This window comes from Vibrio sp. ED002 (genome assembly GCF_023277445.1).
Classification (GTDB): domain Bacteria; phylum Pseudomonadota; class Gammaproteobacteria; order Enterobacterales; family Vibrionaceae; genus Vibrio; species Vibrio jasicida.
The window spans coordinates 749,119-806,789 of sequence record NZ_CP080239.1 but is presented as its reverse complement, the minus strand read 5'-3'; the positions used below and the strand labels follow the sequence as shown (position 1 = coordinate 806,789).

General features: G+C 43.3%; 45 protein-coding genes and 1 tRNA gene (2 of these 46 only partly in view). 38 read left to right on the top strand and 8 right to left on the bottom strand.

Features of this window, described 5'->3' with window-relative positions:
* Nucleotides 1-1,968 carry the 5' portion of a serine/threonine-protein kinase gene (locus ITG12_RS20400; RefSeq protein ID WP_038878456.1) on the bottom strand. It extends 177 nt beyond the left edge of the window, so only the first 1,968 of its 2,145 coding nucleotides appear in the window; the start codon lies at nt 1,966-1,968; its stop codon lies off the left edge, out of view.
* Between the two features lie 319 nt (nt 1,969-2,287).
* Between ITG12_RS20400 and tagH the strand changes: the two genes are divergently transcribed.
* From tagH to ITG12_RS20270, 26 genes are all read left to right on the top strand, one after another.
* Nucleotides 2,288-3,463, top strand: coding sequence for a type VI secretion system-associated FHA domain protein TagH (tagH, locus tag ITG12_RS20395; protein WP_038878454.1), 1,176 nt, complete (start codon nt 2,288-2,290; stop codon nt 3,461-3,463).
* A 9-nt stretch (nt 3,464-3,472) separates the two neighbouring features.
* Nucleotides 3,473-3,928: a type VI secretion system lipoprotein TssJ gene (gene tssJ / locus ITG12_RS20390; RefSeq protein WP_038867710.1), complete on the top strand. Its 456-nt coding sequence runs from the start codon at nt 3,473-3,475 to the stop codon at nt 3,926-3,928.
* Nucleotides 3,929-3,944: 16 nt separating this feature from the next.
* Nucleotides 3,945-5,270: a type VI secretion system baseplate subunit TssK gene (gene tssK, locus ITG12_RS20385; RefSeq protein WP_081634958.1), complete on the top strand. Its 1,326-nt coding sequence runs from the start codon at nt 3,945-3,947 to the stop codon at nt 5,268-5,270.
* 14 nt (nt 5,271-5,284) lie between these two features.
* Complete coding sequence (gene tssL, locus ITG12_RS20380; protein ID WP_038867707.1) at nt 5,285-6,574, top strand: type VI secretion system protein TssL, long form; 1,290 nt, start codon at nt 5,285-5,287, stop codon at nt 6,572-6,574.
* Between the two features lie 14 nt (nt 6,575-6,588).
* Nucleotides 6,589-10,107, top strand: a complete 3,519-nt coding sequence (tssM, locus tag ITG12_RS20375) for a type VI secretion system membrane subunit TssM (protein ID WP_038878448.1) — start codon at nt 6,589-6,591, stop codon at nt 10,105-10,107.
* Nucleotides 10,089-10,784: a type VI secretion system-associated protein TagF gene (gene tagF, locus ITG12_RS20370; RefSeq protein ID WP_038867703.1), complete on the top strand. Its 696-nt coding sequence runs from the start codon at nt 10,089-10,091 to the stop codon at nt 10,782-10,784. Before tssM ends, tagF begins: the two co-directional genes overlap by 19 nt.
* An 8-nt stretch (nt 10,785-10,792) precedes the next feature.
* Complete coding sequence (locus ITG12_RS20365; protein ID WP_038878445.1) at nt 10,793-11,587, top strand: protein phosphatase 2C domain-containing protein; 795 nt, start codon at nt 10,793-10,795, stop codon at nt 11,585-11,587.
* Nucleotides 11,580-12,692 (top strand): type VI secretion system protein TssA, encoded by a 1,113-nt coding sequence (tssA, locus tag ITG12_RS20360; protein ID WP_038867699.1) that lies wholly within the window; start codon nt 11,580-11,582, stop codon nt 12,690-12,692. The genes ITG12_RS20365 and tssA overlap by 8 nt, the downstream gene beginning before the upstream one ends.
* A 15-nt stretch (nt 12,693-12,707) precedes the next feature.
* Nucleotides 12,708-13,238 (top strand): type VI secretion system contractile sheath small subunit, encoded by a 531-nt coding sequence (tssB, locus tag ITG12_RS20355; protein ID WP_038878444.1) that lies wholly within the window; start codon nt 12,708-12,710, stop codon nt 13,236-13,238.
* On the top strand, nt 13,238-14,731 hold the full coding sequence (gene tssC / locus ITG12_RS20350) for a type VI secretion system contractile sheath large subunit (protein WP_038867695.1): 1,494 nt from the start codon (nt 13,238-13,240) through the stop codon (nt 14,729-14,731). The genes tssB and tssC (ITG12_RS20350) overlap by 1 nt, the downstream gene beginning before the upstream one ends.
* Before the next feature lie 54 nt (nt 14,732-14,785).
* Nucleotides 14,786-16,297: a type VI secretion system contractile sheath large subunit gene (gene tssC / locus ITG12_RS20345; RefSeq protein WP_038878441.1), complete on the top strand. Its 1,512-nt coding sequence runs from the start codon at nt 14,786-14,788 to the stop codon at nt 16,295-16,297.
* Between the two features lie 9 nt (nt 16,298-16,306).
* Complete coding sequence (locus ITG12_RS20340) at nt 16,307-17,104, top strand: type VI secretion system accessory protein TagJ (protein ID WP_038878436.1); 798 nt, start codon at nt 16,307-16,309, stop codon at nt 17,102-17,104.
* 8 nt (nt 17,105-17,112) lie between these two features.
* A complete protein-coding gene (gene tssE / locus ITG12_RS20335; protein WP_038867691.1) occupies nt 17,113-17,577 on the top strand; it encodes a type VI secretion system baseplate subunit TssE in 465 nt (154 codons plus the stop codon).
* On the top strand, nt 17,574-19,397 hold the full coding sequence (gene tssF, locus ITG12_RS20330) for a type VI secretion system baseplate subunit TssF (RefSeq protein WP_248874912.1): 1,824 nt from the start codon (nt 17,574-17,576) through the stop codon (nt 19,395-19,397). The genes tssE and tssF overlap by 4 nt, the downstream gene beginning before the upstream one ends.
* Nucleotides 19,394-20,359, top strand: coding sequence for a type VI secretion system baseplate subunit TssG (gene tssG / locus ITG12_RS20325; protein ID WP_038878430.1), 966 nt, complete (start codon nt 19,394-19,396; stop codon nt 20,357-20,359). The genes tssF and tssG overlap by 4 nt, the downstream gene beginning before the upstream one ends.
* A gap of 10 nt (nt 20,360-20,369) precedes the next feature.
* Nucleotides 20,370-22,946 (top strand): type VI secretion system ATPase TssH, encoded by a 2,577-nt coding sequence (gene tssH, locus ITG12_RS20320; RefSeq protein ID WP_038867687.1) that lies wholly within the window; start codon nt 20,370-20,372, stop codon nt 22,944-22,946.
* A 208-nt stretch (nt 22,947-23,154) separates the two neighbouring features.
* Nucleotides 23,155-23,634, top strand: a complete 480-nt coding sequence (locus ITG12_RS20315; protein ID WP_038867685.1) for a type VI secretion system tube protein Hcp — start codon at nt 23,155-23,157, stop codon at nt 23,632-23,634.
* A 45-nt stretch (nt 23,635-23,679) separates the two neighbouring features.
* Complete coding sequence (gene tssI / locus ITG12_RS20310) at nt 23,680-25,515, top strand: type VI secretion system tip protein TssI/VgrG (protein WP_038878428.1); 1,836 nt, start codon at nt 23,680-23,682, stop codon at nt 25,513-25,515.
* An 11-nt stretch (nt 25,516-25,526) separates the two neighbouring features.
* Complete coding sequence (locus ITG12_RS20305) at nt 25,527-25,817, top strand: PAAR domain-containing protein (protein WP_038867681.1); 291 nt, start codon at nt 25,527-25,529, stop codon at nt 25,815-25,817.
* The gene (locus ITG12_RS20300; protein ID WP_038878425.1) at nt 25,818-26,663 is read left to right on the top strand and encodes a hypothetical protein; all 846 of its coding nucleotides are present in this window, start codon (nt 25,818-25,820) and stop codon (nt 26,661-26,663) included.
* A gap of 9 nt (nt 26,664-26,672) precedes the next feature.
* A complete protein-coding gene (locus tag ITG12_RS20295) occupies nt 26,673-30,962 on the top strand; it encodes a polymorphic toxin type 15 domain-containing protein (protein WP_050568841.1) in 4,290 nt (1,429 codons plus the stop codon).
* Nucleotide 30,963: 1 nt separating this feature from the next.
* On the top strand, nt 30,964-31,635 hold the full coding sequence (locus ITG12_RS20290; protein ID WP_038878423.1) for a GAD-like domain-containing protein: 672 nt from the start codon (nt 30,964-30,966) through the stop codon (nt 31,633-31,635).
* Nucleotides 31,636-31,722: 87 nt separating this feature from the next.
* Entirely contained in the window at nt 31,723-32,097 is a 375-nt protein-coding gene (locus ITG12_RS20285) for a hypothetical protein (protein ID WP_038878421.1), read from the top strand.
* Nucleotides 32,098-32,179: 82 nt separating this feature from the next.
* Nucleotides 32,180-32,428: a hypothetical protein gene (locus ITG12_RS20280; protein ID WP_038878419.1), complete on the top strand. Its 249-nt coding sequence runs from the start codon at nt 32,180-32,182 to the stop codon at nt 32,426-32,428.
* 137 nt (nt 32,429-32,565) lie between these two features.
* The gene (locus tag ITG12_RS20275; RefSeq protein ID WP_038878417.1) at nt 32,566-33,702 is read left to right on the top strand and encodes an exonuclease SbcCD subunit D; all 1,137 of its coding nucleotides are present in this window, start codon (nt 32,566-32,568) and stop codon (nt 33,700-33,702) included.
* Between the two features lie 12 nt (nt 33,703-33,714).
* Nucleotides 33,715-36,771 carry an SMC family ATPase gene (locus tag ITG12_RS20270; protein WP_038878415.1) on the top strand — a complete coding sequence of 1,019 codons (3,057 nt, stop codon included), beginning with the start codon at nt 33,715-33,717 and terminating at the stop codon, nt 36,769-36,771.
* A gap of 265 nt (nt 36,772-37,036) precedes the next feature.
* On the opposite strand, the gene ITG12_RS20265 is transcribed toward ITG12_RS20270, so the two are convergent.
* Together ITG12_RS20265 and ITG12_RS20260 are read right to left on the bottom strand one after the other, a co-directional pair.
* Nucleotides 37,037-38,050: an IS110 family transposase gene (locus ITG12_RS20265; RefSeq protein ID WP_105068206.1), complete on the bottom strand. Its 1,014-nt coding sequence runs from the start codon at nt 38,048-38,050 to the stop codon at nt 37,037-37,039.
* Between the two features lie 126 nt (nt 38,051-38,176).
* The gene (locus ITG12_RS20260; protein WP_038882362.1) at nt 38,177-38,557 is read right to left on the bottom strand and encodes a cystatin domain-containing protein; all 381 of its coding nucleotides are present in this window, start codon (nt 38,555-38,557) and stop codon (nt 38,177-38,179) included.
* Nucleotides 38,558-38,930: 373 nt separating this feature from the next.
* On the opposite strand from ITG12_RS20260, the gene ITG12_RS20255 reads away from it, so the two are divergent.
* The 7 genes from ITG12_RS20255 (at nt 38,931) to ITG12_RS20225 (ending at nt 44,151) form a co-directional block, all read left to right on the top strand.
* Complete coding sequence (locus ITG12_RS20255) at nt 38,931-40,616, top strand: immunoglobulin-like domain-containing protein (RefSeq protein WP_248874910.1); 1,686 nt, start codon at nt 38,931-38,933, stop codon at nt 40,614-40,616.
* A 357-nt stretch (nt 40,617-40,973) separates the two neighbouring features.
* Nucleotides 40,974-41,516, top strand: a complete 543-nt coding sequence (locus tag ITG12_RS20250; protein WP_248874908.1) for a (d)CMP kinase — start codon at nt 40,974-40,976, stop codon at nt 41,514-41,516.
* Between the two features lie 117 nt (nt 41,517-41,633).
* Nucleotides 41,634-41,879 (top strand): hypothetical protein, encoded by a 246-nt coding sequence (locus ITG12_RS20245; RefSeq protein WP_248874906.1) that lies wholly within the window; start codon nt 41,634-41,636, stop codon nt 41,877-41,879.
* A 70-nt stretch (nt 41,880-41,949) separates the two neighbouring features.
* Complete coding sequence (locus tag ITG12_RS20240; RefSeq protein ID WP_248874904.1) at nt 41,950-42,603, top strand: amino-acid racemase; 654 nt, start codon at nt 41,950-41,952, stop codon at nt 42,601-42,603.
* On the top strand, nt 42,590-43,018 hold the full coding sequence (locus ITG12_RS20235; RefSeq protein WP_248874902.1) for a hypothetical protein: 429 nt from the start codon (nt 42,590-42,592) through the stop codon (nt 43,016-43,018). The genes ITG12_RS20240 and ITG12_RS20235 overlap by 14 nt, the downstream gene beginning before the upstream one ends.
* A gap of 27 nt (nt 43,019-43,045) precedes the next feature.
* Nucleotides 43,046-43,573, top strand: a complete 528-nt coding sequence (locus ITG12_RS20230; RefSeq protein ID WP_248874901.1) for a histidine phosphatase family protein — start codon at nt 43,046-43,048, stop codon at nt 43,571-43,573.
* Between the two features lie 56 nt (nt 43,574-43,629).
* Nucleotides 43,630-44,151, top strand: a complete 522-nt coding sequence (locus ITG12_RS20225; protein WP_042606071.1) for a lipocalin family protein — start codon at nt 43,630-43,632, stop codon at nt 44,149-44,151.
* A 65-nt stretch (nt 44,152-44,216) separates the two neighbouring features.
* Here ITG12_RS20225 and ITG12_RS20220 read toward each other — a convergent pair whose 3' ends face one another.
* From ITG12_RS20220 to ITG12_RS20200, 5 genes are all read right to left on the bottom strand, one after another.
* Entirely contained in the window at nt 44,217-45,212 is a 996-nt protein-coding gene (locus tag ITG12_RS20220) for a succinylglutamate desuccinylase/aspartoacylase family protein (protein ID WP_248874899.1), read from the bottom strand.
* A 145-nt stretch (nt 45,213-45,357) separates the two neighbouring features.
* Nucleotides 45,358-46,890, bottom strand: coding sequence for a putative basic amino acid antiporter YfcC (gene yfcC, locus ITG12_RS20215; protein ID WP_248874897.1), 1,533 nt, complete (start codon nt 46,888-46,890; stop codon nt 45,358-45,360).
* Between the two features lie 218 nt (nt 46,891-47,108).
* Nucleotides 47,109-47,435: a cytochrome c gene (locus ITG12_RS20210; RefSeq protein WP_248874895.1), complete on the bottom strand. Its 327-nt coding sequence runs from the start codon at nt 47,433-47,435 to the stop codon at nt 47,109-47,111.
* A gap of 78 nt (nt 47,436-47,513) precedes the next feature.
* Nucleotides 47,514-48,518, bottom strand: coding sequence for a low-specificity L-threonine aldolase (ltaE, locus tag ITG12_RS20205; RefSeq protein WP_009696116.1), 1,005 nt, complete (start codon nt 48,516-48,518; stop codon nt 47,514-47,516).
* Between the two features lie 24 nt (nt 48,519-48,542).
* On the bottom strand, nt 48,543-49,058 hold the full coding sequence (locus ITG12_RS20200; RefSeq protein ID WP_038882353.1) for an NUDIX hydrolase: 516 nt from the start codon (nt 49,056-49,058) through the stop codon (nt 48,543-48,545).
* 271 nt (nt 49,059-49,329) lie between these two features.
* On the opposite strand from ITG12_RS20200, the gene ITG12_RS20195 reads away from it, so the two are divergent.
* The 5 genes from ITG12_RS20195 to ITG12_RS20175 form a co-directional block, all read left to right on the top strand.
* Nucleotides 49,330-50,991, top strand: a complete 1,662-nt coding sequence (locus ITG12_RS20195; RefSeq protein ID WP_248874893.1) for an ATPase RavA domain-containing protein — start codon at nt 49,330-49,332, stop codon at nt 50,989-50,991.
* A gap of 9 nt (nt 50,992-51,000) precedes the next feature.
* The gene (viaA, locus tag ITG12_RS20190; RefSeq protein ID WP_248874891.1) at nt 51,001-52,455 is read left to right on the top strand and encodes an ATPase RavA stimulator ViaA; all 1,455 of its coding nucleotides are present in this window, start codon (nt 51,001-51,003) and stop codon (nt 52,453-52,455) included.
* Nucleotides 52,456-52,699: 244 nt separating this feature from the next.
* Nucleotides 52,700-52,773: transfer RNA gene (locus ITG12_RS20185), tRNA-Cys, on the top strand.
* A gap of 653 nt (nt 52,774-53,426) precedes the next feature.
* A complete protein-coding gene (locus tag ITG12_RS20180) occupies nt 53,427-56,714 on the top strand; it encodes a glycoside hydrolase family 3 protein (RefSeq protein WP_248875068.1) in 3,288 nt (1,095 codons plus the stop codon).
* Between the two features lie 166 nt (nt 56,715-56,880).
* On the top strand, nt 56,881-57,671 hold the 5' portion of the coding sequence (locus ITG12_RS20175) for a LysR family transcriptional regulator (RefSeq protein WP_042601506.1). 112 nt of this gene lie beyond the right edge of the window; only the first 791 of its 903 coding nucleotides appear in the window; the start codon lies at nt 56,881-56,883; its stop codon lies off the right edge, out of view.

The window sequence follows — 57,671 nt, the reverse complement described above, 5'->3', positions numbered from 1 at the left end:
AGAAAATAGGTCAATATCTTTAACCAATTTGTCGAGATTGACGGTTGTTCTCGCTTGCTTCAAACGGTAGTAGAGCCCTTCAAATTCTTCTTGATAGAGTAAGCGAGCAGCATCGGCCGGGAATGGCAATGGATTTTGACTGTCTTTTGCTGTCTCAAAGAGTTTCATTTCTAAAACTGCATCTTTCATCGCATTACTGATTGCGATGTTTTGTCGGTGCTCATCAGAATCGGCAAAAAAGGTATTTCCAACTTTGATTAAAGTAACAAGTGCGGCTGCATCTCTTAGCTGTAACGCTTCATTTAAGTGCTGGCCAAAGACCTCGCTTGCAAGTGAACTTGGTACAAACGGGTACTCTTGATGAATTTGATGTAATTCTTGTTTGAGGTCATAAATTGACTTGGAGCCTTCAATTTGGGTGTAGCTTGATTTCTCTAACTGGCTGTTAATTTGCCTCGCGATAGAAAGTAACGTTGAATGCTTACTCGATTGAATATCCAGTGCAAGCACTTCAATTTTATGGGAGTCAGGATAGTAGACTTTAGCTTGTTGAAGAATTTCCTCAATCTGGTCGTAATTGGGATAAGTACTAACATCAGAGTTAAGTACATCATCAATCTTTGATTCGTAAGCACCAAGTAGGTAGGGCTTATACAGCCTTAAAAAGCCCGCTTTGATCACCGGATGCAGATCATGTTGTGAATCGATAAGAGATTTCGTGTTTTCTGGCGCGGTATCGAGTAGTGCTTGTGCTGAACTAATATGCTTTGTTTGCTGGTTTAATGCAGCCTCAAGTTGAGTGAGCTGGTCTTGTTGATCTTGATATACCAACCCTAAAAGCGTTGCGACGACAAGCGATGCTGCGACACTTGTATAAACTGGCCATCTCGTTTTGTTTATGTGCTGTTTAAGGAGTTCTGCACTAAGGTCCGCTGGTGCGAGTCCTTTATTTAGCACTTTCGAGAATAAAGACCATTTCGTGAATGGGAAATGAGCGGGCTTAGTGACGCGAACATTTTTCTTTAGTGCTTCGTCAACCGGTGTGCGTGCGTAAGGGTGTTTACAACTCAATAATTCATAGGTAATGCAACAAAGAGCAAAAATATCATCTCTAAACTGAGGATCGTTTCCTGAGAGAATATCAAGTGAAGCGTAGTTTGGCGTAAACCCCAGAGTATCACTTTCTTGGGTTTTACGTTTAGCGGCATATTGGTCGTGCTTTAACTGTTGAGTTTTGGATACACCAAAGTCTAGAAGTTTAACTTTTCCTTCTGAGGTAAGAATGATGTTCGCAGGCTTAAGATCGGCATGAACCACGCCTAGAGAGTGGGCATACGCGAGAGCATCCAGAGTCTCATTTAAAATAGACAGCGCGGCCTTAAATTTAAGACCATCAGGGCGAGAGCGCTGAATCAGAGTTTCTAAAGTTTCACCATCCACATACTCCATGACGAGAAAATACACGTCGCCATCAACGCCAAAGTCGTAAACACGAATTATGTTAGGATGGCTGAGTTTTTGAGTTTGCTGTGCTTCTCGAATCAACATTCGTGCGGTTTCAGGTTGGGAAGAGAACTCCTCCTGAAGAATTTTTAATGCGACGTAAGGTTTATCAGTCCCTGATGACTCAAGGATTTTATCTTTTGCCAAGTAAACATCGCACAACCCGCCGTGCCCAATAAGCGATTCAATTTCATAGCGACTCTTGATGGTTTCACCAACTAAAGACTGCGATGTTGAAGGTTCTCTTTGATTGCATGAAGTATTGTCTATTTTATTATCTAGAGAATAAGTGTTTTGATTTTGAGACATTTTTGTATTTGTCTCATTATTTAATTGGGCGGAGCCTTCATAATTTGAGTCAACAATCTTATCAACTGTATTTTCTCTTTTTTGAGTCTTTACAATTTTTGTTTTATCACCGCTCGTATCTTTATTTATAGAATTGTTTTTACTTTGGTCTTCCATCACAGAGGCTCCGTATAAATGATGGTGAAAATATATAGTCTAATAACTCATGAAAAATGATGACTTTTTGATTTCTCGGTCAAGCTAACATCGGTTTTTTGACGCGTGTAAATTGAAGTGTCAAAAATTTGAACCTCGTTGTATATTTTGTTCTGAGTAAAAATACCTGATTGCTTTGCTAGAAAATTAATTCATTATTCCGTTCTTGAAATATAAATATTATTTTATGGGTCGATAATAACTTAATTGTTAATAAATAAACGATCTAAACATAAAGAATGAAACACAAATATTAAGCAGTCCCTTTGGCGAGGTTTACATGACGTTGGTTTTAACCATAACGAGTTTTCATAAGTTCACTCCTGAGATAGAAGGCGAGTTCATCTTTGACGCAAGCGGCGAACACGAAAAAATTTCCTTTGGCCGCTCTGAACAATGTGACTGGACACTTCCCGATCCAGAAAGAGTCATTTCAGGTAAGCATGGTGAAATTATCAAGTTTGGTGACAAGTATTTGATCAAAGACTTATCGACCAACGGTACATTCGTGAACAACTCAGTCAGTCCAATCGGACAGGGCAATGAAATCGCTCTAGCTCATGATGATGTGGTGACCCTCGGCGATTATCAAATTCAGGTTAGCGTTCAGGAGAAGTGTTTAGAACAGGTGCCAGTTCAAAGTGTTGAATCAAATGAATCCTTTAACGAAGGCGCTAGCAGTAATTTCAATCATAGTGACTTTGGCATAAGCGCTTCTGAACTCTTAGAGGACAGTGTTTCCAATGAGTATCAGTTAGATATTGGCTTAATGGATGACTTTATTGAGCCCTCGATTCCTCCTCAGCAAGAACAAGATATATCACGTCTCGTCACAGAAGAACCGAACAAAACTCCCCAAAAACTGAGTGCCAGTAATGAGGCTGACGCGTTCATTCGCGGATTGGGTATTAGTCCGAATATGGTACCTGACGAGCAGAGAGAGATGTGGTTTCAGCAGCTAGGAGAGTCTTTTTCTTTAATGCTTACAGGATTAATGGAGACTTTACACAATCGAGCTGAATTCAAACAGACTAATCGCTTAAATCATACCGCATTTAGAAAATCTGAGAATAATCCACTCAAATTCTCGGCCAATTTAGAAGACGCTATGCATAATCTTTATAACCGGAAAACAGCGAGTTTTATGCCGCCTGATTCGGCAATAAAAGAGGCATTTAAGGATATTGAAAACCATGAACAAGCATTAATGCAAGGTGTGAATGGTACGGTAATAAGTGTTATGTCATTAGTTGATCCATCTTTAATATATTCTGAGTCACTTTCTAGTGATAGTTTGTTTAATAAAGTGATTCCGACAAGAAAGTATTATAAAAGTTGGAAAAGGTTCGAGGTCATTTATAACCAACTAACCAACGACGTTGTTAATAAAGAGAACCTTTTTTATTTAGATGACTTTGCCAAGCATTATGAAAACGCTCTAAGACGTGATAGTTAAGGTCTAATTATGAAATTAGTTAAAAGAATAGTATTACTGATATTAACAGTGACTCTCATTGGGTGTTCAGCGGCAAACTTAGTGGTTGACCCTTATGCGGATTTAGAAATAACGGCGAGCCATAATATCAATCCAGATTCTAATGGGAGGCCGTCACCAGTTGTTATATATATTTTCGAACTTACATCACCAACGGTATTTGAAAGTCAGGACTTTTTCTCAATATACGAAAGCTATGACAAAGTTCTGGGCCCCGATTTAGTCAACAAATTTGAGATATCCCTAACGCCAGGTCAAAAGGAGGTTTACCAAGCCAGTATGTCTCCCCAGACAGAGTATCTCGGCTTAGTGGCTGCGTTTCGAGACATCGAAAACTCGAATTGGAGGCAAGTGATCGAAGTTGAAAAGACAGGTTACAACACCTATCAAATCCACTTAGAAGACCTGTCTTTGTTCGTGAAATAATCTTGGTGACTATTCAATGACACACTTTTCCCATACCGCTTGGTGTGAGGGGATGTTTTTGCGTCCTCAACATTTCCAGCAAAGTGAACGAGCAACTGCTCACGAATACAAAGGGCTAGTTCACTTACAGCACGCATACAATTGGGGCGTATCATCGAGCCTAATCAATTCTACCGCTTTAAAAGAAGGGGTTATTGAGATAGAAAAGATCGATGCGATCCTGCCAGACATGACTCTCGTTCAATGGAAAAAAGGTGATGCGAGCATAACGCCGTTATTCGTAAAAAAAGGCACCCATCAAACGTTGGTCAAAATCGTTGTTCCGGCGTTTAGCTTAAAACAACGATTGGTCTCTGATAAAAGTGAGGAATTGGTTTCACGTTATCTTCTAAAAGATTTGGATGTTGTCGATGTTTTAACTGGGGAAGATGAAGAGTGCATTCAAGTAACCGCGATTAATCTAGAGCTAGCAGCAAGTAATGAGCAGCAGTCTGGCTTTATTGAATTGCCGATTTTCAAAATCAAAGAAGTATCCGATGAAGGGGCAGTCATTCTTGATGAAGAATACATCCCACCACACATAAATATTCTGAATAGTGCTGTTATAACCACATGTTTACGTAACGTACTTGCAATGACAAAGATCCGTGCAGACGTTGTGTCTCAGCGTTTGGTTCAGGGTAAGGCGGCTTCCGCTTCTGCGGTCGATTTTATTATGCTGCAGATGTTGAACCGCTATGAAGTGACTTTACGTCACTTTTCCGAACTAGAACAGGTACACCCTTTAGATTTAGTAGCACTACTGCATGGTTATATCGGTGAGTTATCGACGTTTTCGAGTAAGAACAAACGTGTTCCGGAACTAAGAAAATACGATCACTTCGATCTTTCCAGTGTGTTTCATGAGATTAATCAGATACTCAGCCAGTACTTAAGTGTCGTTTTAGACCAAACGGCGAATAAGTTACCACTTGAAATACGTCAATATGGCATCCAAGTGACACCTCTGCCAGATAAACGCTTACTGGAGTCTTGCCAGTTTGTACTCGCGGTTAAGGCTGATACAACCACCGATGAAATACGACGCTTAGTGCCTGCTCAGCTTAAGTTAGGGCCTGCAGAGCAAATACGCGATCTCATTAACAATCAAATCAACGGTATCAGTGTTGCGCCTTTGAGTGTTGTTCCAAGACAAATACCTTATCAAACGGGCTATGTGTACTTCGAGGTTGTGAAAAAGGGACCGTTCTGGATGAGGCTGCGAGAAAGTGGCGGCATCGCGCTACAACTTTCTGGTCACTTCCCGAATGCTGACATTGAACTTTGGAGCATTAGCCAATAACAGGCTTCGTCATTATGGAACAAACGATAATCAAACCCACACCGGGTGGGCGACCAAATTTAAAACAACCAGACGTAAAGCCAGTAGATAGCACGGTTGTGATCTCTAAAAGCCCTGAGATCGTTAATAACGACTCAGTCGTTGCTTTTGGACTCAACCCAATTTTGGCTGAAGCCAACGGTATCTTATCAATGGTAGGGCAAATTCGATCAACGGCCTCACATTCGGATGTGTTGTTTCTCAAGGAAACACTCGCACAGAAACTGAGAGACTACGAAAACCGACTGCGCCAACATAACGTTGAATTAGAAACCATTGATACAGCACGGTACTGTTTATGTTGCTCAATTGATGAGGCGGTATTGAATACCCATTGGGGAAGCCAATCTACATGGAGTCATGATTCTTTATTGAGTTCATTTTATTCGAGCAGTCAGGGTGGAGAAGCCTTTTTCAAACATCTTGATAATGCACTGTCTCAGCCAGAGTCGCAGCTCGATTTGTTAGAGTTGATGTATGTTTGCTTGTCGCTTGGTTTTGTCGGGCAATACCGTTTAGAGAAAAATGGCTTAGAAAATCATCGACGTCTTAGAAAGCAAATCATGAGCATTCTTAAGTCCTATGGGCGTGGTACTGCAAAAGAAATGAGTGCCAATATTGATAAGCGCACGCTTACAGGTTCCCAAATGTCAGAACGAGCACCATTGTGGGTTGTATGCTCGGTTACCTCGGCAATTTTGGTGTGCGTTTTTATGTACCTTAGCTATGACTTGAATAGTGCTTCCAATCGAACGTTTTCGAATTTGGTTAATTTGATCCAGCCGGATAGGCAAGTCTCGTCAGCGGAGCTTGAGTCGAAGGTTCAACCTGTGGCGGATCGTATCTCTATGTATCTTGCGACGGAAATGAATAAAGGATTGGTTACGGTAGAAGCGTTACCCGACCGCGTAAGAATATCGTTGAAAGCGCAAGACTTATTTGAGTCAGGAAGTGCAGATGTTGTTGCTTACATACAACCCGTTGTTTCCAAAATAGCACGTACTCTTGAAGCGACAGAAGGCAAAATTCTTGTTACCGGCCATACGGATGATAACCCTATCTTCACCAGTAAATATCCTTCTAATTGGCATCTATCTTTGGCAAGAGCCACTGCCATGTCAGACCAGTTGATTGCAAATAGTGGGCTGGAAGGAAGAGTGCTACCTGAAGGGTTAGGTGATGCGAGACCTTTGGTGGAAAACACCAGTTCTGACAATAGAGCGTTGAACCGTCGTATCGAAATTGACTTGATTGTCGCAAACTAGGAAAAGTGAGAGATATGAGTATCCGAGAAGTAGGCAGAGTCTTCACTCAGCGCTGGTTTATCGGCCTTATTGGCGTTGCGGCGTGTTCCATTTTTATTTGGGCGGTCGGTCCTTTAATTATTGTCGCTGGCTATGAGCCACTAAAGACAGATTTCCAACGCTTAGTCACAATTCTTATCTTGGTGTTTGTTTGGGGAGTATTCAACCTGACCAAGCAGCATAAACAGAAAGTGAAAGAGGATGAAAGTATCCAGACTTTGCTTGAACTTGATAGTCAATCAGACAAAGAAGCTGCCACCGAAGTTGATTTAATGCGTGATCGTATAGAGCAAGCGATCAAGATTGTCACTAAAACCCATAAAGGTAAACGTAGCCTATATGACTTACCGTGGTATGTACTAATCGGTCCTCCGGGTACTGGAAAAACCACGATTTTGAAGCAGTCTGGGCTGGAATTCCCGTTAGCTAACTCTACAGGGTCAGATTCGGTCGCGGGTGTGGGGGGAACACGACATTGTGATTGGTGGTTTGCGAACAAAGCCGTATTGATTGATACCGCTGGTCGTTACACTACTCAAGATAGCCAAGAGAAAGTGGACTCAAAAGCATGGCATGGCTTTCTGGGGTTATTGAAAAAATACCGTACACAAAGACCAATCAACGGCGCAATTGTCACGGTCAGTTTAGCAAGTGTCATGTCTCAAACTCGTACTGAACGAAGTCTTCATGCCAGAGCCATTAAATCTCGTTTACAAGAGCTTAAAAACCAACTTGGTATGCAATTCCCAATTTATGTCTTGTTGACGAAAATGGATCTCGTTGCTGGCTTTAATGAGTATTTCTCGGATTTGAGTAAAGAAGAACGTGACGATTTGTTTGGTTTTATGTTCCCTCAAGAATGCGATGATGAACGCGGAGTGATTTCTCTGTTTAACCGAGAGTTCCATCATATGTTGGAACGTCTAGATGCACGGATGTTACGCATTCTCGAAACAGAAGACGATCTCGATAAGCGAGCGCTAATATTTGAGTTTCCGAAACAGTTACGAGTATTACAGGCCAACTTAGACGAATTTCTAGCCGAGATCTTTTCACAAAACAGCTTTGAGGAACCTGCCTTAATTCGAGGTGTTTTCATGGTTAGCTCGGTTCAAGAGGGGGCGCCTATGAATCGATTGATGAGTGAATCTACAAATGGGCTGGGATTGGGCAATTTGCCATTAACCTCACACAGTACCGGCTCACATAGTTTTTTTGTTAAGAGTCTATTTGACCGTGTGATTTTCAAAGAACAATTGTTAGGGACGGTGAATCGTCATTACCAAAGAAAGTCCGGTTGGCTCCATAAAGGGGTATACATCGGCTGTACGATTACGCTCGTGGGAGCCACTGTTGCTTGGGCCACAAGTTATCAATGGAATAAAGAACTTATTAGAGAGACTAATCGTCAGACTGGCCATGTTAACGCCATGATTGGTGCCGACAGTCTGGATTTCGAATCAGATATTATCAGTGCTGTGGAAACGCTAGATCGTATTATGACATTACCTCTTGGAAAGCAGAGCCAGTACGGAGAGAGCGACACCATTAAAAAATTTGGTCTTTATCAGGGGGACAAAGTTTCTCAAGCCGCGAATAGCGCTTACATTGCAGCCTTGGCCCAACATTTTTCCCCAATGGTGACTCGCAGCTTAGTCAATGAGATGGAGAGCAACCAGGCACATCGACAATATCTCTATGAAACTCTAAAAACTTACCTAATGCTGTTTAACCCTGATAAATATCAGCAAGAAGAAGTGCTAGCGTGGTTTCGTTTTTATTTTGAACACCAATATCCAGGAGTGCTTAATGAGGCGTTAAGAGGGCGCCTTATGGTTCATACACAACATCTGCTGGAGAGTAATGAACGCGGTCTTGTTTTTCAAGATGATGTTGTTGCTAGTGCAAGGGACATATTAACTGAGATGTCATTGCCAGAACGTGCATACCAAAGAATGAAAATTCAGTTTTCAAAGAGCCATGTACCGTCATTTCGTTTAACTGATGTCCTCGGTCCGAAGGGACTGGAGCAATTCGAGCGTATCAGCGGAAAACCTTTGTCTCAGGGTATTTCAGGCTTTTATACCTACAACGGCTTTCATAGTATTTTTCAAATTCAAATCAACCGAACGGTGAAAGGGTTGATGGAAGAAAATTGGGTCTATGGTGATGACTTACAAGCTCACGAGATAGATCATGCGAGCGCTATTGAAGGTGTACAAAACAGGTATTACCAAGATTATGTCAATGAATGGAAGGATTTGATTCAAGACATTCAATTAAAGCAAGCGCCCAACTTAGAGTTTGCCTCTGAACAAGCAAGAGTCTTAGCTGGCGTAGAAAGGCCTATTGAATCTTTATTGCGTGCGATTCAGAAGGAAGTTGGACTGACGAAGGTTGTATTGTCTGACAATCAAAAAGCCGCTTCTGAGGTCGCTGGTAAAGTAGCAAAAGTTAAGTTCTCTAATACCGCAGATAAGCTAGATATGTATTTACCTGAAGAAAACACCTTTAATGTCGCTTTACCGGGTAAACAAGTAGAACAGCATTTTACAGCTGTGCTCCGTTTGGGTGAGCAGGATTATGCTGATATTCAGCAGGCCATGATTAATTTAAGGTCGTACTTGTCAGATTTATCGAGCTCTGGAAACAATCAAAAAATAGCGTACAAGAGCATTTTGGATGGCACAGTAACACAGGATGTGGCGTCGTCATTTGAACGAGCACAAGAGTTATTGCCTAAACCGTTTAATCAATGGCTAGGAGAATTGTCTCAGGAATCGGTTAAGTTTGCAGAAAGCGGATCTAAGGATCACCTTAATCAATTGTGGTTAACGCAAGTCATTAAACCTTATCGTAGTTCAATCGCTGGTCGTTATCCATTTGTTCCAAATGCGGCAAAAGAAGTGAGGTTAAAAGACTTTAAGCGTTTCTTTGGGTATGGCGGGACACTGGACTCATTCTTCAACGAGTATTTAGAACCTTTCGTTGATACTTCCTCAAGACGTTGGACATTTGAGAAAGAGATTGGCGTTCGACAGGAAACATTGGTGGTATTTCAACGGGCTAAGCGAATCAGGCAAACGTTTTTTGAATCCGATAATTCATTACGTGTCGATTTTGGAATGAAGCCAGTCTATCTCGACCAGCATATTACGCGTTTTGTGCTGGAGTTAGGAACTCAAGATCTCGTCTATAAACACGGGCCAGCAAGAGCGAAAGCGCTAAGTTGGCCAGCAGGTCAAGATCAAACTCGAATCGTGTTTACACCTCCTGAATCCAATCGCGAAATTGCGCATACCTATGAAGGTGAATGGGGAATCTTTAAGCTTTTAGATCAGTCGCTTAAAGCAAGGCCTGAATCAAGAAAAGACAATATCGTGATGATTGACCTAAAAGGGAACAAGGTACAGTTAGAGCTTATCCCGACAAGTGCTATTAATCCGTTTTGGTCGAATGAGATGGAGAGATTCCGATGTCCGCAAACCTTATAAGTCCAAGCTGGGGTTATGTTGGCAAAATGCCAGTGAAAGGTGATTTTGTTAAGCATGGATTGCCACAATCTTTTACCAATCGTTGGCATGATTGGCAGCAAGCGATTATTGCGGTTAGTCGAGAGCAGCTTGGTGAACAGTGGGACGAGTGTTTTCTTACGTCACCAGTGTGGAACTTTGCTCTAGATGTCAGCTATATGGAAGAGGCGACTTACATCGGTAGCATGATACCAAGTGTTGATGCTTCTGGACGCTACTTCTTTTTTACTGTTGCTCGCGCGGTAAAAGGAGATGCGACACAGTATTGGTCGAACAATGGTTGGGGGAGAGATAGTCAAGATCTAGCACTCGCTGTTCTTGACGACGCTTTCGTTTTTGATGCATGGACACAAAATTTGAATCAGCCTAGCGACACGCTTTCTAAAATTGACATTGAAGTCTCACCGATATCCGAAATGTATCGAAGTGAGCTCTCAACGGTGTTTTCCCAAAACGAAGCTTTGACATCAACTGCATTGCTTAGTGCGTTAATAAAACAGCAAAACAAAGCGCCTTGCTTTTGGTGGACAGAGGGATCGTCCAAGGTTGAACCGTGTATGTTTGTAAGTTCAGGGCTCCCTTCTATAGGGCAGTTCTCGGCAATGTTAGACGGCCAATGGCACAAGTGGAATTGGTAGGAATAATAATGGATTGGAACTATTTTACCTTTGCCAAAACACATCCTGGAAAGGTGAGGCCGCACAACGAAGACGCTTTGCTTGATATGTCTGATCATGGTGTTTGGGTCGTCGCTGACGGGATGGGGGGGCACAGTGCTGGCGATATCGCAAGTCAGATGCTGGTCGATCGTATCGCGCGTTATGTAAAAGATTCAGACTCGTTTGGAATCGATGAACTAAGATATGTGGTCCAGCAAGCAAACCGAGAAATTTACCATTATGCACAAGCCCAGTTAGAAGGGAAAACAATGGGAACCACACTCGTTTTGCTGTTAGTGCAAGACGGTTATTACCATTGTTTATGGGTTGGTGATAGTCGTATTTATCAATTAAGAGCGAGTACTTTCTCACAAAGAACACGTGATCACAGCCAAGTGATGGATTTGGTTGAGCAGGGGCTACTCGCATTTGAAGACGCAGAGTCTCATCCGCTTGCAAATGTGATAACTCGTGCGGTGGGAGTAGATGAAGAAGTGACCATAGATCAAATCTCTGGACAGCTCGCGGACGGTGACCAGTTCCTGCTATGTAGTGATGGCTTATCTAAAGAACTGACCAACGAAGAAATGCACAAAACCTTGTATGCAGATTCTGTCAATCAAGCTGGATTAGCCCTCATGCATTCAGCCTTAGTGCGTGGCGCGAGTGACAATGTCACGTGTGCGTTGGTGAAAGTGTGTAAAGCAGAGAATGAAATTGAATTGCCACGACACGAAGACGCGACGATTCCAGTCTTCTTAAGAGGAAGGTCGCATGAGTGATATGTTTGATTGGTACGATGTAGCTCTTGAGCCTATCTCTGAGGAAAATCCAACTGGAATCGATCCTCGCGAAGATGTCTCCCCCCAGTCGGCTTACTATCGTTTAAAAGATCATAGAATGGCGGCACGTAATGCAGAGCGAAATGCCATCATCGAAGAGGAAAGCATCCTTACTCATACCAACTTATGGCGTGTATTTGTTGATGAGGTTCCTGACATTCTCGCTTCACAATCTAAAGACTTGGAATTCGTAGCTTGGCTTATTGAAGCATTAACTCGAATTCATGGCTTTCGTGGATTAGGCCTTGGATACCAATTGGCAACGACTTACATCGAAAAGTACTGGGATCAATTGTACCCAATGCCGGATGAAGATGGCATGGAAACCCGAACTTCCTCGATCATCGGACTAAATGGCATTGATAATGAAGGTACATTGATTTTTCCAATTGCCTCGGTGCCGCTAACAGATGTGGGTATAGAACAAGCATATGCATTCTGGGAGTACCAGCAAGCTGTTGAGCTAGAACGGTTAGATGAAGACAAGCGTCGTTCAAAAGTTGACCAAGGTGCAGTGGAGATGTCGAAAATTGCAGAAACCGTAAAAGCCACGTCGGATGAATTTTACCAGCAACTGATTGGTGATTTGGAATTTGCAATGATTGCTTTCAGTCAGTTCAGCGAAAAACTTGATGAAGCGGTTGGTGACGTCACCCCAAGTTCTTACATATCAAAAAAATTAGATTCAATACACTCGGCGCTTAAGCATTTGTTAGGTAGCCGATTTAAGACGCCTAAAGTAGTTGCAGAACTAAATGAATATGACGGTGAAATCGAAGTGCAAGAACAGTCTTCACCTCTCCAACCACAAGCACTACTAACAACTAATATGCAGTCTCGTGAGCAAGCCATTGAACAATTGCAACAGGTTGCTGACTTCTTTAGAGAGAGTGAGCCACATTCACCAGTTTCTTACTCCATCGAACAGATTATTCGTTGGTGTGGAATGCCTCTGCCTGAATTATTGGCGGAATTGATATCCGACGGGGATGCAAAGAAAAGTTATTTCCGTTTAGTTGGCATAGCAGAACAAAATGAAAATTAAGAAAGGGAGAACGGTATGACGAGTATCCACTCGAAACTGTCACGAGTGAGGAAGCCTCGTGTTCACATTACTTATGATGTTGAAACCGAAGGGACAACGCTAAAAAAAGAGCTTCCTTTTGTTGTCGGTGTAATGGGTGATTTTGCAGGCCAAAATACAGAAGCTTTGAAACCACTTAAAGACCGTCGTTTTATTCAGATCGATCGTGACAACTTTGATGATGTGCTTAAAAAGATGAGCCCATCAGTAAAGTTTAAAGTCGCGAACAAATTAGCAAACGATGATTCTCAATTCGAGGTCGATTTAAGTTTCAAATCGATGCAAGATTTTGAACCTGCGGCGATTGTGAATCAAGTGGATCCGTTGCGTCAGTTAATGGAAACGCGTAACAAACTCCGTGATTTAATGACGAAAGTCGACCGTTCTGAGGAGCTAGAAAACATTCTAGAGGATGTTCTGAACAACACTGAGAACCTTACTAAACTAGCGGGTGAGCTCAAACTTAGTGAGCCTGTTCCTTCAGATAATCCAGAAGGAGCTCAGTAATGACTACACAAGTTGAAAAGCAACTAGATCCAACAGTTAGCCAGCAAGCGTCTTCATTTTTGGAACAAGCGATCGGAGCGACGAAGCAGACAGAATCCTCTCGAGCGCAAGAGCTGATAAAAACGCTGGCAGAAGAAGCGATGAAAGGCACTGTAACTTGGAATAAGAACTTAACAGTGACATTCCGTGAAGCCATTAATTTGCTAGACCAGCAAATCTCAGAGCAATTGTCTGAAGTTATGCATCACCCTGAGTTACAAAAACTAGAGGGCTCTTGGCGTGGTCTCAATTACTTAGTGATGAACTCTGATACGAGCTCTACCTTAAAGGTTCGTATGATCAGTATTACTAAGAAAGAGCTTCATAAAGACTTGAGTAAAGCTGTAGAGTTCGACCAAAGCCAAATCTTTAAGAAGGTCTATGAGTCTGAGTTCGGTAGTGCCGGCGGTGAACCATACGGCGCTTTGATTGGTGACTATGAATTTACTAACCATCCAGAAGACATTGAATCACTTCGTTTAATGTCGAATGTGGCCGCTTCAGGTTTCTCTCCATTCTTGTCCGCCGCTTCACCAGCTTTGTTTGGTTTTGATGAGTGGACAGAGCTTTCGAAGCCACGTGATTTAGATAAAGTTTTTGAATCTCTTGAATACGCACAATGGCGTTCATTCCGAGAGAGTGCGGACTCACGCTTTGTAAGCTTAACCATGCCCAAAGTATTAGCTCGTTTACCTTATGGTCAAGCGACTTCTCCGGTGGAAGAGTTTGGTTTCGAGGAGTTTGAAGTCGACTCAGTTTCAGGTATCGCGACTAATGCTGAGCATAATGATTACTGTTGGATGAACTCTTCTTACGTGTTGGGGGCAAAGCTTACAGACGCGTTTTCTAAATATGGTTTCTGTACTGCCATTCGTGGTGCTGAAGGGGGAGGTCGAGTGGATAACTTACCGACACACTTCTTCATGAGTGATGATGGCGATCCTGATATGAAATGCCCAACTGAAATTGGCATTACAGACCGACGTGAAGCGGAACTAGGTAAACTTGGTTTCCTACCATTGTGTCACTACAAAAACACCAATTATGCGGTGTTCTTCGGTGCTCAAACTTGCCAAAAAGCAGCCAACCATGATTCGCCGGATGCCACTGCTAATGCGGCTATTTCTGCTCGCCTACCTTATATGATGGCAACTTCCCGTTTCGCGCATTATTTGAAAGTCATGGCCCGTGACAAAATTGGCAGCTTCATGGAGGCTGAGGACGTGGAATCGTGGCTAAACCGCTGGATCCTAAGTTACGTCAATGCTTCTGAGGGTGGTGGTCAAGAGATCAGAGCAAAATATCCGTTGGCAGATGCTCGTGTTCAAGTCAAAGAGATTCCTGGTGCACCAGGTTCATACAATGCTGTGGCTTGGTTGAAACCTTGGTTACAAATGGAAGAGCTCACCACATCACTTCGTTTGGTGGCAAAAATCCCGCAATCGGGTGGTTAAGCACGTTGTGGTTGGCTGTCTTGGCCAACCACACTTTCTAGCGGAATAGGCTACATGCGCAAACATACGTCATTAAATTTCTTAGACCCAAGTGAATTGAAGCACGAATTTAGTCCCCTTGGGTGTGCGGAACTTGATAGCCATTGGATGAATAAATTTATCGATTCAATGGATTCACTACATTCGGCAAAAGTATGGTTGGAAGGTACTAAAAGTTCAAACATGGAGAGTTTTCGACATAGCCTGATGAGTGCTATAGATGAGATCGATGAGCTACTCGAAAAACAACTCAATGAGATAATCCATCATTGTGCTTTCCAGAAGCTAGAGCGCAGTTGGATCGGCCTTCGCTATTTATGTGCTCAGGTCGATGGGCAATCATCAGAAGAAGTTAAGGTGAAGCTCCTTTCAGTAACATGGGACGAAATCAGTAAAGACGCATTAAAAGCGATCGAATTTGATCAGTCTGCATTGTTTAAACTTCTGTATCAAAACGAATATGGAACACCTGGTGGAGAGCCTTTTGGGTTAGTCATTGGTGATTACGAGCTTCGTCACGACCCTGTTACTAACCATTTTGATCGTGATTTATCTGTATTGAGTAAGGTATCTCAATCAGCGGCTGCAGCATTTAGCCCTTTTATATTGTCAGCGACACCGGGTGTTTTTGGGGTGAATCGTTTTTCTGAGCTTTCAGCGATTGGTGATATTTCGACTCAATTTGAACAAGTGGAATATGGGAAGTGGCGAAGGCTACGAGAATCAGAAGAGTCGAAATTTATCGGCATCACTGCACCAAATGTCTTGTTTCGCCAGCCGCATGGCAGCGATGGAACACGAGCGGAAAGTTTTCAGTTTGAAGAGAGAATTGACGACTCAGAAACACAACTTTTATGGGGAAGCGCAGCATATAGCTTCGGTGCCATTGCAATAAGAACGTATCAGGAACACGGTTGGTTTACTCACATGAGAGGAATAAAAAAAGGCGACTATACTCAAGGCCTTGTCCTCGCTCCAACGCGTAGTCAGATTCAGTTTAATGTGAAAAATTCACGTGATAGAAGCCCTTTAAACGTAAAGCTTTCTGAGTCACGAGAGCAGGTTTTAGCAGATAACGGTTTCATGTCACTTACCCCTGTACCGGAAACAGACATGATTGGGATGACATCGAATGTTTCTCTACATGAACCACAGCGCTACCAAGAAGCGCACATCAGCGTAAACGCGAAATTATCATCGATGTTGCAGTATACCCTCTGTGTATCTCGAATTGCTCATTACATCAAAGTGATGGGACGGGACAAGATTGGTAGTTACCAAGATTCGTCTGCAATACAACGAGATTTTCAGCATTGGTTACACCAATACACGACTGCTTCTGATGAAGCGTCCGATGAGCTTAGGGCTAAGTACCCCCTGAACGAGGCAAGTATCGCGGTGAAAGAAAAGCGTGATGCGCCGGGGCATTATTATTCGGTGATTCATTTACGTCCTCATTTTCAACTCGATCAAATGGTATCGGCGATCAAATTAATAACGGAGTTATCACCAGAAAAGGTGGTGTAAGGAATCAAAATGACAAAATGGAAAAGCGCGTTAGCAGAAGGCAAGTTAACAGAAGCACTAGAAGTACTCATCGAGAATATAAAAGCTTCTCCTAAAGATGCAACTCTTCGTAGTTCTTTCATCGAGCTTCTTTGTATTGACGGTAATTTTGAACGGGCGGACGAACAGTTGATGCAAGCGATTAAACTGTTCCCAGAATATCTTTCTGGAGCCAGTCAACTACGTCACCTCGTTAAAGCAGCTCAAGCCCGTAAGGATTTTTTTCATGGAGCAGCAACGGCTCAGTTTGTCAGTGACCATGAAGGGCTGAATAGGTTATTGATTGAATTCAACTTAGCACTAAAAAATAATGACCAACGTAATGCCTACAACTTAGCGTCTGAGATAGAGCAACAACGCGTCAAAAAATCATTTAGTCAGGGCGGTAATATTTATGATGACGTTCGAGACATAGATGATCAATTGGGTGGATACATAGAGCTCTTTTCGACTGCAGGCAATTACTTCCTTGTGCCTATCGCCAATGTGAAACAGCTTGAACTAAAAACACCATCTTCACTATTAGAGACGATTTGGCGTCCCGTTGAATTCGATATAGAAGGTCTAGGTGAAGGCGAGGGTCATACGCCTTTGACTTACATTGGTTCTCAAACCGATGCCCAAAAACTAGGTAGAGAAACGGATTGGCAACAAGTTGCAGAGCAAGAGTTATTCGTTGGGTTGGGTCAAAAGTGCTGGTTAGTGGGTGAAACTGCACTTCCTCTCTTTGATTTGAAATTACTTGAAGAAACCGTATTAAAAGCTTAGAGGTCGCGATGGCTTTAGAGGCGTCATTACTGGACAAACTAATCGACTCAGATCCGAATGTTCGTGAAGAGAAAGACTTTCCAGCAAGTTCTCAGTCCTTACTTAATAACTTATTAAGGGATGTTGAAGCCATGCTGAATAGTCGAATTGGTTGGCGTGAACTTCCTGATGATCTTTTAGAAGTTCGAGACTCCATTTTAAACTACGGTCTGCCAGACTTTTCTTCAATGCCATACAGCAGCCAAGAAGGGCAAAATCAGCTTTGTGAAATTGTCTGCGATGCAATAAAGGAGTTTGAACCGCGTCTAGAGTCTCCTTTGGTGAGTATTTTAGGTGAGAAAAGCGCCACAGATCGAACGCTGAGGTTAAAAATCACCGCAACCTGCCTAATTGGAAGCAATACCCACGAAGTCACATTTAACTCAGAAGTTGAACCGGTGAGCCTTGGTATGAAATTGAGTAGAACAAAATGAGTGAAGAGTTTCTAAAGTACTACAATCGCGAGTTGGCTTACTTACGCCATAAAGGACAGGAGTTCGGTGAGCAGTACCCTAAGATCGCGTCTCGTTTGAGAATAAGTGAAGAACAAGTCGAGGATCCTCATGTAGAGCGACTTCTTGAGGGGTGCGCATTTTTAACTGCGAGAATTCGCCAAAGTTTAGACAACAGCTACCCTCAATTCACAGAATCACTGCTGGGGCAACTCTACCCAGATTTTCACGCGCCAATTCCTTCCATGTCGATTGTGAAAATGACGTGCTCGGAATCCACCAATGCCTATTTTGATGTTGTCTCTGGTGAACGTGTTGTCATCGGCGCTCCAAGATTTAAAGAATGTGAATTTAGAACATGCTATGAAACGCGAATGTACCCATTACGCGTAAATGATTGCTCATTTGAAAATGCGCCTGTGAAACCTATGGGGTCTCGATGGGAGCAAGTGGCAAACTCGATGCTTAACGTTCAACTTCATGCCAATGATAGTGAAAGTGCAATTAACCTAATGGGCATCGACACCTTGAGGTTTTACCTCAATGGCCAACCTCAACTTACACAGAAGTTGTATCAAATGTTATTCCAAAATCTTGTTGGATTGTCGGTATCCGTTCAAGGGAAAGAAGTCGCATCGTATACGAAAAGGCATCTGAAATCTGTGGGGTTCTCGGATTCGGATAAAGTTGTGCCCTATGGCAAAAGAAGCTTCTCAGCGTCAAGAATGTTGGTTGAATACTTACACTTCCCAGAAAAATTTATGTTCTTTGACCTGATTGATTTAGAACTCAATAAACTTGATTTAGGCGAATCGATAAGCCTCTGTTTTTTCTTTGACTCCACAGACGACTGGTTACCGAAACAAGTCGACAACGAAAGCCTAATGCTCGGCTGTACTCCAGTCATTAACCTCTTTCAAAGTACCATGGAACCTAAACGTTTACTGCCATCTGAGTACGATTACCATTTGTCGCCTCAATACCAAGAAGCAGAGAGTAATGAAGTTGTTTCGATTACCAATGTGACGTTGAGAAACTGGAATAAGACTTATGAAAATTTGCCTTGCTATTATGCCGGTGAACATACGCACTACATGGGTAATAGTGACATTTATTGGTTAATGAGGCGAGAGGACAAAAACTGGGCTGGTGGATACGACGAACCCGGGCGAGAAACGTATCTGTCTTTTGTGGATAAAAAACATCAACTCTTTACTCCAGAGAACCGTGAAAATTGGCTTATGTACGTACAAGCGGAGTGTTGCAATCGGAACCTGCCGCAAAAACTTCCGTTTGGTGGTGGTTTACCAGAAGTATCATTACCTGACGTTAACGATAACTTTGAGTCAGTACGTTGTTTGGTGTCTTTATCTGAAACAGTGAGGCCTGAAATGGATGAAAGTACGCGGTGGCAACTGACCAAGCTACTCACACTGAATCATTTCACACAAGACGATGGACTGGCAGTGCTCAAACAGACCCTGAACCTATATGCTTTTTCTGGTACGGCAGAAACAAAGGCTCTGATTGATGCGCTTGTGAAACTCGAGTTTGAAAAAGTGGCCGGGAGAGTGAGCGAGCAAGGGAAAATGGGGTTTGCCCATGGTGTTAAATTGATTCTTACTGTATCAGACCAAATCCTCCTTAAAGAGCAAATATTCTTTTTAGGCTGTGTGTTATCAGTCTATCTCTCTCAGTACGCTGAAGTGAATATTTTTACTCAACTAGAAGTTAAGTTGAAGTCGACAGGTAAACGCTTTTATCAATGGCCATCGCTTACCGGCGATAAGGTTCTGCTATGAAGACTGAAGACTTTTATCGTCAATTGAAACAGCGTTCGTTGTTTGAAGCGTTACACTTGATTGAACAAGAAGTACTTCGAGTTGAGGCACAGTTAGGTTCCGATGCGCTACCTAGAGACGAAAAGATATCGATTAAGGTCAATCCTGCGTTAGGTTATGAGAATTCTCAGTTGTGTGCTGTGAAAGCGCTCAGCCAGAGCAAATTAAGGTTAGAGACAAACTTAATCGGATTAACGGGTGAGCAAGGTGTTTTGCCACAGCATTACAGCGAACTTGCATTGAATCGTCAAAAAGAAGGAGACAACGCAATGGTCGATTTCTATGACATTTTTAATCATCGGTTACTGTCTCTTTACTACCGTAGTTGGCAACTGACTCAACTTACTTCACAGGTTACTGCTCATTCGGTAGGACGACGATCGCCTCTTTGTAGCATGTTAGAGTCGGTGACAGGGCAAACCCAGCATCTTGCTAATCATTTTGCAGGGGTGTTTGCTTCATCGAATCGTAGTAAAAGTGCACTTAAAGGAATGCTCGAAAGCCTCTCAGGATGTGATGTCCGCTTACATGAATTTCAGGGGCAATGGTTGCACCTCACGGGAGAAGACCAAACTCGACTGGTTTCTCAAAGCATGCCGGAAGGTCAATTCGCTCAATTAGGCAGTGGTGCTTCAGTAGGATCTAAAGCTTGGAACATCAATGCGGGCGTGACAATTGAATTCTTCCCAAACACGACGAAACAAGTGAAGCAACTCTTACCTAATACACCTTGTGTGCATACGATGAAATCTATAACACACGATTTTCTTGGTAAGCATAAGCGCGTTAAATGGAAGTTAACGACTCAACATAAATACCTTCCTCAGGTTTGTATCTCAAAACAAGTCGGTCAATTGGGCATTGGTTCTGTATTGACGAAGCATAAGCGTACAAAAGACCGCAGAATAACAATTACCATTTAAAGGATTCACAATGGCTTTATTATCACTATCAGCGTTGGTTGAGAGGCTATCTCCGCATGCAAGAGAAACGTTAGAGCATGCTGCCGCAATGGCCAGCTCTCGTACTCATCATAGTATTGAAATGACGCACTGGTTAATTAGTATTATCCAACATCCGTCTGGGATATACGCGGACGCCTTTCGTAGCCAAAATATCGATGCTAGCCGAGTGGAGTCACAGTTGCTCGAACAGTTAGAAAAGTATCGAACAGGCTGCGATTCGGTCCCTGGGTTGTCTGAACATACCGTTACCATCATGCAAAATGCAATGATGATTACGACGATTGAATTTAATCAAGAGCAATTGAGTTGTATCCATTTATTAAGAGCTTACTTAACGGATGATACTTTGGTTGCAATGTTGAATCAGCCTAGCTCAGAATTAATGAAAATTGATGTAAACACATTGTTGGATGTTAATGAATCTGAATCAAAGCATCTCGCCTCTAACGAAGGGATTAGTAAGAGCAAAAACGCTGCACTTCACCAATTTACTGTTGACCTTACAGAGCAAGCAAAATTAGGGAAAATCGATCCCGTTGTCGGTCGAGATGACGAAATCCGTTTAATGATCGATATTTTGCTACGCCGCAGACAAAATAATCCAATCTTGACAGGTGAAGCTGGCGTCGGAAAAACTGCCGTTGTCGAAGGATTGGCGCAAAAAATTATCGATGGTGATGTTCCCTCTGCATTAATGAACGTTTCAATAAAATCGTTAGATATGGCACTACTGCAAGCAGGCGCGGGCATGAAAGGTGAATTTGAAAACCGATTAAAGAATGTGATTAAAGAAGTTAATCAATCGGAAACACCTATCATACTTTTCATTGATGAAGCCCATGGTTTGATTGGTGGTGGAGCGCAAGCAGGTCAAGGCGACGCGGCAAATATTTTGAAACCGGCGTTGGCCCGTGGCGAGCTTAGGACAATAGCGGCGACAACATGGGCGGAATATAAAAAGTATTTCGAGAAAGATGCAGCACTAACTCGACGTTTTCAAGTCGTTAAGATCGATGAACCTATGCCAGAAATTGCAATTGCAATGTTGCGAGGGTTGTTGGACGTGATGTCGAAACACCATGACGTGTATATCACAAATAAAGCTTTGGAAGCTGCTGTTCAACTTTCTGCACGATACATAAATGGTCGTCAATTGCCTGACAAGGCAGTTTCTGTTCTTGATACCGCATGCTCTCGTGTTGCTCTAAGCCAATCATCCACGCCAGGAACATTGGATAGTAAACGAAAAGATCTTCAAATAAGAGAGTTGGAACTTGACCAACTGTACAAAGAGTCTCAATTCGGTTCGGCGAATGACCATAAAATTTCTGATATTAAAGAAAAAATTAATGTTCTACATGGTGAGATTCTTGAATTAGAAGAAATTTGGCAAAAAGAAAAACAATGGGTCGATGAAGCAAAACTAATACGGCATAAGATTCAACTTCAGGAAGGTGAAGCTAATGAAGAAGACAAGAATCGTTTAGTAAGTATTGAGAAAGACTTAAGCTCAAACTCTCAACCTCTTGTCTTTTCACACGTTAGCGAAGCCTTAATTGCCGAGGTGATCTCAGATTGGACTGGTATCCCTTTAGGAAAACTGCAAGATGATGACATCAAAGCGGTTCTTACACTAAAAGAGACACTAAGTCATAGAGTGGTAGGGCAAGATCACGCACTCGAAGTCATGTCAGAGGTTATCAAAACTGCGAGCGCGCAACTCACTGATGAATCGAAACCTAATGGCGTTTTTCTGCTTACAGGCCCAAGTGGAGTCGGTAAGACAGAATCTGCGCTGGCGATAGCGGAAAAAGTGTATGGTAGCGAAGATAATGTTACGACAATCAATATGTCTGAGTTTAAAGAAGAACATAAAGTCTCTCTATTGTTAGGTTCACCTCCTGGTTATGTCGGTTATGGTGAGGGCGGGGTTCTCACAGAAGCGGTAAGACGTAGACCTTATAGTGTTATTTTATTGGATGAGATGGAAAAAGCGCACGCGGGTGTGCAAGACATTTTCTATCAGGTTTTCGATAAGGGCATGATCAAAGATGGTGAAGGAAGAGATATCGATTTTAAAAACACCATTATCATTATGACTGCCAATACAGGAACGGAGACGACAATGTCTCTATTTGAAGACCCTGAGTTAGCCCCAGAACCAACAGCTTTAAAAGAGGCGCTACGGGAGGATCTTCTGGGTGATTTTAAACCTGCGTTTTTAGGGCGAGTCAACGTACTTCCATATCTGCCGTTAAATAAAGAAGTATTAAGTAATATTGCTTCTTTAAAATTACAGAAAATATCCGACAGAATTCAAAGAAACTACAATGCCAAATTAACGTTTAGTGATTCATTAATAAATGATATAGTTAATAATAGCAATGAGTCAGGGAGTGGTGCTAGGGTAATACAAACTACGATTGAAAATACGCTGTTACCAAAAATTTCCCATGAGATATTGAGTTCTATTCTTAATGGTAAGACATTTGAGGAAATTAACGTTAATGGAGAAATTAAATCACTTAACGTCTCACTTATTTAACAGCGGTTTCAATGTAAAAATAAATTGAGACTCGCTTCATATTAACTTTATTTTTTGGAAAATAGTGCTTAATTAAATTCAAATTAAACGATATAAAAGAGCGTATTTAAAATAAAGTTTTTGATACATAAGTCATTAATTATCAATACCGATTTGATGATTAAATAACTACGCAATATGTCAATTATTAATGCTATAGGAGATTAGCATGCAGTCTAACACGTATCTTAAATATGCAGATATTAAAGGTGAAGCAACTGCTGAGCAGTACAAGGATCTAATTACACTACTATCTGTAGATTGGAGTGTTGGTCGTGAAATTTCATCATTCACAGGTACCGCAATGGACCGTGAAGCTAGCGCGACTCGCTTGTACGATTTAACTATCACCAAATTGCAAGATCGTTCATCACCAGATCTATTTAAAGAAGCAACGATTGGTAAAGGTAAACCTGCGGTATTCCATATTACTAAGCAGGGTGAAAAAGTAGAAGAAATCATGAAAATCGAACTTACTGATGCAATGATTTCTAATTACTCTGTTTCAATTCAAGATGATCGCCCGATTGAAACAATCACTATTTCATACACTGAAATGATGATGACAGTGACACCTACTGATGATAAGAACAATACATCAGCACCATTAGTATACGGTTACAGCGGTGTTAAAGGTCAACAAATGTAATTAATTTGCGGGGATCCTTTCCCCGCATTTTTTAAGAAGTGTACAATGAAAAAAGCAACTCAAGACAATAACTTCATTAGAATTTTTACACCATTTGGTGAGGATGCAATAATTCTGAATTCCTTCGAGTATAAAGAGGCTGCTTCAGAGCTTTTTTCATTGCATGCTTACGCTTATTTTAATGGGCAACAAGCTGAGTTAAATCAGATTATAGGCAAAGAAGTGACGATCAGTATGGATAATCATTCATTGGTATCGTTACAACCTAGATATTTTCATGGCGTAGTTTCTAGGGCTAAACTGTCTGGGACTCGAGTTTCGACTGTTGATAGGGGTGAGCAATATAAAAATATAGAGTTGATAATCGAACCAAAGTTATGCTTCTCAAATTATCGGACAAATTGCAGAATATTTCAGTATAGAGATGTGAAAGAGATCGTATCAGAAATTCTTGCTGAGCATGAAATTACCTTCAGTTTTAGGCTTACTAAAGCTTACACCAAATACACATATAAAGTGCAATACGAAGAATCTGATTTGGCCTTTGTAAGGCGAATTTTGGCGGAGGAAGGTATCGCGTTCTGTTTTTTACATTCCGATTCAGATCATGTCATAGAATTTTTTGACGATATCAGTTACTACACCCCTTCGGCAGAATTTATTGTAGAGCACTCAACTGGTAGCGCAGCATCTAGCCATATCTTCTCATGGAATGAAACTCAGTCCCTCACGACAAAAAGCAGTCATTTGTCCGGTTTCAATATGTTGAAGCCAAGCTCTTATCCGAAGCACTCTGCTAACGGGTCAACCAACTTCTTCACCGTTCCAGTCAGTGAGCATTACGAGTATTTGGCGGAGACTGAAACCAATGACCAATTCGCATTAAGAAACATGCATAACATCGAGTCATTGCAACAAAATGTTTATCAATGCATGGGGGAAACGAGTTGTCGATCATTTGCGGTTGGAACGTGTTTTAAGTTCAAAAAACATGAAGATAAAAGTCGAATTGGTAAAGAGTATGTGCTGTCTTCTGTCTCCGTTTCAGCTTCGGTATTCAATCAGACAGGTCAGGGTGGTACCGCCAACCAAGGCGTGAGAGTTGCTTTTTATTGTGTTGATTCAAAAACGATATTGCGTCCATTAGCTAGGCTTGGAAAACCACAAGTTCGAGGCCTTCAAACGGCCATAGTGACAGGAAACAAAGAAGGTGAAATCTACATAGATAAGCATGGGCGAATCAAAGTTCAGTTCCACTGGGATCGTCAAGGAGAGTATGACGCAAACAGTTCATGTTGGATACGTGTTGCTCAGACAGTAGCAGGAAATGGTTGGGGGAGTGCTTTTCATCCTAGAGTAGGACAAGAGGTTATTGTTGACTTCGTTAACGGTGATCCAGACCAACCTATCGTCACGGGTTCTTTGTATAACGGTAACCAAGGAACACCGTTTAGCTTGCCGGATCAAGCATCCCAAAGTGGTTACAAATCTCGATCAGTGCAGAAAGGTGGCAGCAATTTTAACGAATTACGTTTTGACGACAAACCTGGTGAAGAGCACGTCTATTTACACGCCGAAAAATTATTTCAAATGTTGGTAGAAGATTGCGCGGAAATTACCGTTGAAAATAACAAAACGGAAACCGTGACCAACAATGTAACGCAGGACATCGGCCAAAACTCGACGCTTAACGTTGGAAAAAATCATAAAACTGACGTTGGTGAGGCCTTGTCGGTTTGCGCTGGGAAGAGTATCGAAATTAAAGTTGGCGGAGCGTCGATACAAATGTCTAGCTCTGGGGACATCAATATTAAAGGAAATAAGATCTCGATCAACGGCTCCACTATCGGTCTGAAAGCTGGCCAAATATCTTTGAACTAGGGAGAAAGCAAATGGGAAAACCCGCTGCTGTCTTAGGAAGTCATCACGTCTGTCCAGCTAAAACCGGAAAAGTACCTCATCAGGGCGGCCCTGTAGCGATAGGTTCTGCAAACGTAAAAATTTCAGGTATTCCAGCTGCGAGGCAAGGCGATAAGCTAGTATGCGTTGGACCTCCTGATAGTGTTTCTTCGGGCTCCTCCAGCGTTAAGATCAATGGAAAACCGGCAGCCAGACTAGGAGACTCTACCGCCCATGGTGGAAAAATTGTCGCTGGCGTCACTACGGTTTTAATTGGGGGATAAATGCCGATCATATTTGACCCTGTTTTTTGTGTTCTAAACGGAAGAGAATTCTCTATTGAACAATATGCTAACAACACACTTAACGTGTCTGATGATGCTATACGTGTAAAGAGTCATGCCAATAATTTGGAAGATAGGGTTCAATCGTTACTCGAGAATCTTAGTCATCACATTCATGGTTTTGACATTCAAGCGCCGGTGTGTGTGTTACTTCCTCGGGTATCATGCAAGTCAGTGCTGAAGCGTATTTCCTCCGTTATTTTGTCGTTGTTTAATCTTGAAGCTAATCCACTTATTCGTTTCTATCCGTATGGTGAAGCGTCGCTCTTAATGGCATTGAGTCAATTGGAAGAGCTTAGTCATCAAAACACAGTTCCATGGATTATTGCGATCAACCTTGCACAGGGTTCAAGCAGCAAGTTTGATGTATATGATTCATTAGTTGTGGCGCGTTGCATTGCGGTTAAAGAGGGGCTTAACGTTCGGACTCAATCAATAGATCTCGAACTTACGCCATTAAATACGGCGACAGATAATATCGTTCGGCAGTTAGGCAACGCTTCTGAACAAAGCTTTGATGAACTCTTATTGTCTATAGGAATTGAAGAAGAGCCACAATGGCTCAACTCGATTCACTTTTTGTCTTCATGGATTAGTGCGGAGACTCGATACATCTTTTCCGATTCCCGAACAGGCCCTTTAGGGGCGTGTGGTGGTCTTCTAAAAGCACTCTCTCTCTGTCATCGACAACGCGTTAAACATGTCGAGAACTTTCAAGTCTTACAAGTGGATATAGAGACTCAAGGCTATGCCATTGGCACGATTTTCAATTGGTGTAGTGAGTAAAGATTTAAAATGAACGCACAAAGGATTGTTAAGCTCACAACGCTGGACGGCGAAGCCTATTTGTTTTCTTCGCATCAACCCCCATTTGGTAAACAGGAACGATTCACGTCTGTCAGAGCGGCTGAAATCTTTGTCGAACGTTTTTATTACTCTGCGTTTGATGAACTCAGAGAAATTGCGTCTTGGTCTACTGCGACCACGTATTTCTCCGCAGAGATGAAAGAGCTCACTGACGAGGACCTTTATAAGCGTATTGCTGAGAGTTTATTTGAGCAATCGTTGTTCGCCTTTCAGACACCTCAACAAGCGCCTAGTACCTATTACCCCCCAACAGAGATACCTACTGATCTAATTGCCAAGACGAACGATAAAAAAGCAAAGTCGACAGATGACAGTCCTCATAAAAGCGAGAGTAAAAGTAGTGATACTCCCCAAAATGAGAGCAGTAAAAAACATGCAAAAGCAGGTGATCCTGTCTCTTTGGTAACGGGCGAAGAAAACTTAACACTAACTGATGTGCGACTACCTTTCGGCTTAGTGTGGCAGCGGACTTACCGATCTTCGCTTTCTGATAAAAATACAGGACTTGGTTTTGGTTGGCGACATATCTTCCAGTATGAACTGAAGGATGTACTGGATGAGAAAGAACAGATTATTGGCTGGCTCTTTGTAGATGAAATGGGAGACTCCATCTTATTTCCCCCTGTTTCTAAAGGAGGGGTGAGTTACCAAACTTATACCGATTCGACTTGCCAATATCATCCAAATGGTTATCGATTGGTTACGATAAATGGCAGTGTACAAGTCAAGTTTGTTCAAGTAGAGGAGCTCTGGTTAGCTAGTGAGATTCGACTTGGGCTCATGAAAACGGTAAATCTAGAATATTCACGTAATCACCGTATCACCCAAGTAAACGTCAATCGACAAGCAAAACTTGAATTACAATATAACAAGCAAGGATTACTTGTTGAAATACGCCATCCTACAACCCTAGCTACTCTAGCTGAGTATCAATATGACCGTACCTTTTGTTTAACCAGGGCCACGGATGAACATCGGCAAGCAGAATCTTATCAATATAGTGATACCTGTTTACTAACTAGACGAACACGTGCAACAGGATTTTCGCATTATTTTGACTGGATAGGTCGAGGCGTGAGTGCTAAGTGCGTAAGTAATTGGGCGGATGATGGCGCGTATCGATATACTTTTGAGTTCCAACCGACTCAATCGACTGTTGTCGATCCGAGAGGTCATGCATGGCGATACAAACACAATGAACAAGGAAAGTTGCTTGAGCGTGAAAGCCCTGAATCAAGACGCTGGGTATATGAATATGATTCGAAAGGGCACTTGGTAAATGAAGTATCACCGGATGGCTGCTACGTCACTTACGCCTATAATCAATTTGGGCAACTAAAAAACAAACGGCATTCTTCAGGTGCAACGGAACATTTTGACTATGATGAATTCGGTTGTAGTACGAGACATCAGTTGCCTGACGGTGAAACCATTGAAAACCAATTTAACGCGCTCGGCCAACTGGTTTGGCAACAAAGTAAAGAAGGTAAACAAGAGCGATACCGATACGATAAACATGGCCGCTTAGTTGAAAAGGTTATTGACGCTGGCGCATGTGTTCAATGGTGGTGGGATGATGAGCATCAACTTAGAGCGAAGAAAACCAATAAAAGTCTCTTTCGCTACAGTTATGATGAACATGACCTTGTAAATGGAATCGCTTATCCGGAAGGTCTTGTCTCCGGCTTTGAGCGCAATCAAAATCGTCTACTTACCCGTCTGTATTTTCAGAATTCGAAAGATGAAATTTTACGCGAACATCGATACGAATATGACGACTACGGCCGTGTCAAACTTATCAGTACACCGAGAGGGGAAGTAGAGATCAATTGGAGCAGCCTTGCTCAACCTGTAGAGGTTTTTAAACAAAATAAAAGCGTCATGTCGTTCTCTTATGACGAAGAAAGGAACCTTAAAACTATCGAGCGTTCCGATGGTTGTAAGTACGAATTTGCATATACACCTGATGGACAAATTCAGTCGACGATAAACTTCGACCAAATACATACAAGTTATACCTACGATAAGGCTGAGCGACTAAGCAAGATTAGGCGCCGGACTAACCAAGTTAGCTTTCGTTATGATGACCTTGGGCGAGTCGTCAATATTCGAGCAATTGGAAGCGGAAAGGGAGTAGAAAACCATTTCCAATATAGCTTAGGCGGTAAACTAATCCACGTGCATAATCGCTTCTCGATGTCTTCTTATACCTATAAAGATACAAAATTGGTAAGTGAACAGCAGGGACGCTATTCCTTCCACAACAGATATCTTAATAACGGTTTACTCCAGTCCCAATGTTATAGTGACGGTACTGAAATCTCCTACCAATACGACGAGTACGGTGTGGTGTGTTCCATTTCTATTCAAGGGGGGGCGCACACCACAATACAGTTTAAATACGATGACTTACAGCGAATAACTCGTATTAAGTATGGCACTAAAGGGGAAACAAAAGAGTTTGATGGATTAGGAAGACTAAAGCGTCAAATATGGGAGAGTTTGGAGCGAAAGTATCATTACAACGCACAGCATCTTTTATCTCTTATCGTCGACAGTGAGAAGGGGCCCCAACATTATCAATATGATGACCTCGGCCATTTAGAAAGGGTAAAGACGCAAACCTCTGAGGAGTCATACATCTATGACAGTTTTGGCAACTTTAATGATGAAGGTGCACAGCTAGAATATGACCGCCTTGTTGAATACCATGGCGTCAGGTACGACTACGACGAACTAGGTAACAGAACCAGTAGTCAAGGTAATGGATTAGAGCAGCGCTGTACTTACGATGCTAAAGGCCAGCTAATTTTTGTCGAGAGCGAAGGGCGTTTATGTCAATTCGAATACGACGCACTAGGCCGAAGAATCAAGAAAATCAGTGAAAATGGCACCACTGAATTTATTTGGCAAGGAAGTCATTTAGTCGGCGAGTATTCTCGTTCGGGTTATCGGTGGTATCTATATCAACCAAACAGTTTTGTTCCGCTTGCTCTTATTGAAAACGGTGAGTGTTATTTTTACCAATGTAATCAAATCGGAACCCCAGAACGTTTGGTGGACTCGAAAGGGCAGGTAGTTTGGCAAGCAGCATACGATACCTTTGGATTTGCTCACGTTGCAATCGAGACGGTTAAAAACAACCTTCGCTTACAGGGGCAGTACTTCGATATTGAGACTGGTCTGCACTACAACTTAGCACGCTACTACGACCCTCAAATAGGTCGATTTATCCAACCCGACCCCCTAGGGCTGCTTGGTGGAACCAACCACTATCAATTCGCACCAAACCCTGTCTCGTGGGTTGATCCTCTGGGTTTATGTGCAAAAGAGGATGCGCATACAGTTCTAGCAGGGCATAACGATAATGCTCCGGAGAGGATGGTCTACGAAAAAGCAGCGGTTAATATTTCTGGGCCAACGATTGAGGAACTTATCGCAGATCCGACTTTACAGGGTATTAACGCTGTAAATATCGATCCAATATCGATGATGGTCGAAGGGATTGAAGATATGATAAATGCAGGGAACGCATTTATCGATAATCCTTCATTCTCTACTGCAACGAGTATGGCTATCACCGCAATACCAGGCAGATATGCGGAAAAAGTTGTCGATGAACTGCCGCTGAAAAAACTCGATAACGCCATGGTGAAGTCTTTGAGCACCATGAAGCGATTTAAAGTGCCTTGTTTTGAACCTGGGGCAACGATTAAAGGTAAGTTCAAAGGCAAAGAGCGTGAATTGGAAAGTCATTTTGCTCGCCAACTAAGGCATCAAGAAGCGGGTCTTAATGACTTGACCGTGGGGGAATACATCGAAAATCGCAATCGTTACAAAGAAATGAAACGAGCGGGAACGGGTATGGCTCAGGAGGATTTCAGAAAGCAGTTTTCTCGTCAATTGAATAGTTCGCTAGCTGAAAGCTTTAAGTTGAAAATGAGCCCTATGGACGCCAAAAAAGCGGCGAAACAAAGAACATCTGAGATTATGGATAACCTTGCGGCTTTGCATGATCCAGATATGATTGCAGGCGGGGCTGACAAGGTGAATAGGATGGGGAATAAAGGGGTTAACTCCTCAATTGGCTCTCAGTGGCGCACAAAGTCGCGCTTAACTCAGATGGATGAGCAAGCACAACGTGCATTTGAAAACCTAGGACCAGATGCCAAAATGAATGTTTCGCTGGAGCGCTGCCCATTACGTGGAATTAAATAAGATGAATGACGAATATTTTGAAATGTTTATAGAAGAGTTTGGCGAGCCGACCGAACATATTCAGGCAACTGACCAACAAGTTGAAGCATATCGAGGCATACTTCCAGATCAGCTACTTAAATACTGGCAAATGGTCGGTTTCTCTGGCTTTAACGATGGTCTATTCTGGATCACCAATCCCGCAGAATTTGAAGATGTGCTTGAATCTTTTCTTGACGATACAGAGTTCGCACACTTTGACAATTACCATGTGATCGCTCGAAGCGCCTATGGTCAACTCTATTTGTGGGGAGAGCGAACAGGTGCGTCACTCGATATAGCGACACACTTAAATTGGATAATGACAAATCAAGGACACGCAAAAGACATTTCTAAAGGCGATGCTAATATTGCAATTCAAAGCTTTTTCGGTTTTCAAGATAAAGAATATATAGACGTAGAAGTTAGTTCAAAACCTCTCTTTCCGTCTGCGATTAAAAAACATGGTCCAGTGGGTAAAGAAGAAGTGATGGTGTTTACCCCTTACCTATTTATGGGGGGCAAGAAGTCCGCAGATGCTATGACCAAAGAAGATCTACATGTATTTTTACAGGTTATGGCGGATTTAGGGGGAGCCGAAATTATCGATATGGCGTCAATGGTCGGCAATGTCCTTAAAAGTCACAGAGAGTAACCCGTCCTGCATAGCAAAACTCAAGCTCACGCTTTGTGGGCTCTTTTGTTAGATAGATATCTTTTAAACAATCAGTTTGGCTGAATAGTGATCACACACAAGGCAAGAGTTCTTAGCTTAAACTCAGATATTGAAGAAGAAGTTACGCTTGAAGTTAATGGTGTCGAATTAACCTGTTTTGCCGGGGTGTGCCCCTATGAATTGTATATTGGGCAAGAATATCCCGTTACATTTGAAATGTTGGATTTTGGATTAACAGAGCAGGAAAGTGCAGACGAAACTAGTATGACAAGGGTCGATAGTACCTATGCTTATAAGCTATTAGGTAGACTAAACGGTGGGACCATAGACGCTGGACTTAAGATTTGTGATGATTTTTTAGAGTCTGATTATGCATATTTGGATGGTCAGTTTATTTGTCTCTGTGTCGAGCGGTTGGACGTAGAATTTTTAGATAGGTAAACCGAGTGCTTAGGGCATGTTCTTTGCTCCCAAATAATGATCGGGTTTGTGCAAATAAATTAGGCAAAGGATATAAACGCAAATGAATAATGAAAACTCTACACTAGTTCGCTTTGTTATGAATGTTGATAAATTGAAAAAAGTACCTCATCAATCCTATAGCCTAGATGGACTGAAAAATGGTGAGTGTTTGTGTGTGGTCAATCAAGATGATTCTTGGCAAGTTGTATACAACAGTCAAGGAAGAATTACGTCTGTAACTGAATGTCAAAATGAAGAAGATGCGTATGAGGAACTATATCGCCAAATCTCAGATGCTTATAGTTGGTAGATTTTAAGTGCGCACAATTAGCTCGTTTTTACTTTAACTCCAGCATACGCCACAAACCACATGAAAAGCTTACGAACTCACGATATCCTAGGGGGATAATAAGATAGCGCCATGTAGATGGCAGAAAGTGAATTCGAATGAAGTTTATCCATACCTCAGATTGGCACCTTGGCCGACAGTTTCATAACGTCTCTTTGCTTGACGATCAGCAAGCAGTTCTTGACCAGTTAATCCAATACATTGAAAACAACCCTGTTGATGCGGTGGTTGTTGCCGGTGATATTTATGACCGTTCTGTCCCACCAACTATCGCGATTGAACTACTTAACAAAGTGGTGAAGCGAATCTGTGGTGAGCTAAACACGCCGATGATTTTGATTTCTGGCAACCATGATGGTGCAGAGCGCTTGGGTTTTGGTTCTGAGCAGATGAAAAATGCGGGTCTTCACATTATCAGTAACTTCGAAGACATGCTTACCCCTGTTGTTATTGAAACCGAAAGCGCAGGGCAAGTGGCTTTTTATGGCATGCCTTATAACGATCCTGAGCAAGTCCGTTTTGCCTACCAAGAACCCGTTTCGACCCACGATCAAGCGCACAAGCTACTTGCCGAGAAAATCACTGAGCAGTTCCAACCAGAGCAACGCAACGTGTTAGTCAGCCACTGCTTTGTCGATGGTGCCATTGAGTCTGAATCTGAGCGTCCACTTTCGATTGGTGGTTCTGACCGCGTCAGTCACGAACATTTCCTCAACTTTGACTATGTAGCGTTGGGGCATTTGCATCAGCCACAGAAAAAAGGCGAAGAATACATTCGTTATTCTGGTTCACTGATGAAATACAGCTTTGGTGAACAAAACCAGAAGAAAGGTTTCACGCTGGTGGAAATCGACCAAAACGGGTTTGTCTCGGCCGAGCATCTTGACCTTGCTGCACCTCATGAGATGCGAATCGTTGAAGGTGAGCTTGAACAAGTGATAGAGCAGGGCAAAACCGATCCGAAAAACGAAGACTACTTGTTGGTACGTTTGATGGATAAGCACGCAATCTTAAACCCAATGGAAAAGCTACGTACTGTTTACCCAAATGTTTTGCACCTAGAAAAACCGGGAATGTTAATTGGTGTCGAGCAGGAAATGGCGCAAGCAAAGTTGGCGAGAAGTGAGATAGACATGTTCCGAGACTTCTTTTCGGAAGCGCAAGACAGCCAACTATCGCAAGAACAAGATCAAGCGATAAGTGACATCATCAAACAACTTTCTCAGCAGGCTTAGTAAGGACCAAACATGAAACCCATTAAACTGACAATGCAGGCTTTTGGTCCGTTTGCTCAAACAGAAACGATTGAGTTCGACAAACTGGGAACTAACCCTTTGTTTCTCATCAACGGTCCTACTGGTTCGGGTAAAACCTCGATTCTCGATGCGATTTGTTTTGCACTTTATGGTGAAACGACGGGTAACGAGCGCCAAGGTATTCAAATGCGTTGCGATATGGCAGCGCCAACGTTATTGACCGAAGTGACGTTAGAATTCTCTTTACACGGCAAGTCTTATCGAGTGATTCGCTCACCAGAACAAGAAGCACCAAAGGCGCGTGGTGAGGGTATGACGGTGCGTAAGCATACCGCAGCTTTGTATGAGATTACGGACGAAGAAAAGCTCATCACTAGCAAAACAACGCAAGTAAAGACAGAAGTGACCAACATTATTGGCTTGAACGAAACTCAGTTCCGCCAAGTTATGGTGTTGCCACAAGGTAAGTTTCGAGAGTTGTTACTTGCGACGTCCAAAGAGCGGGAAGAGATCTTTGGTCAGCTATTCCAAACGGATATCTACAAGAAGATTGAATACGCACTGAAAGACAAAGCGAGTGCCATTAGCAAAGCCAAAGACGAGTTTGATAACCAAATTCGAGGTGCACTGCAGGTAGCTGGTGTTTCTTCCGAAGCGGAGTTAACAGAGCAGCGTGAAGCCTTATCTGCTCAATTGGAAACCGTGCAAAAGCAAGAGCAAGAATCTCTGGCGCAATTAAATGCGGTAAAAACGGAACTGCAAAAAGCAGAAGCGCTGAGCAATGAGTTTAAAAAGCGTGAGCAAGCCGAAATTGCATTGAAGCAACATTTGGAACAGAGCGATGCTGTCTCATCACGTCAATTGCAGTTAGACAATGCGAAGAAGGCAAGCAAGGTTGAGTTGCCTTATGTCACGTTACAAAATGCCTCAAAGCAAACGCAAGAACTTGAGCAAAAGGTGGCTAAGCTTTCTCAAGATCTTACTGTGGCAAATGACGCTGTAAAATCCAAAGAAGGCGCATTGCAAACCGCGAAAGAACAAGCGGCACAATTGCCAAGACTGACAGAGCAACAATACCAACTTGAAAGCATGAAAGGAAAGCTGGTTGAAAAGTCAGAGCTAGAGAAAGCCATTAACGCAGGTTTGACGCAAAAGTCGGAGTTTGAGGTAACGCTTAAGAAATATATCGCTCTGAAAGAGAAGTTAACGCTAGAGGCGCAACAAGGTCAGAAGTCACTGGATCAAGCTCGAGTCGATGTTGCAAGTATTGGCAGTGTAGAGGCTGAGATAAAACAGCAACAACGTTTGATGCAAGACCTACAGAAGCTAACTGGCTTAAACCAAGAGCTGGCGAAATTGGATGCATTGACGCCTAGCAAACAAGCTTCGGTTGACCAAGCAAAAGCGCGATACGTAGAACTTCAACGCTCAGCAGATACACTTGAATTGAGCTGGCACAATGCTCAAGCTGCTGTATTGGCTCAGCGCTTACAAGCCGGTGAAATGTGTCCGGTGTGCGGTAGTGTAGAACACCCTCAACCCGCTCAATTTGTTGGTGAAGAGGTAACAAAAGAGCAAGTTCAGTGTGCTCGAAACACGGAGCGAGAAGGGCAAGTTGTACTTAACCAATTGAGCAATCAGTTGGAGCAGCACAATATCGCAGTCGGACAATACAAGCAGCAGATTGAGCAACTATCCGTTGAACTTGGCCAAAACGCATCAATGGATTTAAGCGCGTTACAAGCGTCCATGCAGCAGCTCAATGAACGTTTACAGCAATTGTCATCGATTAACTTGGTTCAGCTGGAACAAAGCGTCAATGAGTTAAATCAGCGTTGTGTTACTGGGGAAGGTAAGATCAATGATCTACAAAACCAGATGGCAGCGAATGAATCGACGATAAAAGTGAACCAAGAGCAACTGGCTAAACTGTCTGCTTCGTTAGATGCCAAGTACTCATCTCTTGAAGTTCTTGAGCAAGACATTGTTGCGATTCAAAAACAGATTAAGGAGTTAAACACCGCATTCGAGACTGCACAAAATCATTTGCAACAAGCGGTGCTCGCTAAGACCAATATTGAAAGCCAACTGACAACCAATCAACAGTGGTTGAATGAGGCACTAGAGCGTTTGAACACAGCCAAAACTGATTGGGCGCAAGCGTTGCAGGCGAGCGCATTCGAGGATGAAGCGCAATTCCTAACAAGTAAAGTTGATGAAGCCGCGATGCAGATTTGGCAGCAAGAAATTGATGCGTTCAAACAGACTCAAATCAAGCTAGAACAAACATTGGCAGATTTGAGTTCAACATTGAAAGACTTGGCATTGCCTGATTTAGATGACCTTAACGTTAAGTTAAACAGTATTCAGCAAAGTTACGTTGAAGCGCGTAATCAGCTTGATAGCACGCGCTCTCTGTTTGAACGTCTAGAGAAAGTCCGTAATGACATCGCGACGTTACATGACAAGAACACTAAGTTAGAAGACGAATACAAAGTGTTTGGCACCTTGTATGACGTTGCAAGCGGTAAAACGGGTAGCCGTATCAGTCTGCACCGATTTGTCCTTGGTGTGTTATTAGACGATGTATTGATTCAAGCCTCACAGCGTTTAAGTCTGATGAGTAAAGGTCGTTATATCTTGGCTCGTAAAACTGAAGGCTTTAAAGGTGCTGCAGGACGAGGCTTGGATTTGGTGGTTGAGGATAGCTACACAGGTAAAACGCGCGATGTCGCGACGTTATCAGGTGGTGAATCTTTCATGGCAGCGTTGGCATTAGCGCTCGGTCTATCTGATGTTGTGCAGTCTTACAGTGGCGGTATTCGCTTGGATACGCTGTTTATTGATGAAGGTTTTGGCAGCTTAGATCCGGAATCTTTAGATCTTGCGATTCAAACCTTGGTCGACTTACAACAAACGGGTCGCATGATTGGCGTGATTTCTCATGTATCCGAGCTGAAAGAGCAAATGGCGCAGCGCATTGATGTTGAACCGTCGCGACTTGGTTCTACAGTTTCTGTGAAATCTCAGATGGTATTTGATTCTTAATCAATACCTGCAAACGTACATAAACAAAATGTATGGTCCGCCCCGTTATTGCAACTACAATTAAGTAATAACGGAGTTGGTTTGCGCTAATGTATTCGGAGTCCACGTTGGGAACATTAACTTCCCCGCTCCACGATGATATCCGCGCCAGATTATCCTTAAAAGCCCCAAAGCAACTAGGTGCTATTTTTTGTATCAGGTTACTAATCTGGCCGATAGACCGTTTTTGTCATCACGTTCATTGGCGTTGCAAACTTGGTTATGGCTATACAGCCTTAAAAGCTTGGCGGTGGTACAACACCGCCCAAGCTATTCTTGCTAGCTTATTGGCAAGTGCGACTACCACTACATTAAACGGCTTTGTTGCTCGTAAATTGACTAACCAATCTCCAAACACTTTTCCTGTTGTTTCTATCCTAGATAGCACGGACCTCGCTCCATGTATAAATAGAGTGCGAAGGTGTTTGTTCCCTCGTTTACTCATGCCTAATAACTTTGATTTGCCACCCGTTGAATACTGCCTTGGAACGAGTCCTAGCCATGCAGCCATCTCGCGACCTCCACCAAAGTTTGAAGGAGAACTGATATTGGCCACACACAACGTTGCTGTTAAATCACCAATACCAGGAATACTCTTCAAAAGTTCGGCATTTTCATTATTTTCAGTAATCGCTTTCAGTTTTCTATCTTGAGTAGATACTTGCTCATTTAGGTATTTATAGTGCTCATGAATCGAGAGCAACTCAGCGACCAGGCTCGGTGGTAACTTTATATCTTGCTCGGCCAACCACTGAAATAGCGCTTTCATCTTGGCATGGCCTTTAGGAAAACTCAGCCCAAACTCAAGTAGTATTGCTCCAATTCGGCTCATACAAGCCGTTCGTTCTTTGATATAACCATCCCTCACTCGGTGGATAGCTGCGATTACCTGAGCTTCCTCTGACTTGGCAGAGACAAATCTCATGCTTGGTCGACTCGCTGCTTCTGCTATCGCAGCCGCATCAATAAAGTCGTTCTTATTACCTTTGACGTAAGGTTTTACATATTGAGGCGGGATAAGTCGAACGCGATGCCCATAGGCTTCACACTTTCTCGCAAGCCAGTGAGCACCACCACAGGCTTCAAAAGCGATGATGGTAGGTTCAAGTACAGATAAGAAACGGAGTAGTTGGCTTCGACTAAACTTACGGCGAATAACGTCTTTGCCAGTGTGATTGTTGCCAACCGCATGAAAGCAGTGCTTGCCTAAATCGATACCTAAGATGTGAATGGTAGACATATGGTTCACCTCGTTCTGAGAGCCTACTCTAAGCGTAGGGCTTGAGAGTGAGGCGGACCATATAATTAGCCCCGCTAGATTACGGTGTAAAATAGCGGGGCTTTTGGGTTTTCAGTTTCGAAGCATTTATTGTTCGCAGAAACGACCTTCTTTCGGTGATTGCGTAATCGCATATTCACCATCAAGATTGCGGTAAACAACCGCGTTCCAAACCGAACCGTCATTCAATTCAAACTCTATCGCGTAGTTCACACCACTCACAATTTGTGCATGAACGGACAAGATCTGTTTAAACGAAGAGAGAGTTTCCATTTTATTTAGGACAAAGGCCATTGCCTTTTGAGCGTCTGGGGTAGCATCAAATTCGTTCCACCCACCTGGCATATTTCCTTGTGTATTACATACATCTGCCGAGGTTGTTGGTTGTGCCGCTTCATCTTGAGTATTTTGCTGACATCCAGCAAGAAGAATCAAGATTGCGCAAGCTGACACGGTTTTTAATTTCATAAAATTAACCTCTGTTTGCAAGCACGCATTATAAAGCTCGGTGTTAAAGCACAATGTCTACGTTGTGCAAACTTTTGATATGCAGAGGGTTAAATCCTAATGAAATCGTTGCGAGCGAGCTCCAAAAAAAGAAGATTGGTTAAGTTTTTGTGGGATTTTGATAGAACGTCACGCTTAATTGCGAGCGCAGCTTTACGGTTCATTTCGCGTCGTGAATTAAGGTCACAATTATAAAATAGACATTAAAAACATAACTTTGTAACTGTATCTGTTTTCTTAGCTCAGCCATATAATCCAAACGAAATTCATTAAGTGCCAATACAAAGTACTGAATGATTGTTGTGATGAAACAAAATGGATGAGAGGTAACACGATGAAGCAAAAAGCGCTATATCTAGCAGTAGCAATGGGTTTGAGTGGTCTTGCGAACGTCGCATCCGCTAATGAGATGGTGAATCCAGATGGTGGTGTCGTAGTCGGTTATTGGCATAACTGGTGCGATGGGGCGGGCTACAAGGGCGGTAATGCACCGTGTGTGACACTGGATGAAGTTGATCCTATGTACAATGTGGTTAACGTCTCCTTTATGAAGGTGTTCAATACCAGTGAAGGCCGTATTCCAACCTTCAAGCTCGATCCAAATATTGGTCTTTCAGAACAACAATTTATTGATCAAATTGGCGCACTAAATCAACAAGGACGCGCCGTTCTTATTGCGCTTGGTGGTGCAGATGCACACGTTGAGCTGAAAACTGGCGATGAGCAAGCATTCGCTCAAGAGATCATCCGCCTTACTGATAAGTTCGGCTTTGATGGTCTGGATATCGACTTAGAGCAATCCGCAGTAACCGCGTCAGACAACCAAACTGTAATCCCGGCTGCACTTCGTCTTGTAAAAGAACACTACCAGCAGCAGGGGAAAAACTTCCTAATTACGATGGCGCCTGAGTTCCCATACTTAACAGAAGGTGGCAAATACGTTCCTTATATTACTGGATTAGAAGGGTACTATGACTGGATCAACCCTCAGTTTTACAACCAAGGTGGCGACGGTATTTGGGTTGAAGGCGTGGGTTGGATTGCACAAAACAATGATGCGCTAAAACAAGAATTCATTTACTACATTTCAGACTCTCTATCGAACGGTACACGCGGTTTCCACAAAATTCCGCATGACAAATTGGTGTTTGGTATTCCATCTAACATTGATGCAGCGGCAACGGGCTTTGTGCAAGACCCTCAAGATCTTTACGACGCGTTTGATCAACTTAAAGCGCAAGGGCAGGCACTTCGTGGCGTAATGACATGGTCGGTGAACTGGGATATGGGTACCGACAAGAATGGTCAGGCGTACGGTGAAAAGTTCGTGAAGGATTACGGTCCGTTTATCCATGGTCAGACTCCACCCCCGCCAATTGAAGGCGAACCGGTGTTTAGCGGTATCAGTGATATTCGCGTGCATCACGGTAGTTCATTTGATCCGTATGCAGGTGTTACCGCGTCTGACAAAGAAGATGGAGACCTAACTAACAGCATTACTGTTGAAGGTTCAGTTGATGTGAACACCGTTGGCACATATGTTTTGGTTTACAGTGTAAAAGACAGCGACAACAATGAAACCAAGCAAAGCAGAACCGTTGTTGTTTACAACCTAGTGCCTGAGTTTGAAGGTGTAACGGATACGACCATACAGCTTGGTGACGCATTTGACCCAATGGCAGGCGTAAAAGCGACGGATGCAGAAGACGGTGATTTGACTGATCAAGTTCGTGTAGAGGGCAGCGTAGATGTTAACGTGCTAGGTGTCTACGACTTGGTTTACCGAGTTACGGATAGTGCAAATCAGACTACGACAGCTCAACGCACTGTGATTGTTTCTGATGGCAGCAGTTACCCTCCGTATGAATCTGGAAAAACGTATGAAGCAGGTGACATTGTCACAGGCTCAGATGGCAACTTGTATCAATGTAAACCGTGGCCATACACGGGCTGGTGTTCAAACCCTTCTTATGCGCCTGGTGAAACCGTTTATTGGTCAGACGCATGGGATAAGTTGTAATTAGTTCATTAGTTTAGGTATACCCAAGTCAACTCGCCCTCAGGGAGTGTGTCATTGACCCGATTACTGCGTCAAACAACTTGGAAAGAGCTGGTTATTCCGCTTCGTTGTTTTCCTTGTTTACTTTCGGTAAACAGGGAATCAATGGCAAAGCTCTGAATCAGCACCTTGAAGTCACTTGGGTATAGACCTCCTTCACTGGAGGCTTTTTTATACGCGTGACTTCACATCTCATTGAATCAACGCTAGAACTTTAAAGCGTAATCATTAGTATCCCGCCTCCGCATTTTCCAGACTTTCCTATAGTTGGAATGCGTCGCTCTTTGTCAATTTGGTACGGTCACCTAGGAGGATTTAATGAAAAGGATCAATGTAGTAGGCAGCAGCGGAAGCGGTAAATCGACGTTTTCAAAGCAGCTCGCAATGAAATTAGGTGTCACGTACATAGAAATGGACAGGTTGTTCTGGCTTCCCGATTGGAAAGAACTCGATGATGAGACGTTCTTTGATAAAGTCGTGGACGTGACACAGCAAGACGCTTGGGTACTCGACGGGAACTACAGCCGAACACAACCATACAAATGGCAAAGAGTCGATACCATCATCTGGCTCGATTATTCACGTTTTATCACCACTTATCGCTCCTTCACCCGTGCTATCAAAAGGGCATGGACTCAAGAAGAGTTCTGGGAAGGAACTGGAAATAGAGAAAGTTTTAGAAAGGCGTTTTTGAGCAAGAATTCGATTATTTGGTGGTCGGTTAAGAATTACCGAAAGAATCGGAAGCGTTATCTAAAACTGAAAGAGGACTTAAAAGGTTCGCCTATCGAGTTCATCCACATCACTTCGCCCAAAATGGCACAAGATTTTCTTGGCTCTCAAAATTTTATAAATAGATAAGTAACTTATTTAAGTGACTTTTTGGCAACGGCTCGCAGCTGTGTAAATCCTGACATTCCGCCTCCGTTAGATGATGAATACTAACCACGTTCCCGTAGTTTTCATTGTGGAGGTATTATGATCGGCTACGAAGAAATGGCGATATCCGGCTACCTAGGTTGGTTACTCGCTGTTTTGTTGATTTACCCCTTTGCCTATGTTGGTATTCATATCGGTGTATTCGATATAAAAATCCGTACCAAAGTCAGCCGTTATTTCAATCGCTTTATATTAGCTTTGATTGCATTTCTACTGATTATGCATCTACAAACCGAAGTGGTTTACGGCAAGTATTTTCTTGGTATTTGGGAAGCACAACAGTAACTCTGATCGCATTAATTCCCATCGCCTTGTGCTAAGTTGTCGAAATTGAGATAAAAATCGACAACTTAGCATGAAGCCATACGACCTATATTTTCTTCATACTTCACCCGTACACATTCCACCTTTCTCCAAACTGATGACAAAGCTCGCACCTGATTTAAAAGTCGCACACTTTGCCGATGCTGACTTGTTGGAGCGTTTGGTTGATGGAGAGGACGTATCTAAGGTGAAGCAATCAGTACAAGACAAAGTACGAGAGCTTTCTGAACAAGCAAACTTGGTGGTTTGTACTTGCTCCTCAATTGGTCGCTTTTCTGAGTCGCTTACAGAGGAGGGTGTTAACGTTCAGCGTATCGACCGAGCGATGGGTGACCAAGCTGTCACTCATGAGCGAGTGTTGTTACTCGCGGCACTATCGACAACCATTGAACCTAGCTTGGCGTTACTTGAGACAAGTGAGGGCAACTGTATCCGTCAGTTAGATACGTTTGTGGTTGAAGGTGCTTGGGAACGCTTTCTTGACCAAGATAACCAAGGCTATTACGACAAGATCAAAGCGGTAATAAAGCAAAAGGCTCGTGATTATGACGTAATCGTACTGGCACAAGCTTCGATGTTAGGTGCTGCATCATTAGTTGATGTCGACATTCCAGTATTAAGCAGCCCACGTTTAGGCGTAAAAAGGGCAATTGAAACCTTAAGGATATTCCATGCAAATAACTAGTTGGATTCAGCTTTGCTTGCGCGAGCTTGAAGGGACGCCCATAAAAGAACATTCCGATATCGAAGCATCTTTTGCTGAGTCGGAACGTTTCTCAAAATGGAAGGCAAGCAAAAGAGAAATACGCCTCGAAGAAGTCAGTGATCGTTGCTGGATCAAGAGCTGCACGGGTGGCTACATCACAGAGGTACATTTGCATGCAGATGGTTCACTTGATGAATACACCTTGTTTGGACGCCTTCACACCAAAGGGCATTGGGAGCTAGAAGTTGGCGTACTTCATATCACGATCTACAAAGGTGAAAACACTTACGAACTTTCTGTTGTGGGAAACCGTGAACCTTCCATCCACTCTGCGATTGAATACAAAAATGGAGAAGTGCACTCCTATCTCAAACTGACTCCAATTTCTCAATAGCAATTTAACAAGGACGATCACCACAATATGGACATTGTATTTGTAAGGCATGGCGTGCCAGATTTTACGTTATCGGATGAGCGGCAGATGACTCAACTTGAGAAGGATTATGCGCCGCTCTGTCGAGAGCATTTGCCCGAGCTGCAAGAAAAACTCAATCATGCAGTATTTGACGATGCTGATATCATCATCAGCTCTCCTTATACAAGAGCCCTTCAAACTGCAGAAATTCTCAATCGTCATCGCGATTTGCCTTTGTTTGTTGAGCATGACTTGAGAGAGTGGCGTGCGGACAAAGAAGGTGGCTACATTACATTGAATGAAAGAGACCGACGCTGGCACGAATACCGAGAGCTGTTAAAAGCGGGTATTCCAATGACCGATAATCACTACGAACATGTTGATGAGCTAAAAGCACGGGCAGAGTTGGTGCTGGATCGTTACCGCCAATATCAAAAGGTTGTTGTCGTGAGCCACTTTAATGTGTTTGAAGCACTACAAGGTTTCCAAGACGTAGGACTGTCCTGTGGAGAATTTCGATACATTAATTTTTGATCGAATTTTTATCTTCTATAGTAAAATCAGACACTAATTTAATTTCAGGTTGCTGTATGAAATCTCTTAAAACACTTTTACTTTTGTCTCTTGCAACGTTGTTTGGCTGTACGTCTAAACCGGACGGCGTGGAGCCAGTCAACAACTTTGAACTTCAACCATATCTAGGCAAATGGTATGAAATTGCGCGTCTTGATCACTCTTTTGAGCGCGGTTTATCGAATGTGACGGCTGAATACGAGTTACGTGAGGATGGTGGCGTAACGGTTATCAACCGAGGCTATTCAGAAGAAGATAAAGAATGGACGCAAGCTGACGGCAAAGCGTATTTCGTCGATGGTGAAAACACAGGGCATCTTAAAGTGTCTTTCTTCGGGCCGTTTTATTCGTCTTACATCGTATTTGAGCTAGGTGAAAACTACGACTACGCGTTTGTCTCTGGTTTCAATCACGACTACCTATGGTTACTGTCACGCACACCAACTGTCGATAAAGCAACGGTCGAGCGTTTCAAACAAGTAGCAAAAGAGAAAGGCTTTGCGTCGGACGAATTAATTCTCGTAGAGCAAACAAAGTAATACTTACAGCGACAAATGAAACATGCCCCACAAAAAGTGGGGCATGTATTTAACTGAGTTCTGTATTACTTAATTAATCGAACAACTAATGAACCTGGTGCTCGGATCGATTCAATGTTGTGGCTCAGCACTGTACCTTCAGTCGGCGCTGTGTAACGCTGAATCTCATCACCAAAGCTGTCGTATTGAATTGCAACCAATTGACCTTGTTCTACCTTATCCATCATCTTCACTTGTGGTAATACAAAACCACCTAATTCAGCGCGAATGCTGATGATGTCTTTGCCTTCTAGGCAGGGCGTGATCTCTGCAACTTCACCGGTCACTACGTCATGACGAGCAAAGATATTGAAGATGCCAGTCACGGTACGGTCGATCTGCTCTTGTTCTGTGTAACGACCCATGCCCACCTCGATGGTGATGCTTGGAATGCCGCTGTTGTTCCAGACGGTTTCAAGTACTCCAGCGTCACCCGGATCGTTAAGAATCGCATCTGGGTTAATGAGGCGAGCCATTTCCAGAGATTGCTCAAGACGGAAGTCAGCAAACACGTACAGCGGGTAAGCAGCACCAGTGGTTTGAGTGTGCAAATCAATCGCCAGTTCTGCGTTCGGTTTAAGAAGGTTATTCCACAAAGCAAATAGGAAGCGGTTTGCTTCGTTGCCATTTGCATCGCCAGGGAAGAAACGGTTTAAGTTTGCAGGAGATGCATCTGGATCCGCAGAGAAGAAGTCACGGCTGTGGTTCAGCATACCAGTCAGGTTGATGGTCGGAACGACAGTTACAGTACCCGCGATGTCTTTGCCAATCAGTTCACGAGCGGTCTTTTGCGCCGCTAAAACACCATTGTATTCGTCACCATGAACACCAGCTGTGATCATGATTTTCTTACCCGGTTTTTCGCCCTTGAAGACTAACACAGGCAAATGTTGCCATTGAGATAGGGCGTTGGTTGCAATACGGAACCAAAACTTATGCTCGCCTGCAGGTAAGTCTGTTACGTCAAGAGATTGAATGACTTGATGACCTTGAATTACGTCATCCAGAAATTGTGTTGCCATTAAAGTTGTCACTCCAAAACATCTTACTTTGATGCTTGTTTGCCATACGGCTTGAATTAAAAAAGGCGAGAACTTTGTCTCGCCTTATTCTTTATACCAAAGCTACGTTTTCACGTTTAAGTGCTTAGGGATATTGGTAATCAGTTTACGCAAAACCCATCACGTGAGCTGCGACGACGACAATGCTCGATAGGGTAAAGAGTAATAGCATAAAGCGCCAGCAGAATTTCGCCCAGTCACCCCAGTCGATACGACATACACCCAGTGTTGCCATTAGCGACGCTGAAGTTGGAACGATAACGTTAGTGAAACCGTCACCAAGTTGGAATGCTAGAACCGCAACCTGACGAGTAACGCCAGCGATGTCTGCAAGAGGAGACAATAGAGGCATTGTCAGTGCTGCTTGACCAGAACCTGAAGTCACGAAGAAGTTGAAGATAGATTGGAAAACATACATCAACCAAGCCGCAGCAACGTCAGGAAGACCGCTGATTACGCCACCAGCGCTGTTCAGGATCGAGTTCAGTACGCTTGCTTCGTCAGTAGTACCGCCACCTAGGATAAGCAATACACCTTTCGCACAACCAACCAATAGAGCAGGAGCAAGCATGATTGCTGCACCTTCTTTAAATGCGTCAGCCGCACAGTTTAGCGTCATGCCGTTCAGACGGAAGATCGTACCGATAATCGCAACGACAAAACCCATAGTGAAGAATTGAGACGCGATTTCTGGGATGTACCATGCGTTAGCCACTACGCCCCAAACAACCCATACCGTCGTTGCGATAACCGTAAGGATTACTAGGGTATCACCTAGGTTCCAACGAGAATCGTGGTCACCTAGCTCTTGCTGACGGAAGTATTTGTCAGTGCGACGGCTGTAAGAAAGCTCAGGGTTTGCTTTGATACGCGCTGCGTAAATCATAGTGAAAGCAATACCAATCACGGTGAAAGCCGCCCAAAGACCCATACGTACAGTCATACCGGACAGAACAGGAATGCCGGCAATACCTTGTGCAATTGCTACCGAGAATGGGTTCATCCAAGACGTTGCAAAACCAATCTGAGTCGCAACGTAGGTCACCATTACTGTAGTAATACCATCGTAGCCAAGACGAACCATAAGCGGTGCGATAATAATCGCAAATGCAACGGCTTCTTCACCCATACCAAATACTGCGCCGCCCAAAGAGAACAGCAAGAACAGAACGGGAATGAATAGCGCTTCGTTGCCTTTGGTCTTATCGATAAGGCGAAGGATACCGTTGTCGATTGTGCCTGTGCGCATTACCACACCAAATGCACCACCGATAACCAGCATGAACATGATAACGCCAATCGCGCTGCCCCATTTAGAGCCTGAAACCAGACCTTCGAATGGAAAGTTCATTAGACCAATGCCACCGCCTGAAGCGAACAGTCCAACCTTGTTGTAAACCAATTCACCGTTTTCGTCGGTTGCATAAGAGAAAGAAGAGGGGTCGATAACTGTGCGAGTTTTTTCTGCACCGTCGACCATGTAGGTCACCTGTTGGCTATCGAAATGACCAGCAGGGATTAAGTAGGTAAGAATCGCAGCAAGAATACCAACAATGAAGATCAAAATGAGGGTATCAGGCATCTGCCATGATTTAGGGGTTGCCGCCGATTCCGATGGCTGAGCGTGTGTGTGAGACATAACCTATTTCACGTCGAATTATAGAAAGCATGAAATATCGATAAAATAGAATAAAAAGTCAATATTAACTGAGTTTATGAACTATAAATTCATCAATAATTTGATCTGAAGAGGGTTGAGTCGCTTATCAATGATTTAATGGTTAATTGTTTTGGTTAGATGTTGTGCGAATGAAAACAGAGTTAGGACTTGTGGCGATTCACAAGTCCCATAATTATTCACTTTTCTGCATGAGGAGTTTGTTCTGAATAAAACGCGGCAACATCGCGCAAATCTTCATCATTTAGCATGCGTAATTGGGCTGCCATCATCTCAGCCAAAGGACCTAAGCGAAGCCCATCTTGATAGGCTTTCATAGAATCATACAGGTACTGAGCATTCTGACCGGCTAGGTTAGGGTAAGCGTCGTTTGTCGTCATGTCGTTCGAACCATGACAGTAAACACAGCTTGGCGATTTAAGTTTGCCTTTATCAACGTTACCAAAAGGTTTCGCCACAACAGAGGAAGAGAGAAGAAGAGATGTCAGAAGCACGTATCTAAGCATTGAATGCACTCATTGTAGTTCTTGAAAGCGCATAGAATAAAGCTTCCCCTTAGGGGAAGCTCAATGATCAAAATCAAGTTAAAGCAGAGATTTAAGGCTAGATAGGAAGGTATCGATGTCTTGTGCTGAAATATCTTTGTGCGTCACGAAGCGGATTGGGTTTCCTGGGGTAATCGTGATGCCTTGCTCCTTCATCTTTTCTGCGATACCGGCGATATCCACTTGTGGATCAAGCTTGGCAAAAACGATGTTGGTTTGAACAAACTCTGGATTAACAGAGAAACCAGGCAATTCCGCTAAACCCTCCGCCAACGTTTTCGCATTGATATGGTCTTGTTTTAGCTGTTCTACTTGCTCGGTAAGGGCTAGTTTACCGGCTGCAGCAAGAATACCCGCTTGGCGCATACCACCGCCAACCATTTTTCTTAGGCGGCGTGCTTTTGCGATGTACTCTTTGCTACCAAGTAGTAGCGAACCAACAGGGGCAGCCAAACCTTTAGATAAACAGATAGTCATTGAATCAAAGTACTGACCAATCTCTTTCACTGGAACATCAAGTGCAACAGCTGCGTTGAATACGCGAGCGCCATCTAGGTGCATCTGCAAGTTATGTTTGTTCACAAACTCACGAGCCTCTGCAAGGTAGGAAAGAGGAATCACTTTACCGTTGATGGTGTTCTCTAAGCTAAGTAGGCGAGTGCGTGCAAAGTGCGCGTCATCTGGCTTGATAGCGGCTTCTAGCTTATCGAATGGCAAAGTACCGTCTGGGTTGTTTTCAATCGGTTGAGGTTGGATAGAGCCCAGTACTGCCGCACCGCCAGCTTCGTACTTGTAGTTATGCGCTTGCTGCCCACATAGGTATTCGTCACCGCGCTCACAGTGTGCCATTAGGCCAAGTAAGTTTGCTTGTGTGCCTGAGGTTGTGAACATTGCCGCTTCAAAGCCCGCAAGCTCAGCAGCAAATTGCTCTAATTCGTTAACGGTTGGGTCATCACCGTACACATCATCGCCGACAGGAGCGGTAAACATTGCTTCACGCATTGCTTGGGTAGGTTGCGTAACGGTATCTGATCGAAAGTCCATAATTCTCTCCTCGGTCGAAAAGACCTAAATATAACCGCAAAGACGAGCTTTGCTTAGGCAAGCGATAGTTTTGGCATCCGTAATAATGCCTTGAATAATTTGTTGTTCGAGTTCTTCTCGTGACAATGTCACCACTTCAATCACTTCATCGTCGTCACACTCGTATCGATTGGTCCTGTTCAGTTGCTCAGCAACAAACAAGTACTGGATTTCATCACAGAAACCAGCAAGAGGGGTAACTTGACCAAGCGATGTAAACTTTTCGGCGCTGTATCCTGTTTCTTCTTCCAACTCTCTTTGAGCACAATGCAATGGATCTTCATCGCCTTCACGTGTGCCAGCAGGCAATTCAAGCAGCCATTTGTTAAGAGAGGGACGGAATTGATTAACAAGAACGATGTTGCCATCTGAAGTAATAGGTAAGATAACGGCAGCACCGGGGTGTTGGATAGTGGTATGTTTGATCATCCGACCAGTTGGTAGCTTGATTTCCTCTTCGACCAGAGAAATCTGCTTCCATGTATGAATTGTATTGCTCATGCAGTTGTGGATCCTAGCGGTAACCGCGTGTTGACGTGTCTTGCACATTAACCACAAACCGCGTGAAACAAAAGTAGAAAATGGTTTCATACTCTTATGAAATCAGCACATTCAGTGAGTTATGTCTCATAAATGAAAACTATGGTTACCCGCGCACGCGCGCGAAGAGCATCTGGTATAACCGAGGTTCACTAAAAAATACACTTGTAACAAAGTGATAACAAATGTATAAAATTAAATATACAGCCTCAGTTCAACAGCCGGAGCTTTTATGATTCAACCATCTTTCGCATCAAATGCAGAAAAGGCGCTTCTTTCAGAGCGTATCAACAAGCTGGCTAAAGCACTGACCGACGGCGTTTACGAACGCGAACACACCATCAAACTTTGTCTTCTTGCCGCTCTAGCGGGTGAGAGCGTCTTCCTTCTTGGTCCTCCGGGTATTGCAAAAAGCTTAATCGCCAAACGTCTTATCCAAGCATTTGATAACAGTAGTTACTTTGAGTACTTAATGACTCGCTTCTCAACACCAGAGGAAGTGTTTGGTCCATTGAGCATTCAAGAGCTAAAAGACAACGGTCGTTATGTCCGTCTTACTCAAGGCTACTTACCAACGGCACAGGTGGTTTTCCTTGATGAGATTTGGAAAGCAGGTCCTGCGATTCTGAATACGCTTTTGACTGTTGTGAACGAAAAGACGTTCAAAAACGGCAGTGAAATTGAACGTGTACCGATGCGCCTTTTGGTTTCTGCATCAAACGAACTACCAGACGAAGATAGTGGTTTAGACGCACTTTACGACCGCATGTTGGTGCGCGTGTTTGTAAACCGCATTCAGGATAAGCAAAACTTCAAATCCATGCTGACAGTGGGTACGTCTCAAGAAGCGCAGGTTCCAGAGGGTTTGGCGATCACAGACGAAGAATACCACCGCTGGCAGCAACAGCTCGATAAGCTGACTCTCACCGACAATACATTCGAAAAGCTATACCAACTTAAGTCTATGTTGGAAACCAAAGTCGAATCTGAGTTTGGCGACGCATCATTAACAGATATGTACGTTTCTGACCGCCGTTGGAAAAAAGCGGTCAAATTGCTTAAAGCGAGCGCGTTTTTCAATGGTCGTGATGAAATCAACCCACTTGATCTTCTGCTACTGCAAGATTGTTTATGGAATAGCCCTGAGTCACGCGATGTCGTTCGCAGTGTGATTCAAGAGTTCGCACTAAAACATGCCTTTGATCAGCAAGAAGCAGAGCAAGAGATCGAATACTGTCGTGAAACTTTGGTTGATGTGCAGCATGAACTTGAAGACAAATATCGCATGACGCTAAACGCTGAAGCGGCAACGGGACTGCTTCGCAAAGAAACCATGAGCTTCGATACATCCAAAGCGAAAACTTACAAAGTAGGCGCGGCGGTGAATCTGGTTAAGCTGGTTATTCTGCAAAGCAACATGTCGGTATCTGAATCAGAGAAGGGTGACAGCCGCTGGGTATACGTACCAAAAGACGAGCTTGACCGAGTGATCAAAGAAGGTCATGGCGATGTGTATGGCTATGTGAACCAAAACACCAATATGTGTCGTCTGCGGTTTGATGTCGATGCGGCAAACAACCTTGTGATCCGTGACATTGCAAACCGTGGTGTGTTGGTGAGCTTGGTTACTCAACAAGGTTTAGACGTTGAGCTTTACCAAAAATGGTTGGCAGAAAGCGAAAAAGCAGTCAGCCAATTGAGTGAAGCTGAACATCATATGCGTAAGGTTAAAGCCAACTTTCATGGCGCATTACCTCACAGTTTCGTGGATCCAGGGTTACCACGTCTAATGGAGTCGAGTCTGCAACAGGTGAGCCAGAGACTTGAGTCTATCCAAGGTGAAAGCGAGAAGATCATTCAACGCTTTAAAAACTTACATCAGTTTTTCTCTTAAGGAGACGACATGTTAGGTGCAGATGGACTCAGCTTAGCACTTATGGTGGCAGATTCAGGCATCATTGATAGTGCGGTTAACGATTTAATGGCGCGCTCACAAGTCATGATGATGGCAGAAAATCGAGGTATGAAATCCTCGGTGAAAAACCATCTACTTAAATGGCGTGGCAACGTGAAAAAGCGCATGACGAAAGTCTGTGAGACAGAACGTTTTCAACAGGAACTCGCACTCTATCAAGAAGTGATTTATTGGGATGAAGACGAGTTTTTCGAACGAATTGATGACGTGATCAAAAAGCTTGAATGGCACTCGGCGTTTTACATGCAAGCGCGTCGCATGATGGAGAAGAACAAGGGGGTGAACAACCCAATGTTCCCTCATTACTTCTGTGACCAGTGGTATCAAAGCCTTGCAGAAGCAATCAAACAAGCGCAAGTCTCTGAGCTTGAAGAGAACAAAGAAAAAGTCCTCAACGATCTTTATCAACGTATGGAAACTATGCGTAACATGGATAAAGTGACGGAGTCTGGTGATGAAGAAAGCGTTGGGCGTTTGTGGGATATGGCGTCCGCTAAGTTGAGTAAAACTGATTTAACCGTGATGAAGCGCCACGCAGAGTTCCTTAAAAAGCACAAAGGTTTGCAAGAGATCGCAGAGCAACTTGGTCGCATGGCGGGGCAAGTGAATGATCCTGACCTCAACCGCGCACCAGCAGAAGAGCTGCAAATGGTTGAGGAAAAGAGTGACGAAGCGACAGACGATATCGTCGGTATTCATGAAAGTGACGACCTCAACAAACTGCTACCTAACGAAACCATGTTTTTAGCGTATCCAGAGCTGGAAGTCGTGTTCTACAAGCATTTGGTTGATAAACGCTTGATGAACTACCGCACGCAAGGTAAGTCTCGCACACTACGTAAAGTGAAAGCGCATAAACCCGATCATAAAGCGGTGGACGTTGAAAAAGGCCCATTTATCGTTTGTGTTGACGCGTCAGGTTCGATGAGTGGATTCCCGGAGCAATGTGCCAAAGCCATGGCTTACGCACTTATGCAAATCGCTCTGGCTGAACAACGAGATTGCTATGTGATCATCTTCTCCACTGAACACATTACTTACGAGCTAACGCGTCAGGATGGTTTACGTGAAGCCGCTGACTTTTTAACTTACAGCTTCCATGGTGGGACGGATTTGGAGCCAACGTTAATTAAATCTATTGATCTAATGAACAGCGACAAATACAAAAATGCCGACATGGTTGTTATCTCAGACTTCATTGCACCAAAACAGCAAGATGAGTTGCTTGCAAAAGTCGATGCGTTAAAAGCGAAAAAGAACCGCTTTCATGCCATTAGCTTATCGAAGTATGGCAACCCAGCGTTAATGTCGATGTTTGACCACACTTGGTCTTACCATCCAAACGTAGTGGGGCGCTTATTTAAACGCGTCGCAAACGGCTAACACCATCGAACAGTATAAAAGTGACAAGCAAAAGCGGCTTAAGCGGTCGCTTTTGTCGTTTTTTGTTCGGTGATATGCAATAAAGCCATTAGTAATAAGGCACCGATTAGATCGAATTATCGACTGTTTGGTTTAAAACAAAGCAAACGAAGCGGAAATAAAAGATTTTTGTTTGACTATATTTCCTGAATCCGTAAAGTAGCACCCAACGCAACGGGGCAGAGCCTTTAAGCGTAAACAATTTGGCGCCTTGGCAGAGTGGCTATGCAGCGGATTGCAAATCCGTGGACCTCGGTTCGACTCCGGGAGGCGCCTCCAAATTCATAAAAAGAGACGTCCTAGGGCGTCTTTTTTTGTATCTAAAATTCCTGTTCCATCAATTCCTTTTGCCGCCGTCAATCACTACTTTGTTTTTCTTTACTGTTTCACATGTGTCCTGCTTTGCGACTTAGTAGAGCTTCACTTCTGAGTTCTCTCGGTTTCGTGGTAACGCTATTACTTTGCTACTTCGTGAACTTAAGATGCGAGAAGAATTAATAACGCCACATAGTGTGAATATGCTTCAAACTTATGCAATTTGGCACTAATTTAAATTGTTGAATATGGAACATCTATCACTAATACGTTTTTTCAAGATTTGAAATCAAATCACATTTCTATGAATCTGCGAAATACCATGCATATCATACAAAAGTGCAACAAGCCTTACTCCTTCTCGTTTAACGAACAATCAAACTGTTAACGATATCTTTATTTGTTTCATGAACTAATGCGTGTATCCAATCAGCATATTTCTGTGACTAACACAGAATTATTTATCATTTATTTCAGTAGTCTAAATAAAACCCCTGTAGTGAAAAATTAGTGGTGACTAGCACGTCTCTGGCGTGTGGTCCCGTTGGATAACAAAATATTTCAGGAGCAATAACGTGCTACGAACAAAGAAAACAATCGTCAGTATTCTCGTTTCAATGGCGATGATCTCAGGCTGCAATGATTCAGACAGTGACACCATTTCAACCAGTCCTATTCCTTACTTTGCGGAATGGAAGGATGTCGACAGTGCTATTAAAAAAGATGATGCGATGGAAGCAGAAATCCAACGTATCCTTGCATTAATGACGTTAGAAGAAAAAGTCGGTCAGATGGTACAACCGGACCTTCGTGAGGTCACTCCACAAGAGGCGAAAACCTATAAGCTTGGCTCAATCCTAAACGGTGGTGGCGGTTTTCCAAACAATGATAAATACGCGACCGCACAAGATTGGGCGGACGAAGCTGATAAATACTGGTTAGCGTTGGAAGACGCTTATGCTGACCGAGGATTCCGAATTCCCTTTATGTGGGCGACAGATGCAGTACATGGCCACAACAACGTTTTCATGGCGACGGTATTTCCTCATAACATTGGCTTAGGTGCAGCTCGCAATCCAGATTTAATTGAAGAGATCGGTAAAGCAACAGCAAAAGAGGTCGTTGCGACAGGTCTTGATTGGACATTCGCACCGACCGTTGCGACACCACGCGATTATCGTTGGGGACGTGTATATGAAGGCTACTCGGAAGATCCAGAAATCGTGTATGAATATGCGAAGCGCATGGTGGAAGGCATTCAAGGTGGTGAAGAAGGCTTAAAAGGGGACACTAACGTAATCTCTAACGTGAAGCACTGGGTCGGTGACGGTGGTACGTTGGGTGGTGTTGACCATGGTGAGAACCGTTACACAGAAGAGTACCTACGCAATATTCATGCAATGGGCTACATCGGTGGCTTGAATGCAGGCGCACAAGTGGTGATGTCGTCGTTCAACTCTTGGTGGAATGATGCCAACTACGATCCTATGGTTGGTATCGACGGTGCTGAGGATGGTGGCGATTACATGCAAAACCAGAAAATCCACGGCTCACAATACCTGATTACTGATGTCTTGAAGGGCAAATTGGGCTTTGACGGCTTAGTCGTTACCGATTGGAATGGACAAGGCGAGATCAACGGCTGTAGCGCAGCTGATTGTCCTCAAGCTGTAATCGCTGGTAATGATGTCTTTATGGTGACTTCACGCAACGATTGGCAAGCGTTCTATCAGAATGTGATTGACCAAGTAAACGAAGGCATCATTCCAATATCGCGTATCGATGACGCCGTGACGCGTATTTTGCGTGTGAAAATGCGTGCAAACCTTTGGGAAAAACCACAGCCTTCAGAACGTTCACTGGCAGGCGAACAATCCGTATTGAGCGCGCCAGAACACGTTGCTATTGCACGCCAAGCGGTATCTGAATCCTTAGTATTGCTTAAAAACCAAGACCAAATCCTACCTTTGAAATCCGATTCGAAATTCTTGGTAACAGGTTCGGCTGCCAACGACATCACCAAACAAACAGGTGGTTGGTCGCTTACTTGGCAGGGTGATGGCAATACCATTGAGAAAGACTTCCCGAATGCACAAACGGTGCTTATGGCAATGCAGAAAGAAGTTGGTGAAGAAAACGTTTTTACCGATGCTTCAGCAACAACACCAGAAGAAGCTACTGCGCTTGTGGTTATCGGTGAAGATCCTTATGCAGAAATGTTCGGTGACATCAGCAAAGCACAAACGCTTGAATTTTCGAAGATAAAAGCCTCTTATCAAGCGGATCTTGATACGATAAAAGCGCTAAAAGAGCAGGGATACAAAGTGGTCACGGTATTCTTCTCTGGTCGTCCACTTTATGTCAATGAAGAGCTCAACAACTCAGATGCGTTCGTTGCAGCTTGGTTGCCGGGTACGGAAGGTCTAGGTATTACTGATGTGTTGTTCGCAAAAGATGATGCGGATTTCAAAGGTAAGCTCTCTTATTCGTGGGGCGCTAAGAAGTGTTCGACCACAATCAACCGCAAGGCACTCAATATCCCTAACTACACGACACCAATTGATGGCATAAATGGTGAGTTGATTGAGCAAGATATCGAAGGCGAACACAAGCCGTTGTTCCCATATGGATATGGTTTGAACTATGCAAATCAGACCGAAGTTCCTGCTCTATATGAAGACTTGAACGATATCCCGCTTGATCCTCGTGATTATGGCTGTGGAATGGACGAGCCAGATAACGGCATCGCTGAGTTCCCATTAGAGATCTTCGGTAAAGATGCAAAAGGAGAGTTTGTTGCACGTATGTCAGGCAGTGCGAATGGTTGGTCTGGACTGGAAATCAGCAAAGACACCACCACAATCGGCTCAGTAACAACGAAAGGCATCAACTACGATGGCATGCAGCAGTCAGCAATCAATGTGAAGTTCTCGGGAGAGACTGGTGATTTTGTTGGCAATTCAGCCGCTCAAATTTACATGCAAACGCCAGATGAAAAGGGTGTTGATTACAACAGCTACATGAATGCTGATTCGACTTTGGAGTTTGATATTCGCATGGTAACTGCAGCGCCAGAGAGCTTAGTGCTATCGACTCACTGTGAGTATCCTTGTCGCGGTGAGGTTAACATTAACAAAGTCTTACCAGAACCGTCAGAAAGCACTTGGACGACGATCAAAGTGCCGCTTCAATGCTTGAAAGATACTGGCATGAGTTTCCAAATGTTGAACACGTCTTTCTTGATGTACGCAACGGAGGCGGTGGAGTTTGATTTGGGTAAGATCCGTTACGTTCCAAACCCTGAAGGATTACCTTCTGATGCGGTAAGTTGTGAAGACATGCTAGAAGATGCGTTGCCACCACTAACGGGTGACAATTATAACCTATTCGCTGACTTCAATGCGCAGATAAATGCTTCAGACCAATATACCACTGAAGGTTGGGGGCCAATTCCTGATGGGGAAACACACATGACAGTAACCCCGGTAACAGATGGGGCAACAGTCACGTATAACAGTGCTAGTCCAGAGGCTTACAAAGGATTATTGCACTTCAACTTTGATGCACAAAACTTGGAAAACTTTGCGGAAGCGGGTTCACTAGTCTTCACAGTGAATGTCACTACCTTTGGCTCACAAAAGCCTGATAATGATCAAACAGGCTTAGTGCTGAAACTTGCTAATGCGGATGGCGATACGGGAGATGTTTTTGTACCGGAACTTTCCGCTGCGAATCTTGCACTAAACTCTGATGTTACCGTTACGGTTCCAATGTCCACATTTGGAGATAAGTTCGATAACAAGTATTGGGCGCAAACTGTTAAGACGTTCACTATCTTCCCCGCATGGGCAAATACCCAAGCTGGCGTAGAGTTTGAAATCAGTGATATTCACTTCACGAAGTAAACAGACCATCTAGGAAAGTTACTCAATTTAGTAGAAACAAGGCGAGCCTCAATAGCTCGCCTTTCTCGTTGACGAAGCCTTTAAAAGCCAAGTGTGAACTTTCTTGCGGCAATCTATGTGAAATCTCTTTAGAATGTCTTCCTCGACAAGGAAGCAGTGAAGACACATGAGAAATACCGACGACTACATTATTTTCTATCATTTGGTTGAGCAAGGTTCATTCAGTGCCGCTGCAAGACAAATGGAACTCACTAAGTCGGTCGTCAGTAAGCGCATTGCCAAATTAGAGCAGGAGATAGGTGTTCAACTGCTTTATCGAACTACACGCACGCTTAAACTGACAGAAGCAGGGCAGTCCTTCTTCGAACATGCTCGCAGCGTTTACCAAGCCGTCGCAACCGCAGAAGAATCCATTGTTGGTTTAGGTAAGAGCCTATCCGGCAATATCAAGATTACCGTTCCGACCATCTCTGGTGAACTTATCCTTCCTACCGTTATTTCTGAATTCAACCAAGCTTATCCAGATATCAACATTGATATGGAACTGGATAATCGATTCGCTGACATCGTCAACGAAGGTTTTGACCTTGCCATTCGTACTGGGGTTTTACCAGACTCAAGCCTAATTGCACGTAAGCTTGTTGATGCAAACTGGATTGTGTGTGCATCGCCTAAGTACGTCGCCAAGCATGGCAAACCAAAAACGCCGGACGATCTCACTAAGCACAACTGCTTGGTTTACGCCTATCAAGAGACAGGAGCTCGTGAGTGGGCTTTCAAGCGTGATAATGAGGTGTATCAGGTTAAGGTGGATGGGAATCTATGTACCAATAACTCATCTGCGCTACGTAACGTCGCTTTGCTGGGGCAAGGTATCATTTATGTGCCTCGGGTACTGGTTTATGAAGACTTGCAGCAAGGGAAGCTGATTCAGTTGTTTAAAGACGAAACGGCTAA

Bases quoted from the DNA above. Each gene is read 5' to 3' on its own strand.
- tagH (WP_038878454.1), top strand. From the start codon at position 2,288: ATGACGTTGGTTTTAACCATAACGAGTTTTCATAAGTTCACTCCTGAG.
- tssJ (WP_038867710.1), top strand. From the start codon at position 3,473: ATGAAATTAGTTAAAAGAATAGTATTACTGATATTAACAGTGACTCTC.
- tssK (WP_081634958.1), top strand. From the start codon at position 3,945: ATGACACACTTTTCCCATACCGCTTGGTGTGAGGGGATGTTTTTGCGT.
- tssL (WP_038867707.1), top strand. From the start codon at position 5,285: ATGGAACAAACGATAATCAAACCCACACCGGGTGGGCGACCAAATTTA.
- tssM (WP_038878448.1), top strand. From the start codon at position 6,589: ATGAGTATCCGAGAAGTAGGCAGAGTCTTCACTCAGCGCTGGTTTATC.
- tagF (WP_038867703.1), top strand. From the start codon at position 10,089: ATGTCCGCAAACCTTATAAGTCCAAGCTGGGGTTATGTTGGCAAAATG.
- ITG12_RS20365 (WP_038878445.1), top strand. From the start codon at position 10,793: ATGGATTGGAACTATTTTACCTTTGCCAAAACACATCCTGGAAAGGTG.
- tssA (WP_038867699.1), top strand. From the start codon at position 11,580: ATGAGTGATATGTTTGATTGGTACGATGTAGCTCTTGAGCCTATCTCT.
- tssB (WP_038878444.1), top strand. From the start codon at position 12,708: ATGACGAGTATCCACTCGAAACTGTCACGAGTGAGGAAGCCTCGTGTT.
- tssC (WP_038867695.1), top strand. From the start codon at position 13,238: ATGACTACACAAGTTGAAAAGCAACTAGATCCAACAGTTAGCCAGCAA.
- tssC (WP_038878441.1), top strand. From the start codon at position 14,786: ATGCGCAAACATACGTCATTAAATTTCTTAGACCCAAGTGAATTGAAG.
- ITG12_RS20340 (WP_038878436.1), top strand. From the start codon at position 16,307: ATGACAAAATGGAAAAGCGCGTTAGCAGAAGGCAAGTTAACAGAAGCA.
- tssE (WP_038867691.1), top strand. From the start codon at position 17,113: ATGGCTTTAGAGGCGTCATTACTGGACAAACTAATCGACTCAGATCCG.
- tssF (WP_248874912.1), top strand. From the start codon at position 17,574: ATGAGTGAAGAGTTTCTAAAGTACTACAATCGCGAGTTGGCTTACTTA.
- tssG (WP_038878430.1), top strand. From the start codon at position 19,394: ATGAAGACTGAAGACTTTTATCGTCAATTGAAACAGCGTTCGTTGTTT.
- tssH (WP_038867687.1), top strand. From the start codon at position 20,370: ATGGCTTTATTATCACTATCAGCGTTGGTTGAGAGGCTATCTCCGCAT.
- ITG12_RS20315 (WP_038867685.1), top strand. From the start codon at position 23,155: ATGCAGTCTAACACGTATCTTAAATATGCAGATATTAAAGGTGAAGCA.
- tssI (WP_038878428.1), top strand. From the start codon at position 23,680: ATGAAAAAAGCAACTCAAGACAATAACTTCATTAGAATTTTTACACCA.
- ITG12_RS20305 (WP_038867681.1), top strand. From the start codon at position 25,527: ATGGGAAAACCCGCTGCTGTCTTAGGAAGTCATCACGTCTGTCCAGCT.
- ITG12_RS20300 (WP_038878425.1), top strand. From the start codon at position 25,818: ATGCCGATCATATTTGACCCTGTTTTTTGTGTTCTAAACGGAAGAGAA.
- ITG12_RS20295 (WP_050568841.1), top strand. From the start codon at position 26,673: ATGAACGCACAAAGGATTGTTAAGCTCACAACGCTGGACGGCGAAGCC.
- ITG12_RS20290 (WP_038878423.1), top strand. From the start codon at position 30,964: ATGAATGACGAATATTTTGAAATGTTTATAGAAGAGTTTGGCGAGCCG.
- ITG12_RS20280 (WP_038878419.1), top strand. From the start codon at position 32,180: ATGAATAATGAAAACTCTACACTAGTTCGCTTTGTTATGAATGTTGAT.
- ITG12_RS20275 (WP_038878417.1), top strand. From the start codon at position 32,566: ATGAAGTTTATCCATACCTCAGATTGGCACCTTGGCCGACAGTTTCAT.
- ITG12_RS20270 (WP_038878415.1), top strand. From the start codon at position 33,715: ATGAAACCCATTAAACTGACAATGCAGGCTTTTGGTCCGTTTGCTCAA.
- ITG12_RS20265 (WP_105068206.1), bottom strand. From the start codon at position 38,050: ATGTCTACCATTCACATCTTAGGTATCGATTTAGGCAAGCACTGCTTT.
- ITG12_RS20260 (WP_038882362.1), bottom strand. From the start codon at position 38,557: ATGAAATTAAAAACCGTGTCAGCTTGCGCAATCTTGATTCTTCTTGCT.
- ITG12_RS20255 (WP_248874910.1), top strand. From the start codon at position 38,931: ATGAAGCAAAAAGCGCTATATCTAGCAGTAGCAATGGGTTTGAGTGGT.
- ITG12_RS20250 (WP_248874908.1), top strand. From the start codon at position 40,974: ATGAAAAGGATCAATGTAGTAGGCAGCAGCGGAAGCGGTAAATCGACG.
- ITG12_RS20245 (WP_248874906.1), top strand. From the start codon at position 41,634: ATGATCGGCTACGAAGAAATGGCGATATCCGGCTACCTAGGTTGGTTA.
- ITG12_RS20240 (WP_248874904.1), top strand. From the start codon at position 41,950: ATGAAGCCATACGACCTATATTTTCTTCATACTTCACCCGTACACATT.
- ITG12_RS20235 (WP_248874902.1), top strand. From the start codon at position 42,590: ATGCAAATAACTAGTTGGATTCAGCTTTGCTTGCGCGAGCTTGAAGGG.
- ITG12_RS20230 (WP_248874901.1), top strand. From the start codon at position 43,046: ATGGACATTGTATTTGTAAGGCATGGCGTGCCAGATTTTACGTTATCG.
- ITG12_RS20225 (WP_042606071.1), top strand. From the start codon at position 43,630: ATGAAATCTCTTAAAACACTTTTACTTTTGTCTCTTGCAACGTTGTTT.
- ITG12_RS20220 (WP_248874899.1), bottom strand. From the start codon at position 45,212: ATGGCAACACAATTTCTGGATGACGTAATTCAAGGTCATCAAGTCATT.
- yfcC (WP_248874897.1), bottom strand. From the start codon at position 46,890: ATGTCTCACACACACGCTCAGCCATCGGAATCGGCGGCAACCCCTAAA.
- ITG12_RS20210 (WP_248874895.1), bottom strand. From the start codon at position 47,435: ATGCTTAGATACGTGCTTCTGACATCTCTTCTTCTCTCTTCCTCTGTT.
- ltaE (WP_009696116.1), bottom strand. From the start codon at position 48,518: ATGGACTTTCGATCAGATACCGTTACGCAACCTACCCAAGCAATGCGT.
- ITG12_RS20200 (WP_038882353.1), bottom strand. From the start codon at position 49,058: ATGAGCAATACAATTCATACATGGAAGCAGATTTCTCTGGTCGAAGAG.
- ITG12_RS20195 (WP_248874893.1), top strand. From the start codon at position 49,330: ATGATTCAACCATCTTTCGCATCAAATGCAGAAAAGGCGCTTCTTTCA.
- viaA (WP_248874891.1), top strand. From the start codon at position 51,001: ATGTTAGGTGCAGATGGACTCAGCTTAGCACTTATGGTGGCAGATTCA.
- ITG12_RS20180 (WP_248875068.1), top strand. From the start codon at position 53,427: ATGGCGATGATCTCAGGCTGCAATGATTCAGACAGTGACACCATTTCA.